Source organism: Serratia sp. NA_13 (assembly GCF_052691735.1).
This window is the reverse complement of the sequence record NZ_JBQZFV010000002.1, coordinates 570538-627807: the sequence shown is the minus strand read 5'-3', so window position 1 is coordinate 627807 and position 57270 is coordinate 570538. Positions and strand designations below refer to the sequence as shown.

The following is a 57270-nucleotide window of genomic DNA, read 5'->3' as shown; positions in this document are numbered from 1 at the left end:
TCCCTCTTTCCACCTGCTGCTCACTGCCACCTGGCGCAATGCAGCGGGAAAAATCCAGAATGTCGTCGACTAATGCTGGCCATTCGCCGATAGGAACACCCAGCAGTGAAGCGATAACACACACTGGCAAGGCATAGTTAAATCGAGTGAGCTGGTTTGCGTCCGGCAAGGAAACCATTAATTCTTGCGCTACGGCCAATGCGGTGTTCTCGATCCGCGCCGCATCAAAAACAGATAACGTCTGCAAGATGGTCGCTTTGAGTTTGAGATGTTGCTCACCATCCTGCATGCGCACCAGAGCACCGAAAATAGACTGTGCAGGCGTATTTAACAACGCAGCAGGAATAGGTTCATGTGCTGGGCGCACCCCAAAATCGCTACTGTGCAAAATCTCACGGACTGCCGCCGGGGAAGCCACGACCCAACATTGCAAGTCCGGCTGAAATGCCATCGGCACCATCTGCATATAGTCAGCGAGTGGATCTTCAGAAGTAACAGCAGCAAGAGCACGGGAATAGGGACAAACCGTCATGATGTTCTCCGTTGAACTGGACCAGTGTGAAAACCCATCCTAGCGCTAGCCCTGCAGCCATACTTCGTCTAATCTCGAAGTATGAACAACATCGATATTGAAGATCGTCTTACCGCATTGACCGCCGCGATTGCCGACCGCAGCCGGGCGCGCATGTTGTGCCTGTTGATGGATGGGCGTGCCTATACCGCTACCGAACTGAGCGCGGCGGTGGACGTTGCCGCCTCTACCGCCAGCGGGCATCTGGCACGTTTGCAGGAGCAGCGCTTGATCGTCTGCGTCAGGCAGGGGCGCTATCGCTATTTCCGCCTGGCAAGCCCGGCGGTGGCTGCCGTACTGGAAACGCTGATGGCGCTGGCCGGTGTCGAAACGCCGGTGGTGAAAAGCACTACCCCAACCTCATTGCAATTTGCACGCACCTGTTACGACCATATGGCCGGGGAGGTGGCGGTAAAACTGCATGACCGCCTGCACCAGCTAAGCTGGCTGGAGGGCGAAGAAGACTACCAATTGACGGACAGCGGCCGCACTGCGTTAACCGAACTAGGCATCGACTGTTCGGCTGCGCTTTCACGGCGGCGTTTTGCCTGTGACTGTCTGGACTGGAGCGAACGTAAGGCTCATCTTGGCGGCGCACTGGGTGCGGCTGTGCTCAGTACTTTTATCGATCGCGGTTGGATCAGGCGTCAGCTTGAAAGCCGCGAGTTACAGCTCACCCCCGCCGGTAAAAAAGCGCTGACAGCACATTTTGGCCTCACGCTTTAACCCTGCGCCGCGTTAACTTTGCTGCAATACTCAATAGGCAAATCGTCAACCCGAGGACTCGTCATGCTCGACCAAAGCCAATTCCCGATCGTCAAACGCTGGCCCGCTCAACACCCGGAAAGACTACAACTTTACTCATTGCCTACGCCCAACGGGGTCAAAGTCTCCATCATGCTGGAGGAAATCGGTCTGGCTTATGAACCGCACCTGATCGATATCGGCAACAACGAAACCTGGACGCCCGAGTTTCTGTCGTTGAACCCGAACGGCAAGATCCCCTCGATCATCGATCCTAACGGCCCGAACGGTAAACCGCTGGCGCTGTTTGAATCCGGCGCTATTCTGCTGTACCTGGCGGAAAAAAGCGGCAAATTCCTGCCACAGGATCCCGCTCTGCGCTACGAAACCATCCAGTGGGTATTTTTCCAGATGGCGGCAGTGGGCCCGATGTTCGGTCAACTCGGCTTCTTCCACAAATTCGCCGGTCGCGAATATGAGGATAAACGTCCGCTGGAACGCTATAAAAATGAATCCAAACGCCTGCTCGGCGTACTGGAAACCCGGCTTGCAGGCCGTGACTGGATCATGGGCCAGGATTACAGCATTGCCGATATTTCATTGCTGGGCTGGGTACGTAACCTGATCGGCTTTTACGAAGCCCGTGAGTTGGTCGAGTTCGATAGCTTCCCGCGGGTAAGGCAATGGCTGGAACGCGGCCTGGCCCGTCCGGCAGTACAACGCGGCCTGAATATTCCCGTCCGCAGCGAATAATGCGACGCTGGCGGCGATGACTGAAAAAGCCATCGACCTGCTGAAAACCAACCAGAACGGTTTCTTCCTGCAGATTGAAGGGGCGTCGATCGACAAACAGGATCATGCTGCCAACCCGTGCGGCCAATTTGGCGAGACCGTCGATCTGGATGAAGCGGTACAGAAAGCCCTGGCATTCGCCCGCGCGGATGGCAACACCTTGGTGATCGTCACCGCCGACCACGCCCACTCCAGCCAGATTACGCCGCCGACGCCAAGGCCCCAGGCCTGACACAAACGCTGACCACCAAAGATGTCGCGCCGATGACCATCAGCTACGGTAATTCAGAGGAAGACTCACAGGGGCACACCGGCACTCAACTGCGGGTGGCTGCTTACGGCCCCCATGCCGCCAACGTCGTTGGCCTGACCGATCAGACGGATCTGTTCTCTACCCTGCGCGACGCCATGGCGTTTAAGTAAACCGATCGTCAGGCTTCGGCACCGGAGCGCCGCTAAGCGTCAGCCAGCATCTTGGCTGCCATTTGCTTATAGCTCGCGACCAGATCGCAGCCCTCTTCCGGGCCGGTACTCACCGCCAGTCGCATCGTCGCTTCCCCTAAATGCATCAACAGGAAAGCGGCATTTTCCACCGCCGCCGCGTCTGACTGCGGCCGTAACCGGCGTATCGCCGTTGCCAGCAGTGCGCCGTTCAACCGGCTTTCCGCCACTTCTTCTTCACGCAGCGTTTTGTTGGCCTGGGTCGCCGCCCAGATATCCCGCATCACCGGCTCAGCCATAAACAAGGCGTAATATTCGTCAATCAGGCAGTTAAAAGCGTCTATCAACTGCGGCAACGTCTGTACCTGAATCAAGCCTTGCTCGATGCATTCACGCGCCTCCTGGTTATAACGTTGCGCCAACACGCGCACGATAGCGGTTTTATCTGGGAAATACTGGTACAGAGCGCCAATCGAAATACCGGCATTTTGCGCCACTTCACTCATACGCATCGCGTCACTGCCCTGCTGGGCTATCAGCGCAGTTGCACAATCGAGGATCAGCTTCACCTTCTCACGGCTACGTGTCTGGCTGGGTTTACGCCGCAGGGCGGCAATATTTTTTTGCTTATCATTCATCATGCATCGTCCTTTGAACAAAAACCGCCTTGACAATAATACGAGGGTTTATCATATTTACAAAACATGAGTAACACTCATATTTGGAGCAACGCTATGAGCAGCAACGAAAAGAGTTCACCCATTCTGGTTTTAGGCGCTAGCGGAAAAACCGGTAGCCGTGTGCTAGCACGCTTGCAACAGCAGGGTATACCGGTGCGTGCCGGGCATCGTAGTGCCGCCATCCCTTTCGACTGGCAGAACAGCACCACCTGGCAACCCGTCTTGCAGGATGTGAAAAAACTTTATCTCAGCTTTCAACCCGATCTGGCAGTACCGGGCGCCACCGAAATCGTTGAACGTTTTTGCCGACAGGCGGTAACTGGCGGCGTCCAAAAAATAGTGTTGCTCAGCGGGCGCGGCGAAGACGAGGCCCGTCAGGCGGAAGAGGTGGTTGAACGCAGTGGGGCAGACTGGACGATATTGCGCGCCAGTTGGTTTATGCAAAACTTCAGCGAAAGTTTTATTCTTGATGAATTGCTTAACGGCGCAGTCTATTTGCCACCAGGCGAGATCCCAGAGCCTTTTATTGATGCGGAAGATATTGCCGATGTTGCGGTTGCTGCCCTCACCCAACCCGGCCACAGCAATACGCATTATGAATTGACCGGCCCGCGTCTGATGACCTTTGAACAGGCCATTGGCGAGATTGCCGCCGCCGCTGGGCGTGAAATCCACTATCAGCAGGTGCCGGTGGCAGATTACGTCGGATATCTGCGCGAGGCGCAACTGCCGGCAGAAATGGTCACGCTGCTGGAGTATCTGTTCAGCACCGTACTGGATGGACGCAACGCGTCATTGACCGATGATGTCCAGCGTAGCCTTGGGCGTGCACCGCGCGATTTCAGCACTTACATCGCCGACACCCTCCCCAGCGGAGTTTGGCAAGCGCGTTAACCGGTTAATGGTCGCCCCGCGCGGCGGCCATTTTCTTTTTGTTACGAGGACATTTGCAATTGTTCTATAAATATTGTGTGATAGCTGAATATCGTATAAATCCGCGGCAATTAAACCCTGTAAATATAGCGGTTATATTTAAATAGAAATAACAAATGAATTATTCCTGCCTTTAATCCGCTTTTTTTAATTACAAAAGTAGTTTTTAACAATATTGCAAACAATAATATCCCCTCAGTAACCAGAGTTGAACAATCTGTCCCCAGGCAGCCTGTAATAATCCACTTTTCGTTAAAAAAATGATTAACAAAAAGACATTATCACTGCAATCCGGTTTTGCCGGACGGGTTGATTTCACTTATTTCCAGGGTAGCTCCCGATAAATTCTTTCACCTGCAATGAGTAGAATTTACACACAAGAGATTTGAATTAATGAGAAAATTACTCGTCCTAATTTTCTGTCTGAACCTATTTGGCGTCACGCAACAGGCAACAGCAGAAGAGAATAAGACCGTTGATGTGGTTCTGATCGGCGGCGGCATCATGAGCGCCACTTTGGGGACTTACCTGCATGAGCTGGAGCCAAACTGGTCCATCGACATGTATGAACGCATGAATGGCGTAGCGGAAGAAAGCTCCAACGGCTGGAATAACGCCGGTACCGGCCACTCAGCCTTCGCTGAAATGAACTACACCCCAGAAAAAAAAGACGGCAGCATTGATATCAGCAAAGCCGTGGTGGTGAACGAGGCTTTTGAAATCTCTCGTCAATTCTGGTCTTATCAGGTTAAAAATAACGTCCTGAAAGATCCAAAATCCTTTATCAACAGCGTGCCGCACATGAGCTTTGTCTGGGGTGACGATAACGTCAACTTCCTGCGCAAACGCTATGCGGCGCTGCAGCACAGCACCCTGTTCCGTGGTATGGAGTACTCAGAGGACGTCAACCAGATTAAACAGTGGGCACCGCTGGTCATGGACGGTCGCAATCCTAAGCAAAAAATTGCCGCCACCCGCATGCCGCTGGGCACTGACGTTAACTTTGGCGTGATCACCCACCAACTGGTGGATACGCTGACCAAAAATCCAAACTTCAAGCTGAACCTCAGCCATGAAGTGCGCGATATCAAACGCAACGACGACAATACCTGGCGCGTAACCGTGGCCGATCTGAACCGTGACGGCAAAGAAACCACCGTTAACGCCAAGTTCGTGTTTATCGGCGCGGGCGGTGCTTCCCTGACGCTGCTGCAAAAAACCGGCATTCCTGAAGCCGAAGGTTACGGCGCCTTCCCGGTCGGCGGTCAGTTCCTGGTGACCACCAACCCGGAAATTGCCAACCAGCATCTGGCCAAGGTTTATGGCCTGGCCAGCGTAGGTTCGCCACCAATGTCGGTTCCGCACCTGGATACCCGTATGCTTGATGGCAAACGCGTCCTGCTGTTCGGGCCGTTCGCCACCTTCTCCGGCAAGTTCCTGAAAAACGGTTCACTGTTCGATCTGCTGCATTCTCTGAGCACTTCCAACCTAATGCCAATGACTCACGTCGGTCTGGATAACTTCGACCTGGTGAAATACCTGGTGGGTCAGTTGATGATGAACGACGACGACCGCTTCGCCGCGCTGAAAGAGTATTTCCCTGAGGCCAAACAGGCTGACTGGAAGCTGTGGACTGCTGGCCAACGCGTGCAAATCATCAAGAAAGACGATGAAAAAGGTGGCCTGTTGCAGTTCGGTACCGAAGTGGTCAGCGCTAAGGATGGCAGCATTGCCGCCCTGCTGGGTGCATCACCGGGCGCATCTACTGCGGCACCGATCATGCTGCACCTGATGGAAACCGTGTTCAAAGATAAAGTGGCGACGCCGGAATGGCAGAGCAAGCTGAAAGAGATCATTCCGTCCTACGGCCACAAGCTGAACGGCAATATTGAAATGACCAACAAGATCCGTGGCTACACCAGCAGCGTGTTGCAGTTGGACTACATCGAAGTGAAGCCGGAAACTAACTGATAGCCGTTTCCCTACTCGCTTTAAGGCCGCCTCGTGCGGCCTTTTTCATTTTTCCGCGACGGCAAGAGCACTTTTAGCACCCTTTAGCACCCTAGTTAACACTTGCTTAACCCTGTGCTGCGGCTTATTATCAAAGAATAATCTTGGATAATTACTCTTACCTACACTGACCTGAATGTCGTACTGCGGGAGAACTCAAACATGGATCGCGTCAATATCATTCACGATTTGCTGGACTGGATTGAAAATCATCTGGATCAACCCTTGCTGTTAGACAACGTAGCGGCGAAGTCAGGCTACTCCAAATGGCATCTGCAAAGGATGTTCCGCAGCACCACTGGCCACGCACTGGGCAGCTATATCCGCGAGCGTCGTCTTTCGCAGGCGGCACAGGCGTTACGTTCAAGCCCTCGTTCTATTCTCGACATCGCCCTGCAGTTCCGCTTTGATTCCCAACCGTCATTTTCGCGCGCATTTAAAAAACAGTTCGGCAAAACGCCGGCGGTGTATCGCCGTACTACACGCTGGGATGTCGCAGAAATGCGCCCACAGGTTATCGAACCGCTGAGCGGCCATCGCCACGAGTCGCCGGGGGTGCATCTGTGGTATGCAGATAAGTGTCTGGACGGGGTCTACACCAACTGGGTTGGTCAGCACTGAGAGAAACAAAAAGCCAATGGGCTAATCCATTGGCTTTCAGACTGATGACAAACCTCATTCCTGCCCAGAGCGAGTAGAGGCCGATAAATAAAAATCAGGAAAATCAATTTATTGATTTTCGGCCGATCACCACAAAGCAGGAAAAACCACGCTTTTTCCTGCTTTGTCAGCAACCTAAAAGCCAATGGGCTAATCCATTGGCTTTTTTTAATACCGGCAAACTTAGTTGTATTCGATGGTAAAAACGGCGGTCGACGTTATATTACCGCCTTTAATCGTCGAGCCAGTACGATAATAACGCGCCTTTAGAGGCAGGGTTAATGTATTGGCTTGATTAGGGATAGTACGTCCGGCATTGACCGCATCACCCTTCTTAATCGGCTGTGTGGTATTGCCGGCCAGCAGCTGTATGGCAACGCCAGATGCTGTGTTGGCACCGGCCTCTGATTTGATCACGCCCGGCGCATTCGAAGGATCCTGTGTGTAATCGAAACGCACATTCACAATTCCCTGCCCAGCACTCCCAGGCAACAGATTCTCACCCACGCCACCTACGCAATTGATATTAATATCAAAAGCCTTCTCACCCTGAGTTGAACCAACACCACCAAAAGAAGCTGCCGTGACAGAATCCAGAGGAACAACCTTGTTTTTGGAACCGCTGTCGACATTACAGGTTGAAGTCACGATTGTCAGACTATTGGCGTCGACAATCGATTGCAGCAATGGCAATCCTGGGCCGCTACCATCCATATAATAATTGGTATAAAGCCCAGTGGTCAGTTGGCCGGTGCCGGTCTGCGCAGCAGTTTTAACAATATCGATCTTGAAATAACCGCCGTTAAGGTTAACATTATTATTAGGAGTATTGGGAAATCTCAGATCATGCGGGTAGAAGTTACTGACAGAACCTGCTTCACGGTACAAACGGATACCGATCCCCGGAATATTGGTGCTCCACACATTGGTAAAACTGGTAGAGCTGCCTTGCATAATCCTACCCATCGCGATGCCGCCTCTTGAACAACTGGCGATATTAATAACCGGATTGATCGGGAACTGACCGGTGGCCAGGGTATCACCGACCTGACGGCCAGGTGTTACCAACACACGCCCAAGCCTCATATTGATCACCTGAGCCTGGTAACCAGACCTAACGAAACAGGCGGCATATGCGCTTTGACTGCCAACCAACATCAGCCCGAACAGCATCAGGTATTTCGCTGACCTTTTATGCAGCGATGGAACCCACGTTAATTTTATCATTTGCAACTCGCTTCAATAATTTCGTAGTCAGTATTATTGTTCTGCGCTTTGGCACTGTAGCTGACTGAACACTGTTGCGTTGGCTGCGTGCCCCACTTAACCTGCAACAAACCTTTGCGCGCTTCGGTACGCATGTAAATACGGCTGCCCTGACCGACAATGCCGACAACCTGATTGCGGGTGTCCAGAACTTCGGCACCAAAGGGTAACGCATTGCCATCAGGACCGCGGGCATGAATGATCATTGCCTGCCCTTTGGTGGTCTTAAATTCCAGTCGGGTAATAGCTCCAGCATAAGGAGCAACCTGCTGGCTGCTGCTCTCCAGCTCCACGTCGCGCGACATGCCGCCCGGATCGAGCGTGACGTTAGTCATACGGTATGGCGCCACATAAGGGACTACTGCATAACCGTTATCGTCGATACGCACCCCCGGTGAATTGGTCACAATAGCGCCAGCGGCGTCTGGTGCTTCTACCAGAACCATGGTCTGACCGCGCTGTGGCGTCATGGTAACGCCGCCACTGTGGGCGACTATGCTACCCGAGGCTCCAACCGACGACTGACGATAATCTTTGCCGTAGCTGTAAGAGCCGTTAAGCGTCGAGAACCGGCTACGATATTCACCGCTCACGCTGCTATTGGTACCGCCGTATTGATCGTTGGCCAGCGTTGCACTGTAGCTAATGTTGTTGTCTTCACCGGTAGAACCGTTAATACCCAGGCGGCTACTGTCATAACCGTTATCGGTATAGCCCAATGAGCTGTTCAGGCTCAGGGTTTGTGAACCTACGCTGAACGGAATCGACATGGTCAGGTAATAACGAGTTTCATCACGGTTATACATATCCGAGGTGCGAATGGCGGAAAGACCGTAAGTAACACGCCCATAATAGTTGTTATAACCCACCTGGTACTGCTTGGTGTTGCCGCCGCGGTTCCAGTAATCACGCACCGAGCCAGTGATGTACATGGAACCATAGTTGTCGCCCAGCCCCTGGTTTAGAGTCAGTTTGTATTCACTGCGCTGACGGTTAACCGCATCTGCACTCAAACCTTTTCGTTCGTTGTCACGTGAGAACACGGCATCGCGCAAGGAGAGATAACCCGAAGTCGAATAGCGATAAGCAGCAATCGTGAAGTTGGTGTTGGTTTCCGTCATCAACTTACTGTAACTGAGCTTATAACTTTGACCTGATTGGTCACCTTGCTTCAGACGAGTGTTGGACTGAGTCACATCCAGAGCAAAGGCACCGACCGGCGTTGCCACCGCACTTCCCAGTAAGACCGCACCATAACCATCGCTGGCGATCGCACCGGTGTAACCGGTAATAATATTGGTAAACCCGCGCTGATAAGTCGCCTGGAACATGTCGGGTTCCTTGCTCAAATTATCATCGCGCACTCGGCCTGCGGTCATGGCATAACGCTGAATACCTGGGCGAAGCATCTGCGCCACGGATGCGTAAGGCACGCTAAACTGGCGCTTGCTACCATCGGCTTCGTTAACGGTAACATTCAGATCGCCGCCGTAACCGGTAGGGTACAGATCGTTAATGACGAACTCGCCCGGGGCAACGGTAGTTTGATAAATCAGCTGGTTATTCTGGCGAATTTCTACCAGGGCATTGCTTTGAGCCACGCCGCGAACGACTGGCGCATAGCCAGTGAGAGAATCCGGCAACATGCGGTCATCCGTAGCGATTTGCACACCACGAAAACCAATCGACTCAAAGAAGTCGCCACTGGTGTAACTGTCGCCCAACGTAAGCATGCCACGCACCCCCGGAATGGCCCGTTGCGCGTAGGTGGCAGTGTTTTGCCAGTGGGTACTTTCGTTGGAACGCCAGTTAACGTTTGAATCATGACGCAACTGCCAGCCAGCTACGTTTAACCCTGCATTCAACGTCAGGTAAGCATTGGTTGAGTCAGAATTGCTGCCGTTAGCAGAGCTGCGGGTATTGAAAGCGTTAAAATTATACGACAGGCTGCCGGCGGTAATGCCGCGATCCCAGAATTTTGGATCGACATAGCCACGGGCACTACGGCGCAAGGCCGCCTGCGGGATACTGATATCCATACGTAACGAACTGGTATCAAGGCGGTAATAAGCTTCTGGTACCCACTGAGACAAACTTTTACAAGTGTCGGTATTAATAGAAGGATCGCTGCTCATCGCGGCGGTATCAACACCAAACTCATCCAACGACAACAGGCTAAAACAGGTATCTGCACTGTTTTTTCCCGGCACGTTCTTAAAGTCGATACTTTTTTTGCCTTTCCATTCACCATTCACATAAATATCGAGTGAATATTTACCCGCCAGAATAGGGTTGCCATCACGGAAACGCGAAAGATCGACGCCCTGTGCATCCCCGATTAAGAAATTACTGTTGAAGGAAGCTTCAACAGGCGCGGCAGGTTTCTTGTTGTCGGCGGCCGTTTCCGCCCAGACAAAACCGGAGGAAACCAGGCAGAGTGCGCTACCGGATACCAATAAAATTGATTTGCAGTTAAATAGCGCCAATTTAATAGCTGCAGAGATAGGTAACTCTTTCATATAAAGCATTCCTTTACCAAATTAAGCTCCCCCTATCCGCAAACTCTGGGGTAAGAGGCTCTCTTCCAAGAGCTACTTTTGCTTATTCTTAGTGCGGGACACGCGTCCGCCAAAATCGTTAATGGTGGTAAATGCAACGTCGGCAATACGTGAGCTGTCACCGGAGAACGACAGGGTTTTTTCCTGGCCTGGGGCCAGCATGTCGCCATGGGGTGCCAACGGTACTTTCTTCTGGTTGACGACGGCATCGATTTCGGTAAACGACACGTAATAAGGCGTTGGGTTTTTCACGCTGACGCCGGCGCTGCTAAAGCGCCACTGCAATTTTTCTGGGGCATCGTTCGCTTCGCCAGTCAGGCCGGCCGGACGATACAGCAGTTTGACGCGGGTGCGGAAAGCCACCTGGAGAAAGTTCTCAGGCGTGGTACTGTTTGCCCCGGTCGGTGCAGGAGGGATCTCCAATACGTTCAACCAGAACAGGGATTCTTTATCTTGAGCCAATGCAGAAGTGGTCAGTGATACACGCAGTGCCTGACCTGTAGCTGGTTCAACACGGCTGATTGGTGGAGAAACGATAAATGGCGCCTTGCTGTTTTCAGGCGTGGTTTTCGCATCGCCTTCGTCAATCCAGGATTGGATTAATGCCGGTGAAGCTCCATTATTTGATAATTGGACGGTAACTTCCCGTTGTTTTCCCGGATAAATAATACGCGTACCGTTAATGATGACACTGGAAAAAACGCTGCTGCTAAATAGCGCGGCGATCAACAATACACTGTATTTTTTAAATGAATTTTTCATTATTTTATCACTACGGTAGGGAAAAACGGCGGGAGGAATTAACCACCCGCCAGAATAAGAATATTACTTATTGGTAAATGATGGTGTATTGCACGCTAGAAGTAACATCACCAGCACCTGCTGCGCTAGTCGCGAAATACTCTGCATAGTAGTTCAGGTTAGCAGAGCCAGCGTCGTTAGCAACAGTAACCCACTGGGAGTTCTGCTGTGCGCCATTAGCACCAGCTGCCAGGATAGGCAGGAATTGGTTGTTGCTACCCAGCAGTTGAATCTGCACGTTAGTTGCCGCGTCAGTCCGTGCCTGGTTATTCAGACGGCCAGAGTTGAAATCAACAGTTGCACCTGGTTCAAAATAAGTCGCTACCTGGCCTCTAGAACATTGGGTCAGGTTGATCGCAAATGGAGTACGGCCAGCAGTTGAATTCTGAGTTGCCAGAGTAGAAGCAGAAACAGTTGGCAGAGTTACGGTGAAATCTTTACCGCCTGGGGTGCTGATAGTACAAGTTTGATCGGTCACTTTACCGTTGAAAGTAATAGTACCGTCCGCAGCTTGTGCAGCGAAAGAAGAAATACCCACGGTGCTTACAGCCAATGCTAATACAGCAGAAAGTTTAGAGATTTTCATATTTAGACTCTCGATGAATTAATACAACCATTAAGTACATTCAGCGATGCAACTCCTTGTCAGGAATGAAGCCCGATGAATCCATTACCCGCCGAAATATAGACTAAGCGTATTCTTATTGTTAAATCGTTTAAAACATTCATAACATCCCTCTTGATAGGAATAAACTATCAACAAATACCTATCGATCGATGTTGACGATTCAATCGAATAGGAATAATCTGTGTTTGGGAAATTCATGCAGTTGGATGTTTTACCCTAAGACCTGATTAGCAGCATATTATTCTAAATACTTACGATTTGTTACTTTTTTAGTGGTTTGGACTTGGCAACAAATTGCGCGTTTAACTGCCTGTAAGCGGCATTGCTCATCCTGACTACATTAAATAAGAATCTTACCCAAAAATAGACATATTTAATTTTATTTTCGTTATAAAACATATGGTTGTATATCAATCGAGGGATTGAGGAATGCACAGTTCTTTTAGAGAGAAAAATAACGGGATTAATTATGTTTTCCAGCCAATGTTCGCAAAGTCCGGACAATTGCTGGCCGTTGAGTGCCTGTCACGATTCAATTTTAATAGTGGATATGCACATTTCTCTCCTGAACAGTTCTTTCGATCTGCCGATAGCGCCACCCGTATTGAGATTCTGTTAGAGCAGGTCAGTCTGATAGAAAAATATAATCACTGGTTTCGTGATAATCAGGTTATAGCCACATTAAATGTGGATGATCATTCTCTGAGGTCTTTATCTAATAGCCATTTTGCAGAAAGAATTAGTGCTACTCGCTGTATTCATTTTGAAATCAGCGAGAACTCAACCCGATTGGTAAAGGATCGTGTCCACGGCGATCCCTCTCTCAAGAGTTATTCATTTTGGCTTGATGATTTTGGTTCTGGCTATGCGGGCTTTTCCGCATTGTATAACAGCCAATTTCGCTTCGTTAAATTGGACCGTTTTTTACTATGGAACTTTATGAAAAAGTCCGGCGGTGAAGGTTTAATGCGCGCTTTATTGCGCTTTTTTCACCTTAATAATTATAAGGTGATTATCGAAGGAGTAGAAACTCCCGAACATAAAAAATGGCTGGACGAAATGCCATATTACGCACTGCAGGGAAAGCTGTGGAAGGAATCCGACATCAAGGATTTGAACTCGCTTCTTACAGCTGAATACTTTTAACTCATTATGGGTATTTACCATTATGTCTAAAAACAATGTCCTTGTTATTAGTGAGTGTAAGTACAGCTATGTCGGCCTTTCGGTATTACTGAAAAAACATTACGGCAAGTACGATATCAGACTGTTTTCGGATTTTATGCACGGTGGCGCTAAGGCGGAGAAAATAATCAAGCACGACATCGCGCTGATCTTCACCTCCCAGAATCTGGAACAAAGCGTCAACGTCATTGAAAGCCTGGTGTCTTTGCATCAGCAATACAACTCGAAAACACGCCTGCTGGTGTTTTATGACGATGAGCGCGTAGTGAAACTGTTGTCGATTCTGGGCATTTCCGTTGAGCTGGTCTCTACCCGCATCCCACTTTATTCACTGCAGGAAAAAATACAAACCCTGTTGGAAAGCAAAGAGCCCGGCGGGATAAAAATGCAGAAAACCCGGGAACTCAGCCCAGCGGAAAGTGACGTTATTTTCAATCTGCTGCGCGGTGACAGCCTGCTGCACATTGCCCAAAAGCGCGGCACTCACCCCAAAACCATTTTCTCGCAGAAGTACAGCGCGATGAAGAAACTGCGTTTGCGCAGCATGAGTACCATCTTCGTCGCCGGTAAATAACCTTTCAGGCCGCCGCCCGGCGGCCTGCCCCTCTCCGCTCACGTTAAATTAATGCAACAAGTGGAAACAAAGCAGAAACAGTCACACAACACTCCTGTTCATTGGTTAAGATCCCGCCACGGAATTTTCCCGTAAGTCATGTCGTCTGGATTAAAAAAACATCAGGAGATGTTATGAAGTCATCCTTATTCAGCCGTTATACCTGCTTTGTGTTGAGTCTCTTGTTGACGCTGACATCATTGGCACTGTTGCCACACCGACCCTGGTTTTGGCTGCCGGCGATCATTTTTGGAGGGTTGAGCGTACTGGGGATTTGCGATTTGACCCAACAACGCCACGCCATCTGCCGTAACTATCCGATCATTGGCCGCCTGCGCTTCTTCTTCGAATTTATCCGCCCGGAAATACGCCAGTATTTATTGGAAGAAGATAACGCACAGATCCCATTCTCCCGTACCCAACGCACGCTGGTCTATCGACGCGCTAAAAACGAGATGGGTGACAAACCATTCGGCACCCAATTGGACGTGTATCAAACCGGCTATGAATGCATCGGCCACTCCATGTGCCCGGTAGCGGTATCCGATCCGACCAGCTTTCGCGTGGCGATCGGCGGCCCCGGCTGCAGCCAGCCCTACTCCGCTTCTATCTTCAATATCTCAGCCATGAGTTTCGGTGCGCTGTCGGCCAATGCCATTCGTGCCCTCAATCTGGGCGCGGCCAAGGGTAATTTCTATCATGACACCGGTGAAGGCAGTATCAGCCGCTATCACCGTGAGAACGGCGGAGATCTGGTGTGGGAATTGGGTAGCGGCTATTTCGGTTGCCGCACCAGCGATGGCCATTTTGATCCACAGCGCTTTGCCGAGCAGGCTAAAAACCCACAGGTCAAAATGATTGAAATCAAACTCAGTCAGGGCGCCAAGCCGGGTCATGGTGGTATTCTGCCGGCGAAAAAAGTGGATGCAGAAATTGCCGCGACGCGCGGTGTACCAGAAGGGATCGACTGTATTTCACCGGCCTCACACAGCGCCTTTAGCACCCCAGTAGAAATGATGCACTTCATCGAGCAACTGCGCGAGCTGTCTGGCGGCAAACCCGTGGGCTTCAAGCTGTGTATCGGCCACCCCTGGGAGTTTGTCGCCATCGCCAAGGCCATGTTGCAGACTCAAATATTGCCGGACTTTATCGTGGTGGACGGCAAAGAAGGCGGCACCGGGGCGGCTCCGCTGGAGTTGTCCAACTATATGGGCATGCCCCTGCGCGAAGGGCTGTTGTTCGTGCATAACACGCTGGTTGGCTGTGGATTGCGTGACCAAATCAAAATCGGTGCCAGCGGCAAGATTATCAGCGCCTTCGACATCGCCAGCGTATTGGTACTGGGCGCCGATTGGGTGAATTCAGCGCGCGGCTTTATGTTCGCTGTAGGCTGCATTCAATCGCAAAGTTGCCACACCAACCACTGCCCGACCGGCGTCGCCACCCAGGATCCGCTACGGCAGAAAGCACTGGTGGTGCCAAATAAGGCGGAGCGCGTTTACCATTTTCACCAGAACACGGTAAAAGCGCTGGCGGAAATGTTGGCGGCAGCCGGGGTCAGCCGTCCGGAGCAGCTGACTTCACACCATATGCTGCGCCGTATTACCTCAACGGAAATCAAAGTCTATGCCGATATCTATTACTACCTGAAACCTGGGGCACTGTTGCAAAAAGAGATTGAAAGCGATTTCTATGCGCGTATGTGGCGTATGGCGACACCAAACAGTTTCGATCAGGCGATCTCCCTGCCGGTTTAAGCGGTGGATTGTCCCCTCGCTTCAGGGAAGGACTTTGGAGAGGGGGTGCTTGCTACAGCAGCCCTCCCCCTTAGCGACAAGAGGACATGTTGGTTACTGTTTACGCGCCGGGGCGTCAGCGGCCACATAGTATTCGGCAGTGCTGCGCGGAAGCGGTGGACGCTGGCGGATACGGTCGGCGATTTTCTCGGCGATCATGATGGTGGTGGCATTCAGATTACCGGTAATGATCAACGGCATAATTGACGCATCCACCACCCGCAGCCCTTCCATGCCATGCACCCGGCCCTGACCATCCACTACTGCCATTTCATCTTCGCCCATTTTGCATGAGCAGGAAGGATGGAAAGCGGTTTCGGCATGCTCACGCACAAACGCGTCCAACTGTTCGTCAGTCTGCACTTCCGGCCCCGGGCTGATTTCGCGACCACGGTACTCATCGAGCGCCGGCTGCGCCATGATTTCACGCGTGATACGGATAGCATCGCGGAACTCCTGCCAGTCCTGCTCAGTCGCCATATAGTTGAACAAGATGCTCGGATGCTGACGCGGATCTTTGGATTTGACCTGCACCCGGCCGCGGCTCGGGGAGCGCATCGAACCGACATGTGCCTGGAAACCATGCTCTTTCACCGCATTACTGCCGTTGTAGTTAATCGCCACCGGCAGGAAATGATACTGAATGTTCGGCCAGGCAAACTCTTCACGGCTGCGGATAAAACCACCGGCTTCAAACTGGTTACTTGCACCAATACCGCTGCCATTGAACAGCCACTCCGCACCGATTTTCGGCTGGTTAAACCATTGCAACGCCGGGTACAGAGACACCGGTTTTTTACAGGCGTACTGCAGGTACATTTCCAGATGGTCTTGCAGGTTCTCACCCACACCCGGCAGTTCATGCACCAAATCAATATCCAGCCGGTTCAGCAAGTCGGCCGGCCCCACGCCGGATCGCTGTAGGATCTGTGGCGAGGCGATCGCCCCGGCGCACAACAGCACTTCCCGACGCGCACGAGCACTGGTGATTTCCTTTGCTTCCCCCTGCAAGTAGTCAACGCCCACGGCACGTTTACCCTCGAAACGGATGCGGTCGGTCAGTGCATGGGTCACAATCTTCAAATTAGGGCGAGAACGCGCCTGATCGAGATAACCGCGAGCGGTACTGGCACGACGGCCTTTCGGCGTGACGGTGCGATCCATCGGGCCAAAGCCTTCCTGCTGGTAGCCGTTCAGATCCTCGGTGCGCGGGTAGCCCGCCTGAACGCCAGCCTCCACCATCGCGTGGAATAATTCGTTGTTACCGGCTTTCGGCGTGGTAACGCTGACCGGGCCATCGCCGCCGTGAAAATCGTTCGGCCCGATATCGCGGGTTTCCGCCTTGCGGAAATACGGCAGGCAGTCCAGGTAGCTCCAGTCTTCCAGACCCGGTGCCTTCGCCCAGTTATCGAAATCCATCGCGTTGCCGCGGATGTAGCACATGCCGTTTATCAGCGACGAACCGCCCAGTCCTTTACCACGGCCACATTCCATGCGGCGATTGTTCATGTTCGGCTCAGGGTCGGTTTCATAGGCCCAGTTGTAACGGCGGCCCTGCAGCGGGAAGGCCAACGCCGCCGGCATCTGAGTGCGAAAATCCATCCGATAGTCCGGGCCGCCAGCTTCCAGCAGCAGCACGCTGACGTCAGCGTCTTCGGTTAAACGGGTGGCTAATACGTTACCGGCCGAGCCGGCCCCGATGATAATGTAATCGTATTCCATCGATATCTCCTTATCCCCTTCGTCTTTCAAGCCACAGCGTTGTTGGCTGCATGCGCTCACCCCAGTCACTTACTTAAGTAAGCTCCTGGGGACTCCCGCACTTGCCGCCTAGCTGTGACTTGAAATCCATTGGGTATATATTTTTATGATTAATAGCTTAGGATGCCCGGACAAGCATTTAATCGATAATGGGGTGTTTAAAAGATGGAAATATATTCACCCAGCTCGACCTGAATCGACTTAATTTGGGTGTAGTGTTCCAGCGTACCGAGGCCATTTTCGCGGCCGACGCCGGACTGTTTGTAACCTCCGACCGGCATTTCTGCCGCCGATTCACCCCAGGTATTAATCCAGCAAATGCCGGCTTCCAGTCGATGAATAACCCGGTGGGCACGCGTCAGATCATTAGTGACCACTCCGGCGGCCAGACCAAAGGTGGTATCGTTGGCACGGCGCACCACTTCTTCTTCACTTTGATAGCTGAGGATGCTCATCACCGGCCCGAAGATCTCTTCACGCACAATTTCCATCTCGTCACGGCAATCGGTAAACACCGTCGGCGCCACATAAGCGCCCTTGGCAAATTCACCTTCAGTGACACGCTCGCCACCGCACAGCAGACGCGCACCGCTGTTCTTGCCGCTTTCGATAAAGCGCAGCACCGATTCCATATGCGCAAAGCTGACCAGCGGGCCAAAGTTGGTTTGCGGGTCGCTAGGGTCTCCCAGACGGATGCGTTTTACACGCTCGAGGATTTTGGCTTCAAATTGTGACTGCAACGCTGCGGGAACAAATACGCGCGTGCCGTTGGTACACACCTGGCCGGAGCTGTAGAAGTTGGCCATCATGGCGATATCAGCGGCGCGATCCAAATCGGCGTCGTCAAAGATAATCAGCGGCGATTTCCCACCCAGTTCCATGGTGACTTCTTTCAGCGTCGAGCCGGAGGCGTTAGCCATCACTTTCTTGCCGGTTTTCACCCCACCAGTGAACGACACCTTGGCGATGCCAGGGTGATCGGTCAGGTACTGGCCCACTTCTGCGCCGCTGCCGGTGACCACGTTGAATACGCCATCCGGCAGACCAGCCTCAGTGTAGATCTCCGCCAGCTTCAGCGCAGTCAAAGACGTCACTTCACTGGGTTTGAAGATCATGGCGTTGCCTGCCGCCAGTGCGGGGGCAGACTTCCATAAGGCGATTTGGATCGGGTAGTTCCAGGCACCGATACCGGCCACCACACCCAGGGGTTCGCGGCGGGTATAAACAAAGGAGCTATCGCGCAGCGGGATCTGCTGCCCCTCGATGGATGGGATCAGGCCAGCGTAATACTCCAGCACATCAGCACCGGTGACAATATCTACTGCAGTGGTTTCCGACATCGCCTTGCCGGTATCCAGCGTTTCCAGCGCGGCCAGTTCGTCGTTACGTTCGCGCAGGATATCCACCGCACGACGCAAAATGCGAGAACGCGCCATCGCCGTCATCGCCGCCCACACCTTTTGTCCGCTGGCTGCGCTGGCCACCGCACGGTTGACGTCTTCAGCGCTGGCGGACTGGATTTCGGCAAGCACTTCGCCGTTTGCCGGGTTCACTGCGTTGAAGGTTTTTCCATCGGTACTGTCTACATAGGCGCCATTGATATAGAGCTTCTGTAAGCCAAAACGGGGCATAGGTTCTCCTTGGGTTATCCTCAGGGTGGCGTGTGCCCCCGGAGTTGAAACGTAATGTAATCGGTAGTGAGCGCTAGCGCCTGCGCCTGATTAAATGCCGCACCGCGCAACGCGCTACGCAACCACAGGCCGTCGATCAACGCCGCCAGCCCTTTGGCCGCCAGCCGTGCCTGCGCCTGCGGCAGTACCCGGCTAAATTCGGCGCACAGGTTGGAATACAGACGACGACCATTCACCTGCTGCAGCCGGTTCAACTGCGGCTGATGCAGACTGCTGGCCCAAAAGGCCAGCCAGGTTTTCATCGCCGCGCTGTTGATCTGGCTGTCGTCGAAGTTGCCGGCGACAATCGCCTGCAGCCGCGATGCCGGGCTGTGGTTGCTCAGCGCCAGCAGCCTTATCTTCACCGCTTCGCCCAGATGACTAATCAAATAGCGCATCGTGGCTTCCAGCAGACCGTTCTTGTCCTTGAAATAGTGGCTGATGATGCCGTTGGAAACTCCCGCCCGCCGCGCTATCTGCGCAATGGTGGCATCATGCATTCCAACTTCATTGACTGCGGCCAGCGTGGCATCTATCAACTGCTGCCTTCTGATCGGCTGCATTCCTACCTTTGGCATAATTCGACTCTCACAAAACCGACTTCGGCCTCGTCTCAGCGGCGGGATTTCACCGTCTTTCCGCCTGCTGAACTTGGTCTTCATGACAACTATTAAACTTTTTTTTGATTGAACGTTCAATAAAAATTGCATATATTTTATTACCGCTTGGTTACAAATATGTACTTTTCGGTTGTGGAACTGGCTGATTTTTGTGAGGTATTTAACGAATCTGACCAAAATCAGTGTCTGTAAGCGGTTCCCACCACGAAACGATTTTCCGTTTCGTTAACAAGCAAAGCGGCAATCTTTGGCAAGCAGAATGGCGATTGCCGCGGCGTTTTTATCCGCACGGTTTCCGGGCGACACCTGCGTGTCGTTCAGGCTGGTATGTGGGCACGATTTTACTCAGTTGTTAAAAAACAGAGGAAGACGATGACAACACGCGAAACCTCCTCAAAACCGCAAAAGGATGGCCTTAATCCTGTGGTTTTCTTTACCTCGGCAGGGCTGATTTTGGCCTTCTCGCTGATGACCATCTTTTTTACCGATTTCTCCGGGCGATGGATAACCCGCACTCTGAATTGGGTTTCAACCACCTTTGGCTGGTATTATCTGCTGGCCGCCACTTTGTACATCGTATTTGTGGTGTTTATCGCCGCTTCGCGCTTTGGTTCGATCAAGCTCGGGCCTGAGCAATCAAAACCCGAATTCAGCCTGATGAGCTGGGCCGCGATGCTGTTCGCCGCCGGTATCGGCATCGATCTGATGTTCTTCTCGGTCGCCGAACCGGTGACACAATATATGATGCCGCCGGAAGGTCAGGGTCAGACGTTGGAAGCCGCACGCCAGGCCATGGTCTGGACGCTGTTCCACTACGGCCTGACCGGCTGGTCGATGTACGCGTTGATGGGCATCGCCCTTGGCTACTTCAGCTACCGCTATAACCTGCCGCTGACCATCCGCTCTGCCCTGTACCCGATTTTCGGTAAACGCATCAATGGCCCGATTGGCCACAGCGTAGATATCGCCGCGGTGCTGGGTACCATCTTCGGTATCGCCACCACGCTCGGTATTGGCGTAGTGCAGTTGAACTACGGGCTGAAAGTGCTGTTCCATATACCGGAAAACCTGACGGTTCAGGCCGCGCTGATCCTGCTTTCGGTGATCATGGCCACCATTTCGGTGACTTCCGGCGTCAATAAGGGCATCCGTATTCTTTCCGAGCTCAACGTGCTGTTGGCGTTGGGGCTGATTTTATTCGTGCTGTTCTTCGGCGATACCGAGTTCCTGCTCAATGCGCTGGTGCTTAACGTCGGTGATTACATCAACCGCTTTATGGGCATGACGCTCAACAGCTTCGCCTTCGATCGCCCGGTGGAGTGGATGAACAACTGGACCCTGTTCTTCTGGGCCTGGTGGGTCGCCTGGGCACCGTTTGTCGGCCTGTTCCTGGCGCGAATTTCACGCGGGCGCACCATCCGCCAGTTCGTGGTCGGCACGCTGATTATTCCATTTGTGTTTACCCTGCTGTGGCTGTCAATCTTCGGTAACAGCGCGCTGTACCAGATTATTCACGGCAACGCCGCCTTCGCGCAGGAAGTGATGCAGTACCCGGAACGGGGCTTCTACAGCCTGTTGGCGCAGTATCCGGGCTTTACCTTCAGCGCTTCGGTGGCCACTATCACCGGGTTGTTGTTCTACGTCACCTCGGCAGATTCAGGCTCGCTGGTACTAGGTAACTTCACCTCGCGCCTGAGTGATATCAATAATGACGCTCCCAACTGGCTGCGTATTTTCTGGTCGGTGGCGATTGGCCTGTTGACCATAGGTATGTTGATGACCGACGGCGTGCCCGCACTACAGAAAACCACGGTGATCATGGGCCTGCCGTTCAGCTTTGTGATCTTCTTTGTGATGGCCGGGCTGTATAAATCGCTACGGGTAGAGGATTACCGCAAGGCCAGCGCCCTGAACACCACCGCGCCAATGCCGGTTTCCAGCAATGACGTGTTGAACTGGAAGCAGCGTCTGTCACGGGTGATGAATTATCCGGGTACCCAATACACACAGAAAATGATGGATACCCGTTGCCGACCGGCGATGCAGGAAGTAGCGCGAGAGTTGGAATTGCGCGGGGCCAAAGTGGAATTCAGTGATGTGCCGCCAACCGAAGATGAGCGTTTGAACCATCTGGAACTGTTGGTGCATTTGGGCGAGGAGCAGAACTTTATCTATCAGATCTGGCCACAGCGTTACTCGGTGCCGGGCTTTACCTATCGCGCCCGTTCCGGCAAGTCGCACTACTACCGGCTGGAAACCTTCCTGATGGAAGGCACCCAGGGCAATGACCTGATGGACTACAGCAAAGAACAGGTGATCGGCGATATCCTCGATCAGTACGAGAAACACCTGAACTTTGTACATATCCACCGTGAAGCACCGGGCAATACCCTAACCTTCCCGGATATGTAACCCCCCGCTAAAACCCAAAAGGCTACACCACGTGGCCTTTTTTCTGCGAAGTTCGCCACTGAAGCCGATTGCAGGTCATTGCGCAAACCACATTGAATTAATCGGAAGCGGGAAATATCAGGCTAAAGGTTATTCGAGCCGCCTTATCCTCATGCGCACATTCTGCGCGGGCCTTACCGCCGTGCAGCGTCATGATTGCGCGGACGATCGCCAACCCCAGACCGCTGGCATGGCTGCCGGCACTGCGGGCAGCATCGGCGCGGTAGAAACGGTCGAACAACTTATCAAGATGGGCCGGGGCAATAGCCGGCCCCTGATTAACCACCTGTACAACCACTTCGCCAGTCTGCTGATTGAGGGTTTGCAGCAATATCTGGCTGTTCTCATCGGCATAACGCACCGCATTGGCCACCAGATTGCTCAGTGCACGCTGGAACAGCATGGCATCCGCCAGCAATTGCCCTTCGCCCTGACAAACCAGCGTAATGCCGCGTTCTTCCGCCAGGCCTTCAAAATAATCCGCCACCCGTTGCAGCTCATGCGCCATATCAAGGCGACTGACGTTCAGCACCGCCTGCCCCTCGCCGGCACGCGCAAGGAACAGAATATTTTCTACCATGCGTGAAATACGTTCCAGTTCATCCATGTTGTTCGACAACAGGGTTTCATACTCTTCCACGCTGCGTGACTGATACAGCGCCACCTGACATTGCCCCATTAGCGCGCCCACCGGAGTGCGGATCTCGTGCGCCAGATCGGCGGAAAACTGCGTCAACCGTTGATAGCCTTCGTTCAGGCGATCGAGCATGGCATTAAACGAACGAGTCAGTTGCTGCAATTCCTTCGGCGCTCCCTGCTCGCTCAGGCGAGTCGACAGTGTATTCGGTGTGATCACCGCCGCCTGCGCCGCCATACGCCATAACGGCTGCAACCCACAACGCATCACCCAATACCCCAGCAATGCAATCAGCACAAACGCCATCGCCACCGCGGCCACAATTCGCCAAAGATAACGAGCCAGCATCTTCTGTTCATTGACCAACACATGTGCGGCCGAGATTTGCAGTAGGCGGCCGTCCTCCAGTTTGACCAACGCCGATACGGCCCGCAGTGGCACGCCCTGTGGCGTTTGCCCCCCCTGCACAGCACTCAAGCGCTGCGGCGTGCCAACCGGCGTCGGGACTATCGCCGGCAAACTCAACCTGGCCGGGTTAACGTTGATTAACGGTTTTTGCCCCGCTAGCTGAAAAATCAGTACGTCCTGTTCGTTACCCAGCATATTTTCGAACAGGCCGGTATTCGCCGTCAGCCGCTCGAGAGGAAAGCGCCGGCTCAGTAAGTGGCGAAAATACTCCACCCGTCCGGTGACCTGTAAATCGCTGCGGATAGTCATCTCCTCGCGCATCGCGCTATACAGGTACCATCCTGCGCTACTAACCACCAGTGCCGCCACCAGCGCAAACAGCATCGCACTGCGCAGCGTCAACGACAGCGCCCGCCAACATTGTGCCAAAGCCTTCATGAGCGCGGCTCGCAAACGTAGCCGATGCCGCGCACGCTGTGGATCAACTTGACGTCAAATGGCCGATCAATCTTGGCGCGTAGCCGCTTGATCGCCACATCCACCACGTTGGTATCGCTGTCAAAGTTCATATCCCAGACCTGCGAGGCGATCATGGTGCGTGACAACACCTCTCCTTCGCGGCGCACCAACAGATGCAGCAACATGAACTCTTTGTTGGTCAGCGGGATCACCTGTTCCTGCCGTACCGCTTTGCGGCGCAGGACGTCAAGCTGCAGATCGGCAATCGCATAGTGGTCGGCCTCACGTACCGTGCCGCGCCGCAATAGCGTGCGCAATCGCAACACCAGTTCAGTGAAGGAAAAAGGTTTGATCAGATAATCATCGGCCCCCAGCTCCAGGCCATGAATACGATCCTGCACCCCGTCGCGGGCGGTCAGAAACAGAATCGGCACGTCGCTTTTCTTGCGCAGTACCTCAATGATCTGCCAGCCATCCAGCCCTGGCAGCATCACGTCGAGCACAATGGCGTCGTAAGCATCCTCAAGCGCCCGAAACAGGCCGTCGGTGCCGTTACGCGCCAAATCGACGCTATACCCGGCCTCACTCAGCCCTTTCTTCAGGTAATCACCCGTGCTGATGTCGTCTTCAACTACCAATATCCGCATTGTCGCCACCTCATTACGCCAGCCGAAATATTAGCAGCTTCGGCAGACATGCTTGATGACATTAATGTCATTAAACGGACATGGTGCTGTCCCTGTTGTTCAACCATGCTTAACCGGCAACCTAAACAGAGGAGAACATTATGATTACCCGTCATCGTTTTGCCGGTTTACTGCTGTCCACCCTGATGCTGTGCAGCGGAGCCGCCGCTGCGGCTCAAACACCAGGGAAAGTGATTGCTCCACTGCGCGGCACTATTGATCAAGTGACCGACAGCAGCCTGCAGGTTACCGACCGTAAAGGGGAGAAGGTCAATGTCAAACTCAACGACCAGACAAAGGTGTTGAGCGTTTCAAAAGGTACGCTGGATGACATTAAACCGGACAGCTTTATCGGCACCGCCGCAGTACCCCAAGCGGACGGCAGCCTGAAAGCGCTGGAAGTCCACGTCTTCGCCGCCAGCCTGCGCGGCACCGGTGAGGGCCATTCGGCCTGGGAATCTGCCGACGGCAAGGTGGATACCATGACCAACGGCACCGTCGGTAAACTGGTTAAATCCAACGGCAGCACTCTGACCGTAACCTACGGCAACCAGCAGAAAACCGTTAACGTGCCGGAAGATGTGCCAATCGTGACGCTTGATCCCGGCGATCGCAGCCTGCTGAAACCCGGCGCGCACATCGTGTTGTTCTCCGCCACTGACGATAAGGGTGAACGCGTCGCCACCCGCATTTCTGCCGGCAAAGACGGCACCGTTCCGCCGATGTAACTCGGGAGCCAATGATGAAAACCAACGCGCCGCGACCGGTGCACCGCTGGCCGGTACGCCTTACCCATTGGATTAATCTGTTTGCCATGGTCTGCATGTTCATGAGCGGCTGGGAAATCTACAACGCCTCACCGCTGTTCGGCTTTCTCTTCCCGCCGCAGGTTACGCTCGGTGGTTGGCTGGGGGGCGCGATTGGTTGGCATCTGGCGGTCATGTGGCTGCTGGCAGGCAACGCGCTGTGCTATTTCCTGTGGAGCCTGTTCAGCGGCCATTTCCGGCGGGATCTGCTGCCGCTCACCGCCGGTATGTTACGGCGCGATATCTGGCAGGCGTTAACGCTGCGGCTAAAGCATCAGCACGGCCGTTATAACGCCATTCAAAAGCTAATGTACCTCGGCGTGCTGGTTCTCGGGCTGTTGCTGGTGCTCTCCGGGCTGGCAATCTGGAAACCTGTGCAGTTACAAGGGCTGGTAAGCCTGTTCGGTGGTTTTGACACCGCGCGTTACGTGCACTTTTTCGCTATGTCCGGCATTGGTTTATTTGTGGTGATCCACCTGTTGATGGTGATGATCGTGCCGCGCACGCTATGGGCAATGATTACAGGTGGCAAGCATGAGTGATAAAAAACAGCGCCCTGTGGCACTCACACTTGAGCCGGCGCAAAAGAAACAATTGGTGAATCTGCAGCGCCGCCTGATGCTGCGTTCCGGTCTGACATTGGGCGGTGTCGCTCTGCTGACCGGCTGCAACCTGCAGGACGGTGATCAGGTCGATAAAGTATTGTGGGCAATGTCACGCTGGAACGATCGGGTACAAGCCTGGCTGTTCAACGGTCAAAAGCTGGCACAGACCTATCGTCCGGATCAGATTACCGATCCCTTCCCGTTCAATGCGTTTTACCCCGCGTACAACGTGCCGGAATTGGATCTCGCCGGCTATCGGCTAGAAGTCTCCGGCAAGATAGAGAAAAAAGCGTCCTGGACGCTGGAACAGCTGCAGCACCTACCGCAGCAAAGCCAGATAACCCGCTTGATCTGTATCGAAGGCTGGAGCGCCATCGGCCAATGGGGCGGCGTGCCGCTGCGTAACTTCCTGCAGCACGTCGGGGCGGATCTGAACGCGCGCTATGTTGGCTTCAAATGCGCGGACCGTTATTACTCCAGCATCGACATGACCACCGCGCTGCATCCGCAGACCATTCTGGCGCTGGACTTCGGTGGCAAAGCGCTGCCGGCAGATTACGGTTACCCGCTAAGGCTGCGGGTACCCACCAAGCTGGGGTTCAAGAACGCCAAACATATCGCCGCTATTTTTGTCAGCGATACCAACCCCGGCGGCTACTGGGAAGATCAGGGCTATAACTGGTTCAGCGGTATTTAGTTTTCTGCGCAACACTGCGCAGGATCCCCGCTGATGGCTGGCTCGATGATCCACCGCGACCGCTCAGAAGAAATGCCATAATCCTCGGCAGTTGGCCAATAGCTTCATGGTAGGGGCGCTGCAGGCTGCGCCCTATCACATAATAATGAGTAACACTTTTAGCCACTCACTCTCCGGCCGTCATCAGCGTAATATTCGCCTGCAGGATCGCCTCGCGCGCGGCGGCGGGCAGGTTGTCATCGGTAATAATCGCATCAAATACCGTTATCGGCAGCGCCAGATAAGTGGCGATTTTACCGTATTTAGAAGTATCGCTGAGCAGAATGCAGCGGCGGCTGACATCCACAATGACTTTCTTGACCACCACCTTGTCTTCGTTCGGCGTCGACAACCCGCGCATCCCCCATGACGAAGCGGAAATAAACGCCAGATCGATAAACAGCCCGCGCAATGCCTGTGCTGCCGCTTCCCCCACGCAGGAGCGATTTTCACGGCAGACGGTACCGCCAGTGTGAATGATTTTGCACTGGCTGTGCTCAATCAGGTAACCCGCAATCACGAAATCATTGGTGACCACCGTCAGGTCATCGCGATCGCTAATGTGCCTGGCCAGCGCCAGCGTCGTGGTACCCGCATCCAGATAGATACAGCTGTCAGCGGGTATCTGCCGGGCAGCCAACTGCCCGATGGCCGCTTTCTGCTGGCTGTACATCCCTTCCTTGTCCTGATGCGAAGGCTCAATCGCCACCCGTTCTGCCGACTGCACGCCACCCGACACCGCCAGTACCGCGCCCTGCTCCTCGAGCTTTTGCAGATCGCGGCGAATGGTCATGTGCGACACCCCCAGCCGCTCGGTCAATTCTGCAATGCTGACCACTCCGCGTTCTGATACCAGCGCTAAGATTTGTTGATGGCGTTCTACAGGTATCACGGTTCCCTCTCTTTACCGCAGTGATAATAATTGTGATTTTACGTCAATTTTCGCTCGGCGAAAGCCTGCTGTTTTCAGGCCGTGAAGTTGCACATGTTATCTGTGATTTAATTTTAATATTTTAAAACAAACAGATAGAAAAGAATTCATATTATTGGCTGATGTGAGCCTCATCCATTCACTGTTAATAATTGTGACAAAGATCGCTGATGACACACCACAAAGCGCTTATATTTAACACAACAAAACAAATTATAACTAAAGTTAACATGAGGTGCAGTATGACACAGCCAGCGGATTTTGCAGTTTGCATCGTAGGATTAGGTTCGATGGGCATGGGAGCGGCAAAGTCGTGCATTAATGCGGGGCTGACAACCTACGGCGTCGACCTTAACCCGCAGGCGCTGACCACCTTGCAACAGGCCGGAGCAAAACAGGCTGCCACCTGCGCGGATGACTTTGCAGCCGAGCTGGATGCCTTGCTGCTACTGGTGGTCAACGCTGCCCAAGTGAAACAGATCCTGTTTGGCGATAACGGCCTGGCCGCGAAGCTGAAACCGAATACGCCGGTGATGGTGTCTTCCACCATTTCTGCGGCCGATGCCAAACAGATCGAACAGCAGTTGCTGGCCCTAGGCCTTAACATGTTGGACGCCCCGGTTTCCGGTGGTGCAGCCAAAGCTGCCGAAGGCCAGATGACGGTGATGGCCTCCGGTGCCGCATCCACTTTCCGGCAGTTGCAACCGGTGCTGGACGCTATTGCCGGTAAGGTCTACCGCATTGGCGAAGAGATTGGTCTGGGAGCTACGGTGAAAATCATCCACCAACTGCTGGCCGGGGTACATATCGCCGCCGGGGCCGAGGCCATGGCGCTGGCCGCCCGCACCGGCATCCCGCTGGACGTTATGTACGACGTGGTCACCCACGCCGCCGGTAACTCATGGATGTTCGAAAACCGCATGAGCCACGTGGTCGACGGTGACTATACGCCTAAATCGGCGGTTGATATCTTCGTGAAGGATCTGGGGTTGGTGGCGGACACCGCCAAAGCGCTGCATTTCCCGCTGCCGCTGGCCTCCACCGCCTTCAATATGTTCACCGCCGCCAGCAATGCCGGTTTCGGCAAAGAGGACGACAGTGCGGTGATCAAGATCTTCGCCGGTATCGACCTGCCGCAAAAGAAGGAGAACGCATAATGCTGCTCGGCGTCATTGCAGATGATTTTACCGGAGCCACCGATATTGCCAGCTTTCTGGTAGAAAACGGCCTGCCGACGGTGCAGTTGAACGGCGTGCCACAGGATGACCTGCCGATCGAAGCGCAGGCGGTGGTTATCAGTCTGAAGTCACGCTCCTGCCCGGTGGCGCAGGCCATTGAGCAGTCGTTGCAGGCACTGGCCTGGCTACAACGCCAGGGTTGCCAGCAATTTTACTTCAAATATTGTTCGACCTTCGACAGCACCGCGCGGGGCAATATCGGCCCGGTGACCGACGCCCTGCTTGATGCGCTGGGCGAAAGCCAGACGGTGATTTCACCCGCGTTGCCGGTGAATGGCCGCACTGTATATCAGGGCTATCTGTTCGTGTCGGATCAGTTGTTGGCAGAATCCGGCATGCGCCACCACCCGGTAACGCCAATGACCGACAGTAACCTGCTACGGCTGATGGAAACACAGGCTCAGGGACGCTGTGGGCTGGTGAACGCCACAGAAATGGATCGCGGCGCCGGGGCGGTGACTGAAAAACTGCGGCAATTGGCACATCAGGGCATGCGTTATGCCGTGCTCGATACGCTGAATGAACAGCATTTGCTGACCCAGGGTGCGGCGCTGAAAGAGATGAAGCTGGTGACCGGTGGCTCCGGCCTGGCGATGGGTCTGGCACGCCAATGGGCGCAGCCGGGGCAAGGCAGCCCACAGGCCGCTGGAGCGCCGCAAGGAGTAAAAGCCGTGGTTTTGTCCGGTTCCTGTTCCACTATGACTAATCAACAAGTGGCACGTTATCGTCAACAGGCCGCCGCTATGGCGGTCGACGTGGTGCGTTGCCTGGACGACGCCGAGCGCACGGCCTATATCACTGAACTGGCCGACTGGGTGCAACAGCAGGCAAGTGCCCCGCTGGCCCCGCTGCTGTACGCCACCGCAGAGCCGGAAAAACTGCAGCAGGTGCAACAGCAGTATGGTATGGCCGCCGCCAGCCAGGCGGTAGAGTCTCTGTTCGCCGGGGTGGTCAAACAGCTCCAGCAGCGGGGGTTCAGCCGCTTTATCGTCGCCGGTGGCGAAACCTCCGGCGTGGTCACACAGGCTCTGGGTATTCGCGGCTTCCACATTGGCCCCTGCATTTCTCCCGGCGTGCCCTGGGTGCGTGCCATCGATAAGTCTATTTCACTGGCCCTGAAATCGGGCAATTTTGGCGACGAGAACTTTTTCGCCCGGGCGCAAACGGAGTTCCCTCTATGACACTGACCACTGAACAGCAGGCGCGTGAAGAAATGGTGCGTTTGGGGGCCTCGTTCTTTCAGCGTGGCTACGCCACCGGGTCTGCCGGTAATCTTTCGCTGTTATTGACGGATGGCATGCTACTGGCCACCCCCACCGGATCCTGTCTGGGTGAACTGCAGGCCGATCGGTTGTCGAAAGTCAGCCTGAGCGGCGAATGGTTGTCCGGGGATAAACCCTCAAAAGAGATCAGTTTCCACCGCGCGCTGTATCTGAACAACCCGGAATGCAAAGCGGTGGTGCACCTGCACTGTACCTATCTCACCGCCCTGTCCTGCCTGCAGGGGTTAGACGTGGAGAATGCCATCAAACCCTTCACCCCTTATGTGGTGATGCGGGTCGGCAAGGTGCCGGTGGTGCCTTACTATCGCCCCGGTGACTTGCGACTGGCGGAGGATCTGGCCAGGCTGGCACCGACACACCGTGCTTTTTTGCTGGCCAATCACGGACCTGTGGTCACAGGTAAGAGTCTGCGTGCGGCGGCGGACAACACCGAAGAGATGGAGGATGCGGCGAAGCTGATTTTCACCCTCGGCGAACGCCCGATTCGTTATTTGACCGATGATGAGATTGCCGAGCTACGGAGCTGAATCATGCCTAAATTTGCTGCCAATTTATCGATGATGTTTACCGAACTGCCGTTCCTGGAGCGGTTCGAAGCCGCGGCTACCGAAGGGTTCACCGCAGTGGAGTTCCTGTTCCCCTATGACTATCCGGCCGAGTTGCTGGCGGAAAAGCTTCGCCGCCACGGCCTGCAGCAGGTGCTGTTTAATACCGCCCCCGGTAATGCCGATGCCGGGGAATGGGGCCTGGCGGCGGTACCTGGCCGCGAACAGGCCGCGCGTGCCGATATCGACAGAGCTCTGGCCTACGCCATCGCGCTGAACTGCCCCAGCGTACACGTCATGGCCGGTGTGGTTCCACCCGGAGAAGATTGGCAACGCTACCGCGAGACCTTTATCGACAATATCCGCTACGCCGCCGACAGCTTCGCCCAACACGGCATCAAGGTACTGATCGAAGCGCTCAGCCCGCAGGTAAAACCCAACTATCTGTTCTCCAGCCAGCATCAGGCAGCAAAACTGGTCGAAGCCGTCGATCGCCCAAATGTGTTTATCCAGTTCGATTTTTTCCATGCACAGTTGGTCGACGGCAATATCAGCGGTCTGATGGCCGCACTGGCCGGGCGCTATGCCCATATTCAGATAGCTTCAGTACCAGAACGCCATGAACCGGACGACGGCGAACTGAATTATTCGTGGCTGTTCGCCCAACTGGACCGCCTCGGTTATACCGGCTGGATTGGCTGCGAGTACAAACCGCGTGGCGATACCCGAGCCGGACTGGGTTGGATAAGGACTTATCGGTAACAGGCCGCTCCTCCGTACCTGCACAGCAACCCTATAAAAATTAAACGCACCCGTATCGCCAGCTGGCGATCGCGGTGCCTGACTCTTACCCGATTAAAGGCTATCCCATGTCGACTTCCCTGCTTTTGATAATTGCCGCATTAGGCGTAGTACTGCTTCTGCTGATGGTGATCAAGGCCAAGATCCAGCCATTTGTCGCCCTGCTGGTGGTTAGCCTGCTGGTGGCGCTGGCCAGCGGTATTCCGACCGGCGAGGTGATGAAAGTGATGACCGCCGGAATGGGCGGCGTGCTGGGCTCGGTAACCATTATTATCGGTCTGGGCGCGATGCTCGGCAGGATGATCGAGCATTCCGGCGGGGCCGAGTCGCTGGCCCAGCGTTTTAGTCAGGCTTTAGGGCCAAAACGTACCATCGCCGCGCTAACCATCGCCGCGTTTATTCTCGGTATTCCGGTGTTCTTCGACGTCGGCTTTATCATTCTGGCACCGATCATCTACGGCTTTGCCAAAGTGGCCAAAGTTTCCCCGCTGAAATTCGGCCTGCCGATGGCCGGCGTGATGCTGACGGTGCACGTCGCGCTGCCGCCACACCCTGGCCCGGTGGCTGCTGCCGGGTTACTCAGTGCCGATATCGGCTGGCTGACCATTATCGGCCTGGCTATCTGCATTCCGGTCGGTGTTATCGGCTACTTCGCGGCCAAATGGCTGAACCGTAAGCCCTACCCGTTATCGGTTGAAGTGCTGGAACAGTTGCAGTTGGCGGCCCCCGAGCCCGCCCCGACAGGCAAAGCGCCGTTAAGCGATCGCATCAACCCGCCGGGTGCCGGACTGGTGGCCGCGCTGATCGTCATCCCTATCGCGATCATCATGCTGGGTACCGTTTCCGCCACCCTGCTTGAGCCAGGCTCGGTACTGCGTGACACTTTATCGTTGATAGGTTCCCCTGCGGTAGCGCTGATGATCGCTCTGCTGTTGGCGTTCTATTTCCTGGCCATTCGCCGTGGCTGGAGCCTGCAACACACCAGCGACGTCATGGGCGGTGCGCTGCCCACTGCTGCGGTGGTGATTCTGGTGACCGGTGCCGGTGGCGTGTTCGGCAAAGTGCTGGTGGAGTCTGGCGTGGGTAAGGCATTGGCGGAGGTTCTGACCACCATTGGCCTGCCGTTGATCCCGGCGGCATTTATTATCTCGCTGGCTCTGCGTGCCTCACAGGGGTCCGCCACCGTAGCGATCCTGACGACCGGAGGGTTACTGTCGGAAGCGGTCAGCGGACTGAACCATTTACAGTTGGTGCTGGTCACCCTCGCCACCTGCTTCGGCGGGCTGGGGCTATCGCACGTGAATGATTCCGGCTTCTGGATCGTCACCAAATATCTCGGTCTTTCAGTAGCTGATGGGTTGAAAACCTGGACGGTGCTGACCACTATCCTCGGCCTGAGCGGTTTCCTGTTCACCTGGTTGCTGTGGCTGGCGGTGTAATTTCTCTGGCATACTGCACAGACCGCCTTTGGTTCTGTGCAGGAAAAAATAATGCCCCTTATTACCGCCGCACCGCAGTTGCTTACCGAACGTTTACGCCTGGATGCCCATACGCTGGACGATTTTGACGCCTTGGCTGCCATGTGGGCCGATCCTCAAGTGGTACGTTATATCGGCGGCACGCCTAGAGATCGGGAAGACTCCTGGGGTCGGCTAATGCGTTACGTCGGTCACTGGGCGCTATTAGGTTATGGCTACTGGGCGGTGCGCGATAAAGTCAGCGGCGATTACCTCGGCGGCATCGGCTTTTCTGACTTCCAGCGGCATATCACCCCGGCGCTCGACGCCCCGGAAATGGGCTGGACGCTAGTGACATCGGCGCAGGGCAAAGGCTATGCCACCGAAGCATTGCGGGCGGCCCTGGCCTGGGGGAAAGACCATTTACCAGGCGATAAGGCGGTCTGTATTATTTCGCCGGATAATCAAGCTTCCGTGGCCCTGGCGAAAAAAGTCGGTTTTAGTGAAAGCCACCGCAGCGAGTACCATCAGAACCCGATACTGGTGATGCACTGCCCGCTATAAACTCGCCGTTGCCGTGGCCTGAGCAACCTGAATAAAATTATCCCGCAGCGCATCAGGCTGCTGCGGGTTCCAGGCAATGCCGACCTGCCACTCAGTCTGTTCACCGCTCAGCGGCAGAATATCGATGCCCACCGGAATAATATGGCTGACGCTGTGCGGCAACAGGGCAACGCCAATACCGGCGGCAACCAGCGCCAACAGCGTCTGGATGTCCCCCGCCTGCTGCACCACATTGGGCGTCAGTTGATGGGCAGCAATAAAACGCAGCGACTGTTCGCTCAGACCGCGTCCGCGTTTTGGCGTCAGTTGCAACAGCGGCAGGGTGTTGAATTGCCTGATGATCGTTTCCGCCTTCAGCGCCAACGCAGCGGGTGCCGCCAGCACCAACCGATCGCTCAGCAGTACGGTAGCTCGCAACGGCGTGCTGACCGGCAGGCGCACGAATCCCACCTGCAACTCTCCTTGCAACAACATTTGATACTGCCGCTCTGAAGGCAAATCCTCCAGCCCCACGGCAACCTCAGGAAAACGCTGGCGGAAGGCGGCAACCAATTGCGGAGCCAGGTGAAAACTGGACAGCCCGAACCCGATAGCCAATCGCCCCGCTTCACCTTGCACGATCTTCAAAGCACGCTGTTGAAACTGCACATGCTGACCGACCAGTGCCTGCGCCTCGGGATAGAGTCGCTGTCCGCTGGCGGTGGGCTGCGCCCCCTGGCGGCCACGGTTAAATAACCGGGAACCCAGCAGCGCTTCCAGTGCCTGGATCTGTTTGCTCAGCGCCGGCTGGGTAATACACAGCCGTTCTGCCGCCAGGCGATAATTACCCTGTTCGGCCAGCACCACAAAGGCGCGCAGTTGTCGAATATCCATTCCGTTTGGTTATCAAATAAAGAATTTAATTGATTATACAGTAATCAATAGCTTTGCTGTAATCAACGCCAGACAACGACCAAAGGTAATCCCATGACAAACTCTCTGCGCGCCGCGACGGTGCAATTCCAGCATCGCGCCAACGATAAAAATTACAACCTGTCGGTGATCGAGGGCTTTATCGCTCGCGCCGCCGCCGAAAAAATCCAGGTGCTGACCTTCCCGGAAATGTGCATTACCGGCTATTGGCACGTGCGACACCTCAGCGCCGGCGAAATTGGCGCATTGGCGGAGCCGATTGCCACCAGCCCTTCGCTGGCGCGTATTCGTCCGTTGGCGGAGCGCTATAACATGGCGATCGGTGTCGGGCTTATCGAACAGGGCGAAGACGGTAAATATTACAATGCCTACGCGGTTTGCCTGCCCGATGGCAAGCTTCACGTCCACCGAAAACTCCACGCTTTTGAACACCCGGCGATAGCCAGCGGCGACAGTTTTACCGTATTCGACACTCCATGGGGAGTCAGGATGGGAGTATTGATCTGCTGGGACAATAACCTGGTGGAGAACGTGCGGGCGACCGCTTTGCTGGGGGCAGAAGTCCTGCTGGCCCCACATCAAACGGGCGGCACCCATTCCCGCAGCCCGCACGGTATGAAGCCAATCCCGTTGGAAGTCTGGCAACAACGGCAGACAAATCCGGCGGCGATAGAAGCAGTGTTTCGGGGCGAGCATGGTCGCGGCTGGCTACTGCGCTGGTTACCGGCTCGCGCTCATGACAATGGCCTGTTTGTTCTGTTCAGCAATGGTGTGGGCTGCGATGACGACGAAGTTCGCACCGGCAATGCGATGATCCTCGACCCCTATGGCCGTATTTTGGCGGAAACCTGGGCGGCGGAGAATCGGATGGTCACAGCCGAACTGAATCTGTCGCTGATCCCGCTCAGTACCGGGCGCCGCTGGATCCACGGCCGTCGGCCCGCGCTGTACGGTATTCTTACCCAGCCACAGGGCTACGAGCGGGATGCCCGCAGCGCACGCTTTTCGTCAGAGCCGGTGCAAAAACTGGGCAAGTAGTCACCCGCGCCGAATGACAGGCAAAAAAAATCCGCCCGAGGGCGGATTTTTATCTGATGCGGCCAACTGCGCCACACGCTCACACCCGTAGGCGTGGAGAAATCTTAGAAACGGTAGCCTACGCCAACGCTCCAGATGCCAACGTCAACGCTGCGGATACGGCTCTGCTCGTAACCCACATCCAGAGCTACGTCCTGGATTGGGTTGAACTGCAGGCCAGCACCGTAGGTGAAGCCGTAGTCGCTGTTGCCGTTACGGTCGGTACCGTTCTGAGCATTGTCGATGTTTTTGCCGTAGCCAACACCGATCACACCGTAGATGCTTGCCCAGTCGTTGAAGCGGTAAGCTGGACCGGCAGTGATAGAGTTGTACTGAGATTTACCGTAGTAACCGTTCTCAGAAGCGTTCTTTTCCACGTGGGTAAAGGAACCGATCACACCCAGTGGGTTGTTGTCGAACTCGTAACGGTACTTCAGGTTGAAACCGTCGGCTTTGTTGGCAACGCCTTGGAGATCACCCTGCGCATAGCCTGCGGATACGGTGCTCTGGCCAGCGAATGCGGTACCTGCGGTTACTGCTAATACACAGGCTGCTACTGCGGAAAGACATGCAATTTTTTTCATAACCACCTCAAACGCGTTATATTTTTAAGTAAATCCATTTGTTCATGCATTGAAAATATAACAAAAATTAGCGTGAAACTCTGCCTTAAAATGAGTGTCTAATGCTTTATATCGTGTAACATTAGATTTCAAGAACAGTGTATCTTCTTCTTTTCGCTCTATTTTCGAACCGTATTCTACGCGTTTCTGTGACAATAATCACCTATTTAAAATCCAGATGATTCTTAAAAAAAAGCGCACTTTTTGAACATAAAACCCAGCCGGCCATGCTAAATCTGACGTTTTTCTCCGTTGCGAACGCTTTTCTCAGACACATTTACCTCATTTCATTTACACTGCCATCATCCGAATTTCGACGGTCTTCCCAGGTAGTGGGAACCCCATAAAAGGCTCTTAAGGATGTCCTCGTCTGCAACCGCTAAAGCGTCTTCCACGCTGGTGCCTGTCTGTTTGCTAATTATTGCCATGGTGTCGATTCAAACCGGCGCCTCACTGGCCAAAAGCCTGTTCCCGCTGGTCGGCGCTGAAGGCATCACCACGCTGCGCCTGAGTATCGGCACGCTGATCCTGTTTATTATCTTCCGCCCATGGCGCATGCGTTTCGCCGCCGGCAGCCGTCTGCCACTATTTATCTACGGCCTGACGCTGGGCGCGATGAATTACCTGTTCTATCTTTCTTTGCGCACCCTGCCGCTGGGCATCGCCGTCGCCCTGGAATTCACCGGGCCACTGGCGGTCGCCATGTTCTCGTCACGCCGCCCGATTGACTTTCTATGGGTCGCATTGGCGATTGCCGGATTATGGTTCCTGTTGCCACTGGGTCATGACATGGGCAGTATCGATCCCGTGGGTGCGGCCTGTGCGTTGGGTGCCGGTGCCTGCTGGGCGGTCTATATTATCTGCGGGCAAAAAGCAGGTGGTGACCACGGCCCCGGCACCGTAGCGGTCGGTTCGCTGATCGCCGCCGTGGTGTTCTGCCCGATTGGTGCCTGGCAAACCGGCAGCGCGCTGCTGAACATCGACATCCTGCCCATTGCACTGGCAGTAGCCATTTTGTCTACGGCGCTACCCTATTCCCTGGAAATTATCGCACTGCCGAAAATTCCGGCGCGTACCTTCGGCACCCTGATGAGCCTGGAGCCGGCACTGGCGGCGCTGTCCGGCATGTTGTTCCTTAATGAACATCTGACAACGGTGCAATGGCTGGCACTGGCAGCGATCATCGCAGCCTCCATGGGCGCCACTCTGACCATCAGGCCAAAACCACAAATCGAAAAACTGTCCTGAAGATCGGCTTCGCCTGCATTTGCCAAAAGCGGAATGCAAGCGGGTTAACTGTTTTCACACTGGCAAACAGGCATACTTTTCCGCGCAATATCCCCCACGTTTTATGGAACCGAACCCGGCAGGGTTCAACACATGGAGAATTAAAGTGATCTATAACACTCTGTTTAACCCACGCTACGGCCGTGGGCTGTCACCGATACTGAATGAAACCCTCACCGCCCTTCGTCAATACGATCTGCCCGAGCTGGCACTGGGGCGGCATGAGATTGACGGTGAAAAGATTTTTATGGACGTGATGATGCTAACCACCGGACCGACGGAAACCCGGCGCGCAAAGCTGCATCAGGAATATGCCGAAATACATCTGTTGATCAGCGGCGAAGAACGTATTGATTACGGCATGCTGGGTGACTGGCAAAGCGAATTGCCCTATGACGAGGTCCGCGATCTGCAACTGTTGGACATCATCCGTCATCGCCAGACGCTGACGATGTTCCCCGGCATGTATGCCATATTTTTCCCTCATGAACCACATCAGGTCGGATGCCAGTTGAGTGCACCGATGCTGATCAAAAAAGCGGTGGTTAAAATGCATTACACCCTGTTGCAGTGACCGGCGAGCCGGTCGAGATGGCCGGTTTTCTCGCCGCTCTATTGATAACTGCAATGATGGGGTTTAAATTTTAAAAACAGATTCATCTGAATAAAATACAAGCAAACAGAGTGATAAATTGCGTTTTTAAATTATTAAACACGCAATAAATATAAAAAATCAATAAAAACAAAATTTTAAATAAAAAAAATTACAAACGTTAAGCCACCCTTATTATTCCTCACTTTCAATTCGTTACTCCCTATTTATCCGATAGCCATTTTCGACCTAAAAAAATTCATATCATTACTATAATTACTCCCGTACCAAAATAGGGCTACGCCACAACAAGAGGAGATCTGATATGAGTACCGCTAAACTGGTGAAAACGAAATCTTCTGAACTGCTTTACACCCGCAATGACATGGACGAAAAAACCAAGCTGGACGCCATCAAGGCGCTGAACCGCCAGGTTATCCAGTTTATCGACCTGTCACTGATCACCAAACAGGCCCACTGGAACATGCGCGGCGCCAACTTTATTGCCGTTCATGAAATGCTGGACGGGTTCCGTACGGCCATCATCGATCATCAGGATACTTTTGCTGAACGCATCGTACAGTTGGGCGGCGTTGCCTTGGGCACCGTGCAGGTTGTGAACGACAAGACCCCGCTGAAAAGCTATCCGACCAATATCCACAGCGTGCAGGAACATCTGAAAGCGCTGGCCGATCGTTACGGTGCCGTGGCCAATGACATTCGCAAGGCCATCACTGAAGTGGCGGATGAAGATACCGCGGATATGTTCACCGCCGCATCCCGCGATCTGGACAAGTTCCTGTGGTTTATCGAGTCCAACATCGAATAAAACCGATAGTACCGATAAAAACGGCCCGCATCGCGGGACTCGGCAGGGCTGCGGGCTTTCGCCCGCGGCCTGCTTTTCTTTTTACGCAGCTTGAATTGCTCAAAAAACCGCCCATAGTAGATAAAACAGGCAATGGGCAGCATCACAAAAGTGAGGTGACTATGGCAAGCGGATGGGCGGCGGAAGGCGCCGTGCAGGATCAAATCGACTCCACCGTAGATGACGCCGTACAGCGTGCCAGACAGGCGCTGGGCCGGGGTGAAAGCGAACATTATTGCCAGGAATGCGGAGAAGAAATTCCTTTAGCCCGCCGGCAAGCGCTAAAAGGCGTGCGCTATTGTCTGGCCTGCCAAACCGGGCTGGATAAAAAACAGGCGGCGAGCAGCTTATATAACCGCCGCGGCAGCAAAGACAGCCAATTGCGTTGAGCTGATAGATGCCCGGCATCCGCCTAAACTGAACACTCCTGCACCAAATGCAACAGCCTCGCGGCACAAAAGTTAGATTTAGGTATCAGTATTGAAGCGAAATGGTTAACTATCGGTTGTTTCAGCGCCATTATTTGGTTAATGATAGACCCCTGCACCAACAGGCGACCATAAGCACCATTTTGGGGCCTCAATTTGGTGCAAAAAAATAATAATTCGATCTTCAAGCACAACATCACAGCATAACTCTTTGTTTTTATAGCAGTTGAAAACATGGCACGATTTTTTCATGGCACCAACTGCAATATAAAAAATGGGTAATCCGCAACCTGTACAGGAAATTCCTCTCATGAAGTCAATTTTTAAAGTCTCCCTGGCCGCCCTTTCGCTGGCCTTTGCCGTAAGCTCCCACGCAGCAGACAAACTGGTTGTCGCCACCGACACCGCATTCGTGCCTTTTGAGTTCAAACAAGGCGATAAATACGTTGGCTTCGATATTGACCTGTGGGCCGCCATCGCCAAAGAACTGAAACTGGATTACACCCTGAAGCCAATGGACTTCAGCGGCATCATTCCGGCACTGCAAACCAAAAATATCGATCTGGCGCTAGCCGGTATCACCATTACCGAAGAACGTAAAAAAGCCATCGAATTCTCCGACGGCTACTACAAAAGCGGCCTGCTGGTGATGGTGAATGCCAACGACAACAGCATCAAGGGCATTGACGATCTGAACGGTAAAGTGGTGGCAGTGAAGAGCGGCACCGGTTCCGTTGATTACGCCAAACAACACATCAAAACCAAAGACCTGCGTCAGTTCCCGAACATCGATAACGCCTACATGGAACTGGGCACCAAGCGCGCCGACGCAGTACTGCACGACACGCCAAACATCCTGTACTTCATCAAAACGGCCGGTGCAGGCAAATTCAAAACCGTCGGTGATTCTCTGGAAGCTCAGCAATACGGCATCGCCTTCCCGAAAGGCAGTGACGAGCTGCGCGTAAAGGTCAATGGCGCGCTGAAAACGCTGCGCGACAACGGCACCTATAACGAAATCTACAAAAAATGGTTCGGTACCGAACCTAAATAACGGATGAAGTCAGCCACTGATTCACTTGAGCACAGGGGTGGTGTCTTAGCCCCTGCGCTTTGTTGTATCTGATTCCCACCTTTGGGAACACCGGGAGAAAACACCATGCAGTTCGACTGGAGCGCCATCTGGCCCGCCATCCCCATCCTGTTAGAAGGCGCCAAAATGACCCTGTGGATTTCGGTCCTCGGTCTGATTGGCGGCCTGATCATTGGCCTGGTTGCCGGCTTTGCCCGTACCTACGGCGGTTGGATTGCCAACCACGTAGCTCTGGTATTCATTGAAGTTATCCGCGGTACGCCAATCGTGGTGCAGGTGATGTTTATCTACTTCGCCCTGCCGATGGCGTTCAGCGATTTACGCATCGATCCTTTCAGTGCGGCGGTAGTCACCATTATGATCAACTCCGGGGCCTATATTGCGGAAATTACCCGTGGTGCCGTGCTGTCGATTCATAGCGGCTTCCGCGAGGCCGGCCTGGCATTGGGCCTGTCACGCCGTGAGACCATCCGTTATGTCATTATGCCGCTGGCGCTGCGCCGCATGCTGCCGCCGCTGGGTAACCAGTGGATCATCAGCATTAAAGACACCTCGCTGTTTATCGTGATCGGCGTGGCGGAACTGACCCGTCAGGGCCAGGAGATTATTGCCGGTAACTTCCGCGCGCTGGAAATCTGGAGCGCCGTGGCAGTTATTTATCTGATTATTACCCTGGTGCTGAGCTTCGTGCTGCGTCGTCTGGAAAGAAGGATGAAAATCCTGTGATTGAATTTAAAAACGTCTCCAAGCACTTTGGGCAAACCCAGGTGCTGCATAACATCGACCTGAAAATTAACCAGGGTGAAGTGGTGGTGATTATCGGGCCTTCCGGCTCCGGCAAATCTACGCTGCTGCGCTGTATCAACAAGCTCGAAGAGATCACCAGCGGCGATCTGATCGTCGACGGTCTGAAAGCTAACGATCCCAAGGTTGACGATCGGGTGATCCGTCAAGAAGCCGGTATGGTGTTCCAACAGTTTTATCTGTTCCCACATCTGACCGCATTGGAAAACGTCGCCTTTGGCCCTATTCGCGTACGTGGGCTGAAAAAGTCGGATGCGGAAAAGCTGGCTCGTGACCTGCTGGCCAAAGTTGGCCTGGCGGAGCGTGCTCACCACTATCCTTCAGAGCTTTCTGGTGGCCAGCAGCAGCGCGTGGCTATTGCCCGCGCGTTGGCAGTGAAGCCGAAAATGATGCTGTTCGATGAGCCTACCTCGGCGCTTGACCCGGAACTGCGCCATGAAGTGCTGAAGGTAATGCAGGATCTGGCGGAAGAAGGTATGACCATGGTGATCGTCACCCACGAAGTCGGCTTTGCCGAAAAAGTGGCGTCACGGCTGATCTTTATTGATAAGGGACGGATTGCGGAAGATGGCAACCCTCACGAGTTGATCAACAACCCGCCAAGCCCACGTTTGAAAGAGTTCCTGCAGCACGTTTCCTGATTTATCCTGTTCAGCGGCGGACGCACTCAGCGCCGCCGTTTCTATTTAGCACGCGTTCCCACTCCCCGCCTCGCATCATTTTCTAATTTATTTATTGTTTTTATTAAAATTTTTCTTTAATCCGCCGATTTACAGAGCCCCAAAAGAGGCTAAATGCCCGCAACCGCATGCTCCCGGTTAGGTTCTCATCTGCGAGAACGCTGGTTTCCCTTGTTACTGCTGCTGCTCGCCTGCACAGTTTCCCCATTGGCGATGGCGCAATCCGCGCTGATCGGCCACCTAAGACAGGCAGCTTTCTTATGCTCCTGGCCCAGCCCCCCCGGCAGCAAAATGAGTTGAGAGAAAATAGCGCTAACCCTGGCCATCGGGATTAGCGCCAGCGGCCTCAGTGCAGCGCTTCTGGCTGCTTTACCGAGGCAAATGTCTGCATCAGTTTCACCACATCCTGCATGCCCACATTCACCTGATTGATCACCTCACCGGCGTCCTGCGTCAGGGCAACGCCACCGCCCGCTTGCTCCACGCAGACCGCCATTCCGGCAATCGCTGCCGCCACGCCCTGTTGAATCGCTTTGGTAATCCGTTCGATTTCCGTCGCCGCCAGGCGGGACTGCTCCGCCAGGGTGCGCACTTCGTTGGCGACCACGGCAAAACCGCGCCCGTGCTCCCCCGCATGGGCGGCCTCAATAGAAGCATTGATTGCCAGCAAATTGGTTTGCGAGGCAATTTTGCGGATCGCCTCCACCATGGTGCCAATTTGCTGTGACCCATTGCCCAATTCGCTGACCACGGCAGAAGTATCGCGCGCAGCCGTTTCCACCTGCTGCATGCCCGCCACCGCCTGCTGCACGATCGCCGCTCCTTGCGCAGCGGTTCTGTCGGTATCCAGAGAAAGGTGATGCGCGTTGCGAACCATCTCTTCCTCGTGCTGCTGCTGGATCATCAACCGGGTAATGTCCTGAGCGATTTTTACTACCTTCACCAACCGTCCTTCCTCGTCAAGGATCGGGTTATAGCTGGCCTCCAGCCAAACTCGATCACCGCGTCGGTTCACACGTTCGAAACGTCCGGTAATAAACTCGCCGCGTGCCAAACGCTGCCAGTGTTGGCGGTAATCGTCAGAGGCGGCAAATTCTGGCGTGCAGAGCACCGCATGCGACTGCCCGCACGCCTCCTCCAGCCGATAACCCATCAAATTCAACATATTGTCATTAGCGTCAAGGATCTTTCCCTGTGCGTTGAAAGTGATCATCGCCATGGATCGATTTAACGCTGCCAATAAACTCTGATGTTCCTGCGCCTGGGTAATGCGTTCGGTCACCACGCTGGCGATCTTGACGATCTCCATCACCCGCCCCTGCCTGTTCAATACCGGAGTGTAGGTCCCCTGTAGCCATACCACTTCCCCATCTTTGCGAATGCGCTTGATATTATCGGTAATCGATTTGCCCTGATTTAACCTATCCCAGTGCTGGCGGTAGGTCACACTCTGCGCATATTTCGGCTCGCAAAAAATACGGTGATGTTGGCCGACCACTTCCTGGCGTTGGAATCCCATAGTTTGCAGAAATAAATCATTGGCGCGCAGCACGGTGCCATCGGGCTTAAATACAATCATGACAATGGCATTTTCTATCGCGTTCAATTCCTCACGGCTGTGGGTATTTAACTGACTGAATCGTAACAGCATAGGGTAAAAATCCTTCTGGCAGATGATTTAGCGAACACATATTTTTATTTTTCTGCACGCCGCGCCCACACGCAGGCGCGCATCAACCAGAGAAACGGGCAGCCCTTATTCTCTAGACAGATAACGCTAACCGGGATAAATATATCAATTTAGCAAAGTGACTATTATTTTTTAAATAAATCAGAATTTTTATTAGTGATAACCATATTGAGAATAACGCAACTTGAAGAAATTGAAAGAAAAACGCAAAGTATTATTGGCACCGGTTAAATAACCGGCGCCAATGGACATTAATGCGACAACCAAAATTCAGGCGACCAATAATTCCTCCGTCGCTGCCGTAGCGGTGATCGTGACCTCCGGCGGGATATAGCGCAGCTCACTAAGCAGCATCTGGTGATCCTGGCCCAACAGCAAGATCACGCTGTCAGCAGCATCCAGCCGGTGATCGTCGTTATTGTCGATAATAATATAACTGCTGTTTTGATCAGCCAATACGCTGCTCACCCCCACCTTGGCGCTGAGAGCCCCCGGTTTGCCCAGATCCAGCAGTGCCGCCAGCAGTTGGCTGGCACTCCCCATCTGTTCATCCCCCAGCATACCAATCCGGGCTTCGATATTTTGGCCATCGCTGGTGCCGTAATCTGCTAATGAACGACCTCCGGCATCATGGGATAAGCGCACGCCAGACAAAACGTCAGTAATGCTGTCCTGTTGCAGTGAAAAACCCTTGAGGGTGACGCCGGAAGCCGCAGTACTTGATTGCAAGGTTACGCTATTGTGCCCAGCACCTGCGATTAACGTGGTATCTCCCGTGATGTTGAACTGGTCATTGCCGCCCCCACCTTTGACAAACAGTTGCTCACCCACCAGTCCCAATTCTGCCAATAACGGATCCAATTTGGCCTGGCTGCCACCACTAAGCGGCAGTAAGTCCAGCATCTGGATCAGCGTACCGTTTCCGCTGCCGCCATGGGCCGAATTCAGGGTGAACGCGTTACCGGCAAAGGCTGAAGCGTCAATCAACCCCACATTGTGGTATCCCTCCTCCAGCGTCAGGTTAAAGTTCGCTTGCCCCGAAAGTACAATGTCGTGCACCTGGTCATTGCTACCGGTCAACGTCAGTGCACTGCGCCCCCAACCCGCGGCATTGATGGCAATCAGCTCCAGCGGATTTTCACTGCCGTGAGAACCCAGCGCCAAAGACCCGGCGTTTCCGCTGCCGGAAAATAACAGATCGACGCGGTGAGTGGCATTCGCCAGAAAATCGATTTCGAGCCGGCTGTCGGCCTGATCGCCCACGCTGCTTATTTCAAGCCGTGCAGCATCCGCATTGGCGTTAATCACTTTGACGTTATCCGCCCGACCGGAAAGCAACAGCCCCCCGCTACCCAGATCGTTCGCAGCCCGATCCTGGACGACATAACCCCCCAGGATGCCCTCCACCGTCGCATGGCCATTTAGTACGCCGTAATCAAAAACATGCGCTTCAGTCAGCAGTTTTTCTGTCTTAATCCCACTCCAACCGATCTTATTCAGTGTCGCTTCAGCCTGGCCGATATAACCGGCCAGATCGAGTTGTTCAAAATGGCTGAAGTTGGCAGCGTTGCTGCTCACCGTGCTGACGCGCATTCCCCAGAGATCGAGTGTAGAAGTGAGTTTGACGATCAGATTAGCCGACAGGATGTCCATGCCCGCACCACCGTCGGCTAGCAGCGCCCAACCGACATGATTGGCCCCCCCGGTAGCATTCCCGGCCCATAACAGGCTGTCATTGCCCTCACTGAGATTAAAATTCCCGCTGGCGGCAGCCACATCGGCCAACGCCGTTAACTGTACCTGATCGCTACCGTAGGTACCGTCGAGAGTGACGTTGGCGTTATTGACGGTCACCGCCACGCCATATTTAACGTTCGGGTTATGGTGCAACTGAATGGCCGCAGCCCCCTCCCCATTGATAGTCAAATAGGAAAGCTGGGAGGCATAGCTCAGATCCACAGAGACATCCCTATCTGCATTGAGGAAAACCCGGAACAGGACAGCAGTTTCCGCATTGCTCAGCGAGTGCCCGACATGGGTGTTTACCGTCCCGTAAGCATTTCCACCCTCTTCGCTGGTGCCAAGCGAAGCCGTGGTTTTATAGGCCAGGCTTTGGCCAATCTCACGGGCAAACGCCCATTGCTCACTCTGAGTCACTCCGCCAGTGACGTCGTTAGTCAGCAGATCCTCAACGACCGCCTGCGTAATCAATCCCTTGTCGTCGCCCAATGCCCGATAATGCGCCAGTTGTTGCTCATCCGCGGCTCTGCCATGAACGGCCTGATACACGTATTGAATAAAAGCATCCCCCTGCAAATCACCGATCTGCCCCTGAAACTCGGGGGTTGCCAACAGGGCAGCGACCAACTCAGGATAACTCAGGGTGCCGGAGGCCAGGGTTTTGCTCCAGGTATCCAGTGAAGCGGCATCAATACTCCGTTCAGGAATAGCGCGAAACAGCGCTGCCACTTGTTCCAAATAAACCGTGGCAGGCAGCTCCCCCGATGGGTATTGATAGCCTGCATCATTGAAATGCTGCTGCGCAGCTTGATCTTCCGGTGCCACTTCGCCACGTAATTGCTCAATCATGGCAACCAGCAGATCGCCACGCGTCGCCCCTTCCGCCAGTCGATGTTGATAATCGGTCAGTTCAGCCGCCGTTGGCGGACGCTCGAAACCCTGTTCGAACAACTGCAAAATAAAGTCGCTGTCCGAAAGATTATTGATTGGCAACGTCTCTATTTTTTCCTGTGCCAGAACGCCCAGATCGCCCCCCTGATTAAGCTGGCGGCCATATGAATTGATTTCGTCAGCCAGCCAAGAGGCTTTCAGTAGGTAAAACATGGCTATCGCATCACCGGCCCCTCCGACAGCATCATCGGCAACGGACGGGAACAGCCCCTCGGCAATCCTTTGATCCAATGCGTCACGCTGCGCGAGGATAACCGGATCGTCCCCCAGATAATTGAAAAGGCTGATGACCACACTGGCGATCGCGCTATTGAAATGGCCCTGCATAAGCAGCTCGTTGATATAATCCGGATCGGGGTAGGCGTTATAAACCGAAAGGTACACTGAGGTGAGAATATCGTATTCGCTCTGGCCGTTCATCCAGTCGGCATCAGGCTGACTCATTAAAATACTGGCCATATAAGCCGGTGGCTGACTGCTGATATCAAACTGACTGTCGTAATAGTCAATTTCAGAAACCGTCGGCAGACGTCCAAAAATCCCGATGATCAGAGCGCCGACTTCTTGTTGAGTAGATAAAGGAATCATAATAACTCCCACTAATGTGTCGAATGAAAGATACGGCACATCAGTGCCGCAACCTGTCTCCTGCTGCAGGGAGAGAGAGACGATGCACACTGCTGGGATAGCTATTATTGGTATGGCTACAGTTAAGGAACCTTAATAGGATATGTCAAGAAAGGGCATTAAGCCTGAAGCCGGTATGGGAGTTGCCTCCCATACCGGCAAAAATCTGTGCAAACTCCGAAATTAGCGCCAGCGTTCTGCCGCCCAGGCGGCCTGCTGCTCGGCGTCATGGAATGTCCAGGCAACAAAACGGCTGATCTTTTGCCCCTGCGCCATCTCGATGGTGCGCACTTCCGCCACCCCGGCCAACTTCGCCGCGTGATAAATCGACGGCAAGGTGGTGTGTTTGGAAATCAGCGAGGTGAACCACAGACAGTTCTGCGCCTTGCTGACGCTTTCTTCGACCATTTTACGCACGAAGGCTTCTTCGCCGCCTTCACACCAAAGTTCGTTATTTTTGCCGCCAAAGTTCTGTACCGGCTTGTCGGCCACTTCACCCTTGCCCAGCTTGTGCAGTTTACGACGGGTGCTGGCCTGCGCTTCCTGCTCAGAGCCGTGGAATGGCGGGTTGCACAGCGTGGCGTCAAACTTCTCAGCCACACCGATGATGCCGTTAAAGATCAACTCCGGTTGTTTTTGCAGGCGCAGGCGCACGCTGTTTCTCAGCGTCGGGTTCATTTCGACGATCATTTTGGCCGAATTGAGCGATACCGGGTCAATCTCAGAACCGGTAAAACGCCAGCCGTATTCGCGCAAACCAACGATCGGATAAATGCAGTTGGCACCAACGCCCACATCGAGGATCGCCACGCCTTTGCCGCGCGGGATCTCACCGTCGTTGCTGCTCGCCAGCAGGTCGGCCAGATGGTGCAGGTAATCGGCGCGCCCCGGGATTGGCGGGCACAGGTAATCGGCGGGAATATCCCAGTGCTCGATACCATAGAAATGTTGCAGCAACGCACGGTTGAGCATTTTAACCGCCGCCGGATCGGCAAAATCTACCGAGATATCGCCCCAGGCGTTCGGCTTGACGAACGGCGCAAGCAAAGGGCAGCTGGCGATCAGCGCCGGAAAGTCATAGCGTGAGCGATGACGGTTACGCGGGTGCAGCCCGCTTTTCTGCTGCGGGAAGCTTTTCTTTTTTTCCACCGTGACGGGCTCTCTTAAAGGTATTTCTGGCGCTTAAGATACCATAAAGCGACGGCAAACTTGCAGGCGGTGGGAAACACGTCAAAATATTAGCTCTGTTTTCCTATCTCAGGCCACCTATGAGCAGTAAGTCCCGTTATTACTCTGAACCCGCCGCCGAACCTATTCTGCGTGCCGGTGGCCCGAGCGCCTACTACGGCATCTCGGAACAGCACCGTTTCGACATGACCCGCCCGGATGCGCAAAATCGCTGAGCGATCACGAGTTCGGATAAATAAACCGCCGATATAAATACTCGGCGGTTTTTTCAGCGGCTTCAGGCCAGGCGCGCGTTAATCGCTTCGGCGAAGTCACGGCACATCTTTTCATCGCCGTCGGCGTTATCCGCCAGCACCTGCTCACCATCCACCACGCGGATATGCGCCGCCAGATCGAAGTCTGCCGCCGGTTGCGGCCGAGCGGCAGCCGTGGCTATGGTCTGCTGTGCGTCTTGCCAGGCCTGCGCCACCGTCTGGTTACAAGCCCGCGCCAGATAGTCCGGGTTAAAGCCTTCGCCGGTCAGGCTGCGTAGTGTCTCATCATGGCTGACACCGTTACCCGGTAGCCAGTAGTGATGTGCCAGATCCGGGCCAATCGCCGGGTTATCGGTAAGATAACCGTCACGCTGCAGGAAGAAATGACGCGTCTGTTCGACCGCCATCAGCGCCAGCAGATACCCCTGATAGGAACAGGCCGACTCCAACGACAACAAATGCGGGATCGCCAGCGTCGGACGCGGGCTGCCACTGATGCCCAGAATTTTGTGCTCAACCTCGCGTGCCAGTGCAGTAATCGCCTCTGGTGTCAGCTGTTGCTCATCCCACTGATACAGCGCCCATTCAAAGTAAGGCACTAGCAGAATATGACGTTCGTTGAACGCACGCATCGGCTGGCGTGCCGCAATACTGGCCTCAATCAACGCGTCCGGCACCGGCTCACCGGCGGCGTTTTTCGCATAGCGTTTCAGCCAATCGGCGTCGTCCAACAGGCTGTCACAGAACATCGACTGGGTTTCCGCATAGGCCATTGAGGTCGGCGGGAACTCCTGCGAGAAACAGGGCGCGTTCTGGCAGATATTGGCAAAGTGCGCGGCATGGCCGCCCTCGTGGAACAGCGTATTCAGCCCATGAGCGCCACTGCCCACCTGATCCGGCTGTGCCAGACTGGTGAAGTTAATCCGCGCTGGCAGCCATTTCCCTTGCTGGATAAACGGCGGTACCGGGCCGTGCATAAAGCCGTTTTCATACTTGCCCTGCCGCACCAACAGATCGAGATCCATCTGCGCACCACGAAAACCGATGTGCAGTCGTTTGAAGCTGTTGATCCAACGCCCCAACGACTGGGCAAACGGGAAGTAAGGATCCAGTTGTCGGGTCACGTCACCGGCGCTGGCAAAACGGATGTTCCAGGGCTCCAGCGCCTGCTCGCCCTTTTGCGCCGCCAACTGCTGCAGGCTGCGTGAATTGGCTTCACGGGTTTGCTGTTCGAAGCGGTCCAGAATGGTGAACAACTGCTCCGGCGTCATGCGCTCGGTTTTGTTGACCTTGTAGTCGAAATAGTTGCGAAAACCCATCTGGCGTGCAAAGCGGTTACGCAGGCTAATCAGCTCCGGCAAACCGTTGTGCAACAGCCACTGCTCCAGCTCACGCAGCGCATTCTGCGAACTGCGGCGGTAGTCTTCATTTTCATTGGTGGCCTGGTTGGTCAGCAGCTCACCGAGCGAGGCGTTCACCCGCTGCCCGGCGGCATTCAGATGGCTGACCGGGTTGGCCTTGCGCCGGGTATACAGGTCCGCCTCGGCACTGATTATCTGATCCAGCAGCGTCTGGGCCTCGGCATCTTCAATGGCGTTACAGTCAAAGAAACGCAGCCAGCCGTTCAACCCATGTTGCAGCGCGTCGCGCTGTGCGTCCTGCGGCAGAACTTCCAGCCCAGCCAACAACTGACGAATTTCCGCCAATCGGCGCGGTTCTGCGATAAAGCGTTTATAGGCGCTTTCCGCCGCCGAAAAACGGGCGGAAACATCGTCGCCACCGGTACCCATGTAGTTGTGCCAGAACAGATCTTCTTTGGTGCGGTGAACCTCAAGGTAGTCCTGATTCAATTGATTGAAGTAATCGAGAGCCTGTTGCATAACCATCCTTTCAGCCGAATAGCGAAGTGTTCCAGTATAGCCAAGGGATTTACGCGCTGCGTAAACGTTCCAGTCCCTGTTCCAGGGTCTCTACCTCTCCAGCGGCCAGCAGGCAGCAGGCAATTTGCCGTTGGAGCGCCAGCGGGATCGCCACCTCACCCGCCAGGCAACCTTCGGTCCAGCGTGCGGTGGTCTCGGCATCTTTTGCCGCCGGCAGCTCGGGAATTTCATCCTGCGCCGGTCGTTCCAGCAGCACCTGCTGCTCGCCGTTAACCATGTAATGGATTTGAGGGCATCGCTGCGGGTTGGCATAGGCCTCGCCTTCGGTACCGTGCATCAGTAACCCGCGAGCGCCGATTTGGCGGAAAAACGAGGCCACACGACCGACATATTCCGGGTGCGACACGCTAGCAATACGCAGTACATCCTGCTCGGCAAACGGCGTTGCCAGTTTGGCCAGGGTATGGGCGCTGTTACGCACCCCCATGCGCCAGCGCAGGCCAAGTTGACGCTCCAGTGGGGCAGACAAGGTGGAAACCGGGATAAACACCACATCTCCCGCATCCAGACGCTGCTGAGCATGAGCAGCATCTTGCGACCAGGGCAGGCCCAACGCCTGGAAGGTTTCGGCGCTGGTGACGCGGGTGCTGTCATCGAGCACGCCATGTACCACCACTGGCAAACCGACGCGTTGGAGCAACAGCGCCAGCAGCGGCGTCAGGTTCGCCTGTTTGCGCGCACCGTTATAGCTCGGCAACACCACCGGCATCGGTCGCCCAGACGGTGCCTGCAGGCGGATCACCTGCTGTTGCATCGCCTGATAAAAGCCGATCATTTCCTCTTCGGCTTCGCCCTTAATACGCATGGCAATCAGGATGCCGCCCAGTTCCAATTCGCCAACTTCATCGGTCAGCATCTTTTGATAGAGCTGAAAGGCGGTTTCCCGATCCAGATCGCGCGCATGGTTCTTGCCACGGCCGATCTCTTTAATAATTTTGGTGTAATCCATGCTCTGCTTTCCCCTGATTCAGTCTGGAGTCAGCATACCTTATCCACGCCGCCGCTCAACCTCATCTGCCAGTTGTTGCTGGTCGACATCACCGACACGCAGCGCGGTGATCACCCCCTCAACATCTTCGGCGTTGCGGTTCTGGCTCATCTTCCATTTGCCTTCACGGTGAGTCACGACGATCTCGATTCCGACAATGCCCCTGATCTGCGCAGCGATATAATTGGCCGGAGCATCGTCGATATGCCAGGGTTCCGGCTGGCGGCCTTCCTGCAACGCTGTCAACCCGTCCAGCTGTTGTCGCAACCAGCCCGCGTCCTCCGTTACCCGCGGCACACCGCGCAGTTGCACCACGCTGTAATTCCAGGTAGGTACCGCTTTGCCGGTTTGACGCTTGGTTTCATACCAGCCCGGCGAGATATAGCCCTCCCGCCCCTGAAACACCACCAGGCACTCCTGCACGGTCTGCAGCAAGGACCAATGGGGGTTGGCGCGGGACAGGTGCGCCCGCAACACAATGTTGCCCTGCTGGTCGACATCAATCAAAAACGGCAGCGGATCCGCTACCAGTCCCTGTTCACCGTGGCTGATTAACATGCCCAGCGGGTGGGCACGTACCAGAGCAATTTGACTTTCCAGGCGGTCATCGCGAAATGAGGCGGGTTGGTACATGGCGTTAAGCGTCCTTCAGCGTTATCGGATAAGATGAATATCAATAACACCCGCCACAGCTTTACTAAAGATCCACTTTGCGCTGTTGTTGGATGATCCACCTCAGCAGCACCAGTGCAACGGCCATCCCCCCGCCTGTTGTTCTTTTGCCAATCCGAGTACCAGATTAAGCAGCGGCGTCATACTCAGTGCCTGACCAAAGCCCAGGATTACCAGCCCCGGCAACAGCCACATTGGCTGAAGCAACGCCGTGCTCCACAGCACCTGCGCCACCAGCAATGCCATCCCGGTGGCATAAATCACCACGCCAAGCGCCAGCACGCCATTTCCCCAGCGCTGTACCAGCGTCGGTGCCAACAACGAGGCCAGCATAAAAGCCACGCTGGCGGGAGCAAACAGGCTACCGGCCTGAAACGGCGTCAGGCCAATGCCCGCCAGCAACAGCAGGACAAAACACAGAAAGAACGAAGAGGCGGTCGAGTAAATCACCAGCACCACCGCCACGCCCAGGGAAAAGCTCCCCTGCCGCAACAACGCCGGATCGAGTACCACGTCACCTCCACGCTGCGCCAACCGTCTTTCCCAGCGGATAAAGACCCACAGCACCGCTATACTCAGCGCCAACGTAGGCAACACCCACCAGGGCCAGCCACGCGACGGTCCTTCCAGCAGCAGAACCAGCAGCAACGGGTGCAGGCACTGGAACAAGTGTCGCCGCAGTTCCGCCAACTGTGGCAGCAGCATGATATTCATGGTCGTTGCCAGGGGCAGCAGCATGATATTCATGGTCGTTGCCAGGGGCAGCGTACTTTCAAGGTGCCGGGGGTCGGCCAGGTGACTTTTGAACATGCGTCGTTCATTGCCGATGAGGAGAATCATTTACGCCTGGTGATGTACAGCGCGCTGGCACAAGGCCCGGCCAGCGCGGCGTTTGAAGCGTTGTTACAGTCGTGAAGCTATTTACGGCTGTCAAAAATCAGCTTGCAGGCCAGCCCGGCAAACACACCACTCAGCAGGTAATTCGGCCAACGCGCACTGAAGCGACGGCCGACAAAACGGCTTTTCATACTGCTGACAGCCATAATCACCCCGCCGTTAATCAGCAGTCCCACCAGATTCAGCACCGTCGCCAGTAACAGCATCTGCACCACCAACGAACCGGCCTGCGGATCGATAAACTGCGGGAACAATGCCAGAACGAACAGCGCCATTTTGGGATTGAGGATATTGGTAAACAACCCCTGCCGAAAAATCCGCATGACAGGTACCGCCGCTAACCCGGAGGAAACCTGCAAACTGCTGCCGGTTCGTAGCGTCTTCCAGGCCAGATACAGCAAATAGGCCGCCCCTAATATACGCACCCCGTCATAGGCCAGCGGCACCGCGACGAACAGTTGTGACAAACCTAACGCTGCCGCCAAAGCGTGGCAATAGGTGCCGAGCTGGATCCCTGCCAGCGACGCGAAACCCGCGCGACGCCCCTGACTGACACTGCGCGAAGCAATCAGCAGCATATCCGGACCGGGGGTAACCGTCAGCGCCAGACAGGCACCGGAAAACAACAAAAGTGTGGAAGCATCAACCATAAATCACCTGGTACCGCGTAGCGGGAAACAGGCTTTATCATAGCTCTGCCGCAGCCGTTTACCAGCACTATCACTGTTCAGGTGCCTGCTTGCCGCCTGGCGCAGCCGTTAGCCGCACGCGGCCCTCACCCAGCAGGTTCATGCCTGCGGCTGCCAGCAGGATGAGGGCTGCACCGGCAAACTGCAGCGCCACCAACCGATGCCCAAACGCCAACCGGTCCACCAGCATGGCGGCAATCGGATAAATAAACGACAGCGAGCCGATCAGGTTGGTCGGCAACTTTTGGATCGCGCCATACAACAACACGTACATGAAGCCGGTGTGCAATACCCCGAGGGTCAGCAGTATGCCCCATTGCCCCGCATTGGTCGGTGCATGGAAATCCACCAGCGGCAGCAGCATCACTACGCCGACGGTCACTTGAATCAACGCAATCAGATGCGGCGGCGTTCCTTTTAGTCGTTTGGCGGCCAGCGCCATCAGGGCATAGAAAAACGCCGCCCCTAACGCCAGCAGAATACCGATCAGGTAGTTGTTCTGTCCGCCCGCCTGCTTCGGCTGCGCCAACACCACCAGCATCATGCCGATAAACGCCAGCACCAGCCATAACAGCTTGCGGGCAGTCAGCTTCTCACCCAGAAACAACGCCCCCAGCGCCACCAGCATAAAGGGTTGGGTGTTGTAGACCGCCGTAGCGATGGAGATCGACGCATAGGAATAAGCGGCAAACAGCAACAGCCAGTTGACCACCAGTGCAATACCGCCGGCAATTGCCACCAACAGTGTGGTGCGGGTTAAACTGCCACGCCGTAATTGGCCCAGCGCCCCACAAATTGCCAGCAATACCAGCGCCCCCACCGCACAGCGCCAGAACACCACGTTCACTACCGATTGGCCGGACATCAGCACAAACCAACCAATGGTGCCGGAAATCAGCATCGCGGCAATCATCTCCAGCGAGCCGCGTTTTATCTCTGTATTCATGGTTGTTTCCTCAGAATAACTCAATCCGCTTAGCTTGCGACTTTCTCGCGCCGGTTTCCATGGCATAAAAAAGGCAAAAATGCTTAACTACCTTTTTATTAAAGGAGTAAAGCTTAATTAACCTAATGGAGATTTTATGGATGATATCGATCGCCAAATCCTGACCCTGCTGGCCGAGGACGCACGAGTGTCATTGAAAACGCTCAGTGCCAGAGCCGGGTTGTCTTCACCCAGTACTTCAGAACGCCTGCGGCGGCTGGAAGAAAATGGCGTGATCCAGGGTTACACTCTGAACGTCAATTTACAGGCGTTGGGCTACGCTTTTCAGTCGCTGGTGCGCATCAAGCCGCTGCCAGGCATGCTCAAGAAGGTCGAACAGCTGATCCAGGATATCCCGGAGGTGATTGAGTGTGACAAGGTGACCGGCGAGGACTGTTTTATCGTGCGGCTGGTGGCGCACTCGATGGAGCAACTCGACCAGATCCTCGATCGGCTGGCCGAGCGCGCGCAGAGCAACACTTCCATCGTCAAAACTACGCCGGTGAAGCGCCGCCTGCCCCCGCTGCTTTGATTAACGCGTACGCCGGCGGGTGAATGGGTTCTTGCGCTTTTTGTCTTTTTTCTCCGCCGCAGCGGCAGACTTGACCGCAGCCAGGTGCGCCTTGTCGGCTTCCGGCACTTCCCGCTGTTCAATAGGAAATACCGGTAGTGACGCCAGCAAGCGCGAACCATAGCTTTTGGTCAGCAGGCGACGATCGTAAATCACGATCTCGCCGTGGCATTCATTACTGCGGATCAGTCGCCCCACTTGCTGGATCAAATTGAACGAAGCGCTCGGCAGGCTTTGTACCTCAAACGGATAACGCTTCAGCGATTTAAGCCATTCACCCTCGGTCAGGATCACCGGGCTGTCGATCGGCGGGAAGGCGATTTTGTGAATATGGACCTGCGTCAGCAGCTCACCTTTCAGATCCAGCCCTTCGGCAAACGACTGCAAGCCGATTAACACGCTAGCCGTGCCCTTTTCGATCCGTTTACGGTGTTCTTCCACCAGCCGATAGCGCGGCTGATCGCCCTGTACCAGCAGCATCAGGCGCAGGTCGGTCACATAGCTAAGGAAGGTCTGCATCGCCCGGTGGCTGCTGAACAGAATCAGCATTCCCTTGTGCTTGCCAGTGGCCTGCTCGGCACGGAAAAAGCGCGCCATCTCTTCCAAATGTTCAGCTTCATTGGCCATCGCCGGCTCAAAGCGCATATTCGGAATAACAATTTTGCCCTGTTCCACATGATTGAAGGGTGAAGACAGGGTTTCAAAGCGATCGCCGGCCGTTTCACTCAACCCACTCATTTCCTGCAGGCGTGCAAAGCTGTTCAGCGAACGCAGCGTCGCCGAGGTGATCACCACGTGCGGCACCTTGCGCCACAGCAGTTTTTCCAGCTGATCGCTGACGCGAATGCCCACACAGTGCAGGTACAGGTGGGTCACGTTATCGCGCAGATCCCGCGTGACCCATTTGGAGATCGGTGCATTGGAAGATTTATCCAGCGCGGCCAGCCGCCACAGCTTGCTCATCGCCTCCAGATAGCCCAGGGTACGGCTCATCTGAATGATGGAACGGTGCAGCCGCACAATGTCGTGCTTGCCGGTCTGTTCGCTGAGGTCATTGACGATAAACTCCGCCACCCCACGCAAGGCGTCGGTCAGCTTGAATAATCGTGCGCAGGTTTCTACCATCTCCGACGGCAGTTCCCCCATTTCAAATCGATGTTCGGCGATGACCGTATCGGTCGGCAGATAGGCGCTGACCTGATGCTCGAAGATTTGGATCAGTTCGCGCAGTTCTTCGCAGTGGTTCTTCAAACGTTCGCCATTCGCCAACCCCGGCGGACTTTTCGGCCGGTATTGCGTCATGCACTGCTCAACCTGGCGCACGATCATGTCCAACTGCAAATTGGTCGACAAGGCGGTGATTTCGCCTTCTATCTCCAGCGCGTCACGCGCGACTTCCGGCAGATGATGTCCTTCGTCCAGCACCAGCAACAACTCTTTCGGGTTCGGCAACACCGACTCGGTTTCCAGCGCCGCCATCACCAACGCATGGTTAGCCACCACCACGTCGGCGGTTTCAATCTCTTTACGGGCGATATAAAACGGGCATTCACGAATGTAATGGCAGTTACGGCCCAGGCAGTTGGCTTTATCGGTGCTCAGCTTGATCCACAGCGGATCGTCAATCGACAGTTGATAATGGTCGCGCAGCCCGTCCCACTCATGGCGGCCAAGCGCCTTGCTCAGCTTTTGGCACAGCGCCTGTTCTTCACCGCTAGAAGGTGCCAGTTCGTCGCCCAGAAACAGCATCAGGTCACCCTGCTCGCTGACGTCAGTGCAGAGCGCCGCCAGGTTACGCGGACAAACATAGCGCCCGCGGCCAAAAGCACCGGTAAATTTCAGATCGGGAATGATCTTCTTCAGCAGGGGTAAATCTTTGCTGTAGATCTGATCCTGCAGCGCCACGTTGGCGGTGCTGACCACCAACGGCTTGCTTTCGGCGCGGCCAACGGCGATCCCCGGGATCAGGTACGACAAGGTTTTCCCCACGCCGGTCGGTGCCTCAATCGCCAGGTGGCGTGGGTAATCACCGGCCAGCGTTTTTGCCACTTCGGCGATCATCTGCCGTTGCGGTGCACGGGAAATAAAATCCGGTATTTGCTGCTGCAGGGCTTTGTACCACTGGCCAATCTGATCTTTAACTGCGGGGGAGAGCGCCATTCAACTCTATATCTCTACGAAATGATGGCGCTATTGTCCCACAGACCGTCGGCCGCGTCAGCCTGGCCTTCGATCATTGAGGCGCGACCCGCACTGAACGACCACTCGTCCAACTGAGTTGTGGTAATCACCACCATCACATCTTGCGGCCGCAACCGCAGATTTTCCGTCAGCAGCTCCGCCAACCGCTGATAAAAACGCTGTTTGGTCAGGGTATC

52 protein-coding genes and 3 pseudogenes (2 of these 55 cut by a window edge) are annotated in these 57270 nt (G+C 54.6%); 30 read left to right on the top strand and 25 right to left on the bottom strand.

Features of this window, described 5'->3' with window-relative positions; genetic code table 11:
* Positions 1–532: the beginning of a cytochrome P450 gene (locus ACUTSU_RS06590; protein WP_445650038.1), read on the bottom strand. It extends 533 nt beyond the left edge of the window; the window shows 532 of its 1065 coding nt (coding positions 1–532); it begins with the start codon at positions 530–532; its stop codon lies beyond the left edge, outside the window.
* Positions 533–613: 81 nt separating this feature from the next.
* Between ACUTSU_RS06590 and ACUTSU_RS06585 the strand changes: the two genes are divergently transcribed.
* From ACUTSU_RS06585 to ACUTSU_RS06575, 3 genes and pseudogenes are all read left to right on the top strand, one after another.
* Positions 614–1297 (top strand): ArsR/SmtB family transcription factor, encoded by a 684-nt coding sequence (locus ACUTSU_RS06585; RefSeq protein ID WP_445653919.1) that lies wholly within the window; start codon positions 614–616, stop codon positions 1295–1297.
* Between the two features lie 63 nt (positions 1298–1360).
* Positions 1361–2068 carry a glutathione S-transferase N-terminal domain-containing protein gene (locus ACUTSU_RS06580; protein ID WP_445650036.1) on the top strand — a complete coding sequence of 236 codons (708 nt, stop codon included), beginning with the start codon at positions 1361–1363 and terminating at the stop codon, positions 2066–2068.
* Positions 2069–2072: 4 nt separating this feature from the next.
* Positions 2073–2530 (top strand): annotated as a pseudogene (locus tag ACUTSU_RS06575) (alkaline phosphatase); the annotation flags it as partial.
* A 32-nt stretch (positions 2531–2562) separates the two neighbouring features.
* On the opposite strand, the gene ACUTSU_RS06570 reads toward ACUTSU_RS06575, so the two are convergent.
* Positions 2563–3189, bottom strand: a complete 627-nt coding sequence (locus tag ACUTSU_RS06570) for a TetR family transcriptional regulator (protein ID WP_445650035.1) — start codon at positions 3187–3189, stop codon at positions 2563–2565.
* A gap of 93 nt (positions 3190–3282) precedes the next feature.
* Here ACUTSU_RS06570 and ACUTSU_RS06565 point away from each other — a divergent pair, with 93 nt between their 5' ends.
* The 3 genes from ACUTSU_RS06565 (at position 3283) to ACUTSU_RS06555 (ending at position 6792) form a co-directional block, all read left to right on the top strand.
* Entirely contained in the window at positions 3283–4122 is an 840-nt protein-coding gene (locus ACUTSU_RS06565; protein ID WP_445650034.1) for an NmrA family NAD(P)-binding protein, read from the top strand.
* 432 nt (positions 4123–4554) lie between these two features.
* Positions 4555–6132, top strand: coding sequence for a malate dehydrogenase (quinone) (gene mqo, locus ACUTSU_RS06560; RefSeq protein WP_445650033.1), 1578 nt, complete (start codon positions 4555–4557; stop codon positions 6130–6132).
* 201 nt (positions 6133–6333) lie between these two features.
* Positions 6334–6792, top strand: coding sequence for a helix-turn-helix domain-containing protein (locus tag ACUTSU_RS06555; protein ID WP_445650032.1), 459 nt, complete (start codon positions 6334–6336; stop codon positions 6790–6792).
* 222 nt (positions 6793–7014) lie between these two features.
* On the opposite strand, the gene ACUTSU_RS06550 is transcribed toward ACUTSU_RS06555, so the two are convergent.
* From ACUTSU_RS06550 to ACUTSU_RS06535, 4 genes are all read right to left on the bottom strand, one after another.
* Positions 7015–8058 carry a fimbrial protein gene (locus ACUTSU_RS06550; RefSeq protein WP_445650031.1) on the bottom strand — a complete coding sequence of 348 codons (1044 nt, stop codon included), beginning with the start codon at positions 8056–8058 and terminating at the stop codon, positions 7015–7017.
* Positions 8055–10616 (bottom strand): fimbria/pilus outer membrane usher protein, encoded by a 2562-nt coding sequence (locus ACUTSU_RS06545; protein ID WP_445650030.1) that lies wholly within the window; start codon positions 10614–10616, stop codon positions 8055–8057. The genes ACUTSU_RS06550 and ACUTSU_RS06545 overlap by 4 nt, the downstream gene beginning before the upstream one ends.
* A gap of 72 nt (positions 10617–10688) precedes the next feature.
* A complete protein-coding gene (locus ACUTSU_RS06540; RefSeq protein WP_445650029.1) occupies positions 10689–11417 on the bottom strand; it encodes a fimbrial biogenesis chaperone in 729 nt (242 codons plus the stop codon).
* Between the two features lie 67 nt (positions 11418–11484).
* A complete protein-coding gene (locus tag ACUTSU_RS06535; protein WP_445650028.1) occupies positions 11485–12042 on the bottom strand; it encodes a fimbrial protein in 558 nt (185 codons plus the stop codon).
* Positions 12043–12513: 471 nt separating this feature from the next.
* Here ACUTSU_RS06535 and ACUTSU_RS06530 point away from each other — a divergent pair, with 471 nt between their 5' ends.
* From ACUTSU_RS06530 to ACUTSU_RS06520, 3 genes are all read left to right on the top strand, one after another.
* Positions 12514–13230, top strand: coding sequence for an EAL domain-containing protein (locus ACUTSU_RS06530; protein ID WP_445650027.1), 717 nt, complete (start codon positions 12514–12516; stop codon positions 13228–13230).
* A gap of 22 nt (positions 13231–13252) precedes the next feature.
* Entirely contained in the window at positions 13253–13843 is a 591-nt protein-coding gene (locus tag ACUTSU_RS06525) for a LuxR family transcriptional regulator (protein ID WP_153857456.1), read from the top strand.
* A 173-nt stretch (positions 13844–14016) separates the two neighbouring features.
* On the top strand, positions 14017–15639 hold the full coding sequence (locus tag ACUTSU_RS06520) for an FMN-binding glutamate synthase family protein (RefSeq protein WP_445653918.1): 1623 nt from the start codon (positions 14017–14019) through the stop codon (positions 15637–15639).
* A 93-nt stretch (positions 15640–15732) separates the two neighbouring features.
* On the opposite strand, the gene betA is transcribed toward ACUTSU_RS06520, so the two are convergent.
* From betA to betI, 3 genes are all read right to left on the bottom strand, one after another.
* A complete protein-coding gene (gene betA / locus ACUTSU_RS06515) occupies positions 15733–17400 on the bottom strand; it encodes a choline dehydrogenase (protein ID WP_445650024.1) in 1668 nt (555 codons plus the stop codon).
* A gap of 197 nt (positions 17401–17597) precedes the next feature.
* A complete protein-coding gene (betB, locus tag ACUTSU_RS06510) occupies positions 17598–19070 on the bottom strand; it encodes a betaine-aldehyde dehydrogenase (protein WP_445650023.1) in 1473 nt (490 codons plus the stop codon).
* A 20-nt stretch (positions 19071–19090) separates the two neighbouring features.
* Positions 19091–19687, bottom strand: a complete 597-nt coding sequence (gene betI / locus ACUTSU_RS06505; RefSeq protein ID WP_445650022.1) for a transcriptional regulator BetI — start codon at positions 19685–19687, stop codon at positions 19091–19093.
* A 414-nt stretch (positions 19688–20101) separates the two neighbouring features.
* Here betI and ACUTSU_RS06500 point away from each other — a divergent pair, with 414 nt between their 5' ends.
* Positions 20102–22141, top strand: a complete 2040-nt coding sequence (locus tag ACUTSU_RS06500) for a choline transporter (RefSeq protein WP_153857461.1) — start codon at positions 20102–20104, stop codon at positions 22139–22141.
* A 97-nt stretch (positions 22142–22238) separates the two neighbouring features.
* On the opposite strand, the gene ACUTSU_RS06495 is transcribed toward ACUTSU_RS06500, so the two are convergent.
* Both ACUTSU_RS06495 and ACUTSU_RS06490 read right to left on the bottom strand, forming a co-directional pair.
* Positions 22239–23663 (bottom strand): heavy metal sensor histidine kinase, encoded by a 1425-nt coding sequence (locus ACUTSU_RS06495; RefSeq protein WP_445650021.1) that lies wholly within the window; start codon positions 23661–23663, stop codon positions 22239–22241.
* Complete coding sequence (locus tag ACUTSU_RS06490) at positions 23660–24331, bottom strand: heavy metal response regulator transcription factor (RefSeq protein ID WP_445650020.1); 672 nt, start codon at positions 24329–24331, stop codon at positions 23660–23662. The genes ACUTSU_RS06495 and ACUTSU_RS06490 overlap by 4 nt, the downstream gene beginning before the upstream one ends.
* Positions 24332–24471: 140 nt before the next feature.
* Here ACUTSU_RS06490 and ACUTSU_RS06485 point away from each other — a divergent pair, with 140 nt between their 5' ends.
* Genes ACUTSU_RS06485 through ACUTSU_RS06475 form a run of 3 tightly spaced genes read left to right on the top strand, consistent with a single transcriptional unit; the run spans position 24472 to position 26478 of the window.
* Complete coding sequence (locus tag ACUTSU_RS06485; protein WP_445650019.1) at positions 24472–25098, top strand: hypothetical protein; 627 nt, start codon at positions 24472–24474, stop codon at positions 25096–25098.
* A gap of 14 nt (positions 25099–25112) precedes the next feature.
* Positions 25113–25718 (top strand): cytochrome b/b6 domain-containing protein, encoded by a 606-nt coding sequence (locus ACUTSU_RS06480; protein WP_445650244.1) that lies wholly within the window; start codon positions 25113–25115, stop codon positions 25716–25718.
* Complete coding sequence (locus ACUTSU_RS06475) at positions 25711–26478, top strand: molybdopterin-dependent oxidoreductase (protein ID WP_445650018.1); 768 nt, start codon at positions 25711–25713, stop codon at positions 26476–26478. Before ACUTSU_RS06480 ends, ACUTSU_RS06475 begins: the two co-directional genes overlap by 8 nt.
* 166 nt (positions 26479–26644) lie before the next feature.
* Here ACUTSU_RS06475 and ygbI read toward each other — a convergent pair whose 3' ends face one another.
* Positions 26645–27409 (bottom strand): DNA-binding transcriptional repressor YgbI, encoded by a 765-nt coding sequence (ygbI, locus tag ACUTSU_RS06470; RefSeq protein WP_445650017.1) that lies wholly within the window; start codon positions 27407–27409, stop codon positions 26645–26647.
* Positions 27410–27690: 281 nt separating this feature from the next.
* Between ygbI and ltnD the strand changes: the two genes are divergently transcribed.
* The 6 genes from ltnD (at position 27691) to ACUTSU_RS06440 (ending at position 33336) form a co-directional block, all read left to right on the top strand.
* The gene (gene ltnD, locus ACUTSU_RS06465) at positions 27691–28605 is read left to right on the top strand and encodes an L-threonate dehydrogenase (RefSeq protein WP_445653917.1); all 915 of its coding nucleotides are present in this window, start codon (positions 27691–27693) and stop codon (positions 28603–28605) included.
* Positions 28605–29867, top strand: coding sequence for a 3-oxo-tetronate kinase (gene otnK / locus ACUTSU_RS06460; protein ID WP_445653916.1), 1263 nt, complete (start codon positions 28605–28607; stop codon positions 29865–29867). The genes ltnD and otnK overlap by 1 nt, the downstream gene beginning before the upstream one ends.
* A complete protein-coding gene (otnC, locus tag ACUTSU_RS06455; RefSeq protein ID WP_445650014.1) occupies positions 29864–30496 on the top strand; it encodes a 3-oxo-tetronate 4-phosphate decarboxylase in 633 nt (210 codons plus the stop codon). The genes otnK and otnC overlap by 4 nt, the downstream gene beginning before the upstream one ends.
* A 3-nt stretch (positions 30497–30499) precedes the next feature.
* A complete protein-coding gene (locus ACUTSU_RS06450; RefSeq protein ID WP_445650013.1) occupies positions 30500–31276 on the top strand; it encodes an HPr family phosphocarrier protein in 777 nt (258 codons plus the stop codon).
* A gap of 107 nt (positions 31277–31383) precedes the next feature.
* On the top strand, positions 31384–32754 hold the full coding sequence (locus tag ACUTSU_RS06445; RefSeq protein ID WP_445653915.1) for a GntP family transporter: 1371 nt from the start codon (positions 31384–31386) through the stop codon (positions 32752–32754).
* Positions 32755–32805: 51 nt separating this feature from the next.
* On the top strand, positions 32806–33336 hold the full coding sequence (locus tag ACUTSU_RS06440) for a GNAT family N-acetyltransferase (protein ID WP_445650011.1): 531 nt from the start codon (positions 32806–32808) through the stop codon (positions 33334–33336).
* On the opposite strand, the gene ACUTSU_RS06435 is transcribed toward ACUTSU_RS06440, so the two are convergent.
* Positions 33331–34209, bottom strand: a complete 879-nt coding sequence (locus ACUTSU_RS06435) for a LysR family transcriptional regulator (protein ID WP_445653914.1) — start codon at positions 34207–34209, stop codon at positions 33331–33333. The two genes, ACUTSU_RS06440 and ACUTSU_RS06435, sit on opposite strands and share 6 nt — an antisense overlap.
* 93 nt (positions 34210–34302) lie before the next feature.
* On the opposite strand from ACUTSU_RS06435, the gene ACUTSU_RS06430 reads away from it, so the two are divergent.
* Complete coding sequence (locus ACUTSU_RS06430; RefSeq protein ID WP_445653913.1) at positions 34303–35286, top strand: nitrilase family protein; 984 nt, start codon at positions 34303–34305, stop codon at positions 35284–35286.
* A gap of 104 nt (positions 35287–35390) precedes the next feature.
* Here the strand turns inward: ACUTSU_RS06430 and ompX are convergent, their stop codons facing one another.
* A complete protein-coding gene (gene ompX / locus ACUTSU_RS06425) occupies positions 35391–35909 on the bottom strand; it encodes an outer membrane protein OmpX (RefSeq protein ID WP_445650008.1) in 519 nt (172 codons plus the stop codon).
* 399 nt (positions 35910–36308) lie between these two features.
* Here ompX and rhtA point away from each other — a divergent pair, with 399 nt between their 5' ends.
* The 7 genes from rhtA to glnQ all read left to right on the top strand — a co-directional run bounded on the left by rhtA (position 36309) and on the right by glnQ (position 41661).
* Positions 36309–37196, top strand: a complete 888-nt coding sequence (rhtA, locus tag ACUTSU_RS06420) for a threonine/homoserine exporter RhtA (RefSeq protein WP_445650007.1) — start codon at positions 36309–36311, stop codon at positions 37194–37196.
* Between the two features lie 145 nt (positions 37197–37341).
* Positions 37342–37809, top strand: coding sequence for an N-acetylneuraminate anomerase (gene nanQ / locus ACUTSU_RS06415; protein WP_445650006.1), 468 nt, complete (start codon positions 37342–37344; stop codon positions 37807–37809).
* A 343-nt stretch (positions 37810–38152) separates the two neighbouring features.
* A complete protein-coding gene (gene dps, locus ACUTSU_RS06410; RefSeq protein ID WP_012005914.1) occupies positions 38153–38656 on the top strand; it encodes a DNA starvation/stationary phase protection protein Dps in 504 nt (167 codons plus the stop codon).
* A 161-nt stretch (positions 38657–38817) separates the two neighbouring features.
* Entirely contained in the window at positions 38818–39084 is a 267-nt protein-coding gene (locus tag ACUTSU_RS06405) for a DksA/TraR family C4-type zinc finger protein (protein WP_445650005.1), read from the top strand.
* Positions 39085–39433: 349 nt separating this feature from the next.
* The gene (gene glnH, locus ACUTSU_RS06400) at positions 39434–40177 is read left to right on the top strand and encodes a glutamine ABC transporter substrate-binding protein GlnH (protein ID WP_046374121.1); all 744 of its coding nucleotides are present in this window, start codon (positions 39434–39436) and stop codon (positions 40175–40177) included.
* A gap of 105 nt (positions 40178–40282) precedes the next feature.
* On the top strand, positions 40283–40942 hold the full coding sequence (gene glnP / locus ACUTSU_RS06395) for a glutamine ABC transporter permease GlnP (protein WP_012005911.1): 660 nt from the start codon (positions 40283–40285) through the stop codon (positions 40940–40942).
* The gene (gene glnQ / locus ACUTSU_RS06390; RefSeq protein ID WP_445650004.1) at positions 40939–41661 is read left to right on the top strand and encodes a glutamine ABC transporter ATP-binding protein GlnQ; all 723 of its coding nucleotides are present in this window, start codon (positions 40939–40941) and stop codon (positions 41659–41661) included. Before glnP ends, glnQ begins: the two co-directional genes overlap by 4 nt.
* A gap of 385 nt (positions 41662–42046) precedes the next feature.
* On the opposite strand, the gene ACUTSU_RS06385 is transcribed toward glnQ, so the two are convergent.
* The 3 genes from ACUTSU_RS06385 to rlmF form a co-directional block, all read right to left on the bottom strand.
* Positions 42047–43351, bottom strand: a complete 1305-nt coding sequence (locus ACUTSU_RS06385; RefSeq protein ID WP_445650003.1) for a methyl-accepting chemotaxis protein — start codon at positions 43349–43351, stop codon at positions 42047–42049.
* A gap of 309 nt (positions 43352–43660) precedes the next feature.
* Positions 43661–46669: a DUF4214 domain-containing protein gene (locus ACUTSU_RS06380; protein WP_445653912.1), complete on the bottom strand. Its 3009-nt coding sequence runs from the start codon at positions 46667–46669 to the stop codon at positions 43661–43663.
* Positions 46670–46891: 222 nt separating this feature from the next.
* Positions 46892–47857, bottom strand: a complete 966-nt coding sequence (rlmF, locus tag ACUTSU_RS06375; protein WP_445650001.1) for a 23S rRNA (adenine(1618)-N(6))-methyltransferase RlmF — start codon at positions 47855–47857, stop codon at positions 46892–46894.
* Between the two features lie 146 nt (positions 47858–48003).
* On the opposite strand from rlmF, the pseudogene ACUTSU_RS06370 reads away from it, so the two are divergent.
* Positions 48004–48111, top strand: a pseudogene (locus ACUTSU_RS06370) (flavin reductase family protein); the annotation flags it as partial.
* Positions 48112–48173: 62 nt separating this feature from the next.
* Here the strand turns inward: ACUTSU_RS06370 and ACUTSU_RS06365 are convergent.
* The 4 genes and pseudogenes from ACUTSU_RS06365 to ACUTSU_RS06350 all read right to left on the bottom strand — a co-directional run.
* Complete coding sequence (locus tag ACUTSU_RS06365) at positions 48174–50030, bottom strand: M3 family metallopeptidase (protein ID WP_445650000.1); 1857 nt, start codon at positions 50028–50030, stop codon at positions 48174–48176.
* A 49-nt stretch (positions 50031–50079) separates the two neighbouring features.
* On the bottom strand, positions 50080–51039 hold the full coding sequence (gene ybiB / locus ACUTSU_RS06360; protein ID WP_445649999.1) for a DNA-binding protein YbiB: 960 nt from the start codon (positions 51037–51039) through the stop codon (positions 50080–50082).
* Positions 51040–51078: 39 nt separating this feature from the next.
* Positions 51079–51711 carry an FMN-binding negative transcriptional regulator gene (locus ACUTSU_RS06355; protein ID WP_445653911.1) on the bottom strand — a complete coding sequence of 211 codons (633 nt, stop codon included), beginning with the start codon at positions 51709–51711 and terminating at the stop codon, positions 51079–51081.
* Between the two features lie 64 nt (positions 51712–51775).
* Positions 51776–52398, bottom strand: a pseudogene (locus tag ACUTSU_RS06350) (MFS transporter); the annotation flags it as partial.
* Between the two features lie 3 nt (positions 52399–52401).
* On the opposite strand from ACUTSU_RS06350, the gene ACUTSU_RS06345 reads away from it, so the two are divergent.
* On the top strand, positions 52402–52665 hold the full coding sequence (locus tag ACUTSU_RS06345; RefSeq protein WP_445653910.1) for an MmyB family transcriptional regulator: 264 nt from the start codon (positions 52402–52404) through the stop codon (positions 52663–52665).
* A gap of 2 nt (positions 52666–52667) precedes the next feature.
* On the opposite strand, the gene ACUTSU_RS06340 is transcribed toward ACUTSU_RS06345, so the two are convergent.
* Together ACUTSU_RS06340 and ACUTSU_RS06335 are read right to left on the bottom strand one after the other, a co-directional pair.
* Positions 52668–53297, bottom strand: a complete 630-nt coding sequence (locus tag ACUTSU_RS06340) for a LysE family translocator (protein ID WP_445653909.1) — start codon at positions 53295–53297, stop codon at positions 52668–52670.
* A gap of 70 nt (positions 53298–53367) precedes the next feature.
* On the bottom strand, positions 53368–54282 hold the full coding sequence (locus tag ACUTSU_RS06335) for a DMT family transporter (RefSeq protein WP_445649995.1): 915 nt from the start codon (positions 54280–54282) through the stop codon (positions 53368–53370).
* A gap of 136 nt (positions 54283–54418) precedes the next feature.
* On the opposite strand from ACUTSU_RS06335, the gene ACUTSU_RS06330 reads away from it, so the two are divergent.
* Positions 54419–54853 (top strand): Lrp/AsnC family transcriptional regulator, encoded by a 435-nt coding sequence (locus ACUTSU_RS06330; RefSeq protein ID WP_012005895.1) that lies wholly within the window; start codon positions 54419–54421, stop codon positions 54851–54853.
* Here ACUTSU_RS06330 and dinG read toward each other — a convergent pair whose 3' ends face one another.
* Complete coding sequence (gene dinG, locus ACUTSU_RS06325) at positions 54854–57052, bottom strand: ATP-dependent DNA helicase DinG (RefSeq protein ID WP_445653908.1); 2199 nt, start codon at positions 57050–57052, stop codon at positions 54854–54856. It abuts the gene before it with no gap.
* Positions 57053–57066: 14 nt separating this feature from the next.
* Positions 57067–57270, bottom strand: partial view of a tautomerase family protein gene (locus ACUTSU_RS06320; protein WP_445649993.1) — the final stretch only. Its footprint extends 231 nt past the window's final position; the window shows 204 of its 435 coding nt (coding positions 232–435); its start codon lies off the right edge, out of view; it ends in the stop codon at positions 57067–57069.

Excerpts from the sequence above, each read along its gene's own strand:
- ACUTSU_RS06585 (WP_445653919.1), top strand. The coding sequence starts at position 614 with ATGAACAACATCGATATTGAAGATCGTCTTACCGCATTGACCGCCGCG.
- ACUTSU_RS06580 (WP_445650036.1), top strand. The coding sequence starts at position 1,361 with ATGCTCGACCAAAGCCAATTCCCGATCGTCAAACGCTGGCCCGCTCAA.
- ACUTSU_RS06570 (WP_445650035.1), bottom strand. The coding sequence starts at position 3,189 with ATGATGAATGATAAGCAAAAAAATATTGCCGCCCTGCGGCGTAAACCC.
- ACUTSU_RS06565 (WP_445650034.1), top strand. The coding sequence starts at position 3,283 with ATGAGCAGCAACGAAAAGAGTTCACCCATTCTGGTTTTAGGCGCTAGC.
- mqo (WP_445650033.1), top strand. The coding sequence starts at position 4,555 with ATGAGAAAATTACTCGTCCTAATTTTCTGTCTGAACCTATTTGGCGTC.
- ACUTSU_RS06555 (WP_445650032.1), top strand. The coding sequence starts at position 6,334 with ATGGATCGCGTCAATATCATTCACGATTTGCTGGACTGGATTGAAAAT.
- ACUTSU_RS06550 (WP_445650031.1), bottom strand. The coding sequence starts at position 8,058 with ATGATAAAATTAACGTGGGTTCCATCGCTGCATAAAAGGTCAGCGAAA.
- ACUTSU_RS06545 (WP_445650030.1), bottom strand. The coding sequence starts at position 10,616 with ATGAAAGAGTTACCTATCTCTGCAGCTATTAAATTGGCGCTATTTAAC.
- ACUTSU_RS06540 (WP_445650029.1), bottom strand. The coding sequence starts at position 11,417 with ATGAAAAATTCATTTAAAAAATACAGTGTATTGTTGATCGCCGCGCTA.
- ACUTSU_RS06535 (WP_445650028.1), bottom strand. The coding sequence starts at position 12,042 with ATGAAAATCTCTAAACTTTCTGCTGTATTAGCATTGGCTGTAAGCACC.
- ACUTSU_RS06530 (WP_445650027.1), top strand. The coding sequence starts at position 12,514 with ATGCACAGTTCTTTTAGAGAGAAAAATAACGGGATTAATTATGTTTTC.
- ACUTSU_RS06525 (WP_153857456.1), top strand. The coding sequence starts at position 13,253 with ATGTCTAAAAACAATGTCCTTGTTATTAGTGAGTGTAAGTACAGCTAT.
- ACUTSU_RS06520 (WP_445653918.1), top strand. The coding sequence starts at position 14,017 with ATGAAGTCATCCTTATTCAGCCGTTATACCTGCTTTGTGTTGAGTCTC.
- betA (WP_445650024.1), bottom strand. The coding sequence starts at position 17,400 with ATGGAATACGATTACATTATCATCGGGGCCGGCTCGGCCGGTAACGTA.
- betB (WP_445650023.1), bottom strand. The coding sequence starts at position 19,070 with ATGCCCCGTTTTGGCTTACAGAAGCTCTATATCAATGGCGCCTATGTA.
- betI (WP_445650022.1), bottom strand. The coding sequence starts at position 19,687 with ATGCCAAAGGTAGGAATGCAGCCGATCAGAAGGCAGCAGTTGATAGAT.
- ACUTSU_RS06500 (WP_153857461.1), top strand. The coding sequence starts at position 20,102 with ATGACAACACGCGAAACCTCCTCAAAACCGCAAAAGGATGGCCTTAAT.
- ACUTSU_RS06495 (WP_445650021.1), bottom strand. The coding sequence starts at position 23,663 with ATGAAGGCTTTGGCACAATGTTGGCGGGCGCTGTCGTTGACGCTGCGC.
- ACUTSU_RS06490 (WP_445650020.1), bottom strand. The coding sequence starts at position 24,331 with ATGCGGATATTGGTAGTTGAAGACGACATCAGCACGGGTGATTACCTG.
- ACUTSU_RS06485 (WP_445650019.1), top strand. The coding sequence starts at position 24,472 with ATGATTACCCGTCATCGTTTTGCCGGTTTACTGCTGTCCACCCTGATG.
- ACUTSU_RS06480 (WP_445650244.1), top strand. The coding sequence starts at position 25,113 with ATGAAAACCAACGCGCCGCGACCGGTGCACCGCTGGCCGGTACGCCTT.
- ACUTSU_RS06475 (WP_445650018.1), top strand. The coding sequence starts at position 25,711 with ATGAGTGATAAAAAACAGCGCCCTGTGGCACTCACACTTGAGCCGGCG.
- ltnD (WP_445653917.1), top strand. The coding sequence starts at position 27,691 with ATGACACAGCCAGCGGATTTTGCAGTTTGCATCGTAGGATTAGGTTCG.
- otnK (WP_445653916.1), top strand. The coding sequence starts at position 28,605 with ATGCTGCTCGGCGTCATTGCAGATGATTTTACCGGAGCCACCGATATT.
- otnC (WP_445650014.1), top strand. The coding sequence starts at position 29,864 with ATGACACTGACCACTGAACAGCAGGCGCGTGAAGAAATGGTGCGTTTG.
- ACUTSU_RS06450 (WP_445650013.1), top strand. The coding sequence starts at position 30,500 with ATGCCTAAATTTGCTGCCAATTTATCGATGATGTTTACCGAACTGCCG.
- ACUTSU_RS06445 (WP_445653915.1), top strand. The coding sequence starts at position 31,384 with ATGTCGACTTCCCTGCTTTTGATAATTGCCGCATTAGGCGTAGTACTG.
- ACUTSU_RS06440 (WP_445650011.1), top strand. The coding sequence starts at position 32,806 with ATGCCCCTTATTACCGCCGCACCGCAGTTGCTTACCGAACGTTTACGC.
- ACUTSU_RS06435 (WP_445653914.1), bottom strand. The coding sequence starts at position 34,209 with ATGGATATTCGACAACTGCGCGCCTTTGTGGTGCTGGCCGAACAGGGT.
- ACUTSU_RS06430 (WP_445653913.1), top strand. The coding sequence starts at position 34,303 with ATGACAAACTCTCTGCGCGCCGCGACGGTGCAATTCCAGCATCGCGCC.
- ompX (WP_445650008.1), bottom strand. The coding sequence starts at position 35,909 with ATGAAAAAAATTGCATGTCTTTCCGCAGTAGCAGCCTGTGTATTAGCA.
- rhtA (WP_445650007.1), top strand. The coding sequence starts at position 36,309 with ATGTCCTCGTCTGCAACCGCTAAAGCGTCTTCCACGCTGGTGCCTGTC.
- dps (WP_012005914.1), top strand. The coding sequence starts at position 38,153 with ATGAGTACCGCTAAACTGGTGAAAACGAAATCTTCTGAACTGCTTTAC.
- ACUTSU_RS06405 (WP_445650005.1), top strand. The coding sequence starts at position 38,818 with ATGGCAAGCGGATGGGCGGCGGAAGGCGCCGTGCAGGATCAAATCGAC.
- glnH (WP_046374121.1), top strand. The coding sequence starts at position 39,434 with ATGAAGTCAATTTTTAAAGTCTCCCTGGCCGCCCTTTCGCTGGCCTTT.
- glnP (WP_012005911.1), top strand. The coding sequence starts at position 40,283 with ATGCAGTTCGACTGGAGCGCCATCTGGCCCGCCATCCCCATCCTGTTA.
- ACUTSU_RS06385 (WP_445650003.1), bottom strand. The coding sequence starts at position 43,351 with ATGCTGTTACGATTCAGTCAGTTAAATACCCACAGCCGTGAGGAATTG.
- ACUTSU_RS06380 (WP_445653912.1), bottom strand. The coding sequence starts at position 46,669 with ATGATTCCTTTATCTACTCAACAAGAAGTCGGCGCTCTGATCATCGGG.
- ACUTSU_RS06365 (WP_445650000.1), bottom strand. The coding sequence starts at position 50,030 with ATGCAACAGGCTCTCGATTACTTCAATCAATTGAATCAGGACTACCTT.
- ybiB (WP_445649999.1), bottom strand. The coding sequence starts at position 51,039 with ATGGATTACACCAAAATTATTAAAGAGATCGGCCGTGGCAAGAACCAT.
- ACUTSU_RS06355 (WP_445653911.1), bottom strand. The coding sequence starts at position 51,711 with ATGTACCAACCCGCCTCATTTCGCGATGACCGCCTGGAAAGTCAAATT.
- ACUTSU_RS06340 (WP_445653909.1), bottom strand. The coding sequence starts at position 53,297 with ATGGTTGATGCTTCCACACTTTTGTTGTTTTCCGGTGCCTGTCTGGCG.
- ACUTSU_RS06335 (WP_445649995.1), bottom strand. The coding sequence starts at position 54,282 with ATGAATACAGAGATAAAACGCGGCTCGCTGGAGATGATTGCCGCGATG.
- ACUTSU_RS06330 (WP_012005895.1), top strand. The coding sequence starts at position 54,419 with ATGGATGATATCGATCGCCAAATCCTGACCCTGCTGGCCGAGGACGCA.
- dinG (WP_445653908.1), bottom strand. The coding sequence starts at position 57,052 with ATGGCGCTCTCCCCCGCAGTTAAAGATCAGATTGGCCAGTGGTACAAA.